The organism is Microbacterium mangrovi, from assembly GCF_000802305.1.
In the GTDB taxonomy this organism is placed as follows: domain Bacteria; phylum Actinomycetota; class Actinomycetes; order Actinomycetales; family Microbacteriaceae; genus Microbacterium; species Microbacterium mangrovi.
The window spans coordinates 1-56,656 of record NZ_JTDK01000027.1 but is presented as its reverse complement, the minus strand read 5'-3'; the positions used below and the strand labels follow the sequence as shown (position 1 = coordinate 56,656).

55 protein-coding genes (1 of these 55 cut by a window edge) are annotated in these 56,656 nt (G+C 70.5%); 28 read left to right on the top strand and 27 right to left on the bottom strand.

All coding sequences use genetic code 11. The features are described from left to right. Together LK09_RS19990 and LK09_RS19985 are read left to right on the top strand one after the other, a co-directional pair. Positions 1-461 carry the 3' end of a ParB/RepB/Spo0J family partition protein gene (locus LK09_RS19990; protein ID WP_039403599.1) on the top strand. It extends 664 nt beyond the left edge of the window, so 461 of the gene's 1,125 nt are visible here — the last part of the coding sequence; the start codon falls outside the window, past its left edge; it ends in the stop codon at positions 459-461. A gap of 102 nt (positions 462-563) precedes the next feature. Further along, positions 564-917 (top strand): hypothetical protein, encoded by a 354-nt coding sequence (locus LK09_RS19985; protein ID WP_039403597.1) that lies wholly within the window; start codon positions 564-566, stop codon positions 915-917. 109 nt (positions 918-1,026) lie between these two features. On the opposite strand, the gene trxA is transcribed toward LK09_RS19985, so the two are convergent. The 4 genes from trxA to LK09_RS19965 all read right to left on the bottom strand — a co-directional run bounded on the left by trxA (position 1,027) and on the right by LK09_RS19965 (position 6,495). Continuing rightward, a complete protein-coding gene (gene trxA / locus LK09_RS19980; RefSeq protein WP_039403595.1) occupies positions 1,027-1,350 on the bottom strand; it encodes a thioredoxin in 324 nt (107 codons plus the stop codon). A gap of 102 nt (positions 1,351-1,452) precedes the next feature. Further along, complete coding sequence (trxB, locus tag LK09_RS19975; protein ID WP_039403592.1) at positions 1,453-2,406, bottom strand: thioredoxin-disulfide reductase; 954 nt, start codon at positions 2,404-2,406, stop codon at positions 1,453-1,455. 190 nt (positions 2,407-2,596) lie between these two features. After that, on the bottom strand, positions 2,597-4,216 hold the full coding sequence (murJ, locus tag LK09_RS19970; protein ID WP_039403589.1) for a murein biosynthesis integral membrane protein MurJ: 1,620 nt from the start codon (positions 4,214-4,216) through the stop codon (positions 2,597-2,599). After that, the gene (locus LK09_RS19965; protein ID WP_052227054.1) at positions 4,213-6,495 is read right to left on the bottom strand and encodes a DUF6049 family protein; all 2,283 of its coding nucleotides are present in this window, start codon (positions 6,493-6,495) and stop codon (positions 4,213-4,215) included. The genes murJ and LK09_RS19965 overlap by 4 nt, the downstream gene beginning before the upstream one ends. 202 nt (positions 6,496-6,697) lie before the next feature. Here LK09_RS19965 and LK09_RS19960 point away from each other — a divergent pair, with 202 nt between their 5' ends. From LK09_RS19960 to LK09_RS19930, 7 genes are all read left to right on the top strand, one after another. Then, on the top strand, positions 6,698-8,224 hold the full coding sequence (locus tag LK09_RS19960) for a DUF7059 domain-containing protein (RefSeq protein WP_052227058.1): 1,527 nt from the start codon (positions 6,698-6,700) through the stop codon (positions 8,222-8,224). A gap of 43 nt (positions 8,225-8,267) precedes the next feature. Then, on the top strand, positions 8,268-9,719 hold the full coding sequence (locus LK09_RS19955; protein WP_039403587.1) for a CCA tRNA nucleotidyltransferase: 1,452 nt from the start codon (positions 8,268-8,270) through the stop codon (positions 9,717-9,719). Positions 9,720-9,826: 107 nt separating this feature from the next. Beyond that, a complete protein-coding gene (locus LK09_RS19950; RefSeq protein ID WP_039403585.1) occupies positions 9,827-10,801 on the top strand; it encodes a glycosyltransferase family 2 protein in 975 nt (324 codons plus the stop codon). Further along, positions 10,801-12,159, top strand: coding sequence for a polysialyltransferase family glycosyltransferase (locus LK09_RS19945; RefSeq protein ID WP_039403583.1), 1,359 nt, complete (start codon positions 10,801-10,803; stop codon positions 12,157-12,159). Before LK09_RS19950 ends, LK09_RS19945 begins: the two co-directional genes overlap by 1 nt. Beyond that, entirely contained in the window at positions 12,156-13,310 is a 1,155-nt protein-coding gene (locus LK09_RS19940) for an acylneuraminate cytidylyltransferase (protein ID WP_039403581.1), read from the top strand. Before LK09_RS19945 ends, LK09_RS19940 begins: the two co-directional genes overlap by 4 nt. Positions 13,311-13,466: 156 nt before the next feature. Beyond that, a complete protein-coding gene (locus tag LK09_RS19935) occupies positions 13,467-14,339 on the top strand; it encodes an N-acetylneuraminate synthase family protein (RefSeq protein WP_039403578.1) in 873 nt (290 codons plus the stop codon). 14 nt (positions 14,340-14,353) lie between these two features. Beyond that, on the top strand, positions 14,354-15,775 hold the full coding sequence (locus LK09_RS19930) for a DUF6716 putative glycosyltransferase (protein ID WP_156138931.1): 1,422 nt from the start codon (positions 14,354-14,356) through the stop codon (positions 15,773-15,775). Between the two features lie 8 nt (positions 15,776-15,783). On the opposite strand, the gene LK09_RS19925 is transcribed toward LK09_RS19930, so the two are convergent. The 3 genes from LK09_RS19925 to LK09_RS19915 all read right to left on the bottom strand — a co-directional run bounded on the left by LK09_RS19925 (position 15,784) and on the right by LK09_RS19915 (position 18,269). Then, complete coding sequence (locus LK09_RS19925; RefSeq protein WP_039403576.1) at positions 15,784-16,347, bottom strand: Dps family protein; 564 nt, start codon at positions 16,345-16,347, stop codon at positions 15,784-15,786. A gap of 29 nt (positions 16,348-16,376) precedes the next feature. Then, on the bottom strand, positions 16,377-17,423 hold the full coding sequence (locus LK09_RS19920) for an SDR family oxidoreductase (RefSeq protein WP_052227052.1): 1,047 nt from the start codon (positions 17,421-17,423) through the stop codon (positions 16,377-16,379). Positions 17,424-17,609: 186 nt separating this feature from the next. Then, positions 17,610-18,269: an FMN-dependent NADH-azoreductase gene (locus tag LK09_RS19915; RefSeq protein ID WP_039403574.1), complete on the bottom strand. Its 660-nt coding sequence runs from the start codon at positions 18,267-18,269 to the stop codon at positions 17,610-17,612. A gap of 74 nt (positions 18,270-18,343) precedes the next feature. On the opposite strand from LK09_RS19915, the gene LK09_RS19910 reads away from it, so the two are divergent. The 5 genes from LK09_RS19910 to LK09_RS21865 all read left to right on the top strand — a co-directional run bounded on the left by LK09_RS19910 (position 18,344) and on the right by LK09_RS21865 (position 22,571). After that, a complete protein-coding gene (locus LK09_RS19910; protein WP_039403571.1) occupies positions 18,344-18,688 on the top strand; it encodes a winged helix-turn-helix transcriptional regulator in 345 nt (114 codons plus the stop codon). 36 nt (positions 18,689-18,724) lie between these two features. After that, the gene (locus tag LK09_RS19905) at positions 18,725-20,056 is read left to right on the top strand and encodes a GAF domain-containing protein (protein WP_039403569.1); all 1,332 of its coding nucleotides are present in this window, start codon (positions 18,725-18,727) and stop codon (positions 20,054-20,056) included. A 98-nt stretch (positions 20,057-20,154) separates the two neighbouring features. Continuing rightward, the gene (gene exaC / locus LK09_RS19900; protein ID WP_039403566.1) at positions 20,155-21,705 is read left to right on the top strand and encodes an acetaldehyde dehydrogenase ExaC; all 1,551 of its coding nucleotides are present in this window, start codon (positions 20,155-20,157) and stop codon (positions 21,703-21,705) included. Between the two features lie 85 nt (positions 21,706-21,790). Further along, positions 21,791-22,177 carry a DUF779 domain-containing protein gene (locus tag LK09_RS19895; protein ID WP_039403562.1) on the top strand — a complete coding sequence of 129 codons (387 nt, stop codon included), beginning with the start codon at positions 21,791-21,793 and terminating at the stop codon, positions 22,175-22,177. 160 nt (positions 22,178-22,337) lie between these two features. Further along, on the top strand, positions 22,338-22,571 hold the full coding sequence (locus LK09_RS21865; protein WP_039403558.1) for an SHOCT domain-containing protein: 234 nt from the start codon (positions 22,338-22,340) through the stop codon (positions 22,569-22,571). Positions 22,572-22,725: 154 nt separating this feature from the next. Here the strand turns inward: LK09_RS21865 and LK09_RS19885 are convergent, their stop codons facing one another. Genes LK09_RS19885 through LK09_RS19870 form a run of 4 tightly spaced genes read right to left on the bottom strand, consistent with a single transcriptional unit; the run spans position 22,726 to position 26,369 of the window. Beyond that, positions 22,726-23,331 (bottom strand): response regulator transcription factor, encoded by a 606-nt coding sequence (locus tag LK09_RS19885; protein ID WP_039403554.1) that lies wholly within the window; start codon positions 23,329-23,331, stop codon positions 22,726-22,728. After that, positions 23,328-24,515 carry a histidine kinase gene (locus tag LK09_RS19880; RefSeq protein WP_231563178.1) on the bottom strand — a complete coding sequence of 396 codons (1,188 nt, stop codon included), beginning with the start codon at positions 24,513-24,515 and terminating at the stop codon, positions 23,328-23,330. Before LK09_RS19880 ends, LK09_RS19885 begins: the two co-directional genes overlap by 4 nt. Before the next feature lie 16 nt (positions 24,516-24,531). Beyond that, positions 24,532-25,329 carry an ABC transporter permease gene (locus tag LK09_RS19875; protein WP_039403551.1) on the bottom strand — a complete coding sequence of 266 codons (798 nt, stop codon included), beginning with the start codon at positions 25,327-25,329 and terminating at the stop codon, positions 24,532-24,534. Next, entirely contained in the window at positions 25,326-26,369 is a 1,044-nt protein-coding gene (locus tag LK09_RS19870; RefSeq protein WP_052227050.1) for an ABC transporter ATP-binding protein, read from the bottom strand. Before LK09_RS19870 ends, LK09_RS19875 begins: the two co-directional genes overlap by 4 nt. Positions 26,370-26,741: 372 nt before the next feature. Between LK09_RS19870 and LK09_RS19865 the strand changes: the two genes are divergently transcribed. After that, positions 26,742-27,104, top strand: a complete 363-nt coding sequence (locus LK09_RS19865; protein ID WP_039403550.1) for a TNT domain-containing protein — start codon at positions 26,742-26,744, stop codon at positions 27,102-27,104. Further along, a complete protein-coding gene (locus LK09_RS19860) occupies positions 27,101-27,622 on the top strand; it encodes an Imm61 family immunity protein (RefSeq protein WP_039403548.1) in 522 nt (173 codons plus the stop codon). The genes LK09_RS19865 and LK09_RS19860 overlap by 4 nt, the downstream gene beginning before the upstream one ends. Positions 27,623-27,765: 143 nt before the next feature. Here LK09_RS19860 and LK09_RS19855 read toward each other — a convergent pair whose 3' ends face one another. After that, positions 27,766-28,800: an NAD(P)-dependent alcohol dehydrogenase gene (locus LK09_RS19855; RefSeq protein ID WP_039403535.1), complete on the bottom strand. Its 1,035-nt coding sequence runs from the start codon at positions 28,798-28,800 to the stop codon at positions 27,766-27,768. Positions 28,801-28,961: 161 nt separating this feature from the next. Here LK09_RS19855 and kynU point away from each other — a divergent pair, with 161 nt between their 5' ends. The 6 genes from kynU (at position 28,962) to LK09_RS19825 (ending at position 36,405) form a co-directional block, all read left to right on the top strand. Then, positions 28,962-30,227, top strand: coding sequence for a kynureninase (gene kynU / locus LK09_RS19850; RefSeq protein ID WP_197061121.1), 1,266 nt, complete (start codon positions 28,962-28,964; stop codon positions 30,225-30,227). Positions 30,228-30,263: 36 nt separating this feature from the next. Then, entirely contained in the window at positions 30,264-30,818 is a 555-nt protein-coding gene (locus LK09_RS19845; RefSeq protein ID WP_039403533.1) for a hypothetical protein, read from the top strand. A 172-nt stretch (positions 30,819-30,990) separates the two neighbouring features. Then, the gene (locus LK09_RS19840; protein ID WP_231563176.1) at positions 30,991-32,589 is read left to right on the top strand and encodes an ABC transporter substrate-binding protein; all 1,599 of its coding nucleotides are present in this window, start codon (positions 30,991-30,993) and stop codon (positions 32,587-32,589) included. A gap of 71 nt (positions 32,590-32,660) precedes the next feature. Then, complete coding sequence (locus LK09_RS19835) at positions 32,661-33,740, top strand: ABC transporter permease (protein ID WP_039403529.1); 1,080 nt, start codon at positions 32,661-32,663, stop codon at positions 33,738-33,740. After that, positions 33,740-34,702: an ABC transporter permease gene (locus tag LK09_RS19830; RefSeq protein ID WP_039403526.1), complete on the top strand. Its 963-nt coding sequence runs from the start codon at positions 33,740-33,742 to the stop codon at positions 34,700-34,702. Before LK09_RS19835 ends, LK09_RS19830 begins: the two co-directional genes overlap by 1 nt. A gap of 8 nt (positions 34,703-34,710) precedes the next feature. After that, complete coding sequence (locus LK09_RS19825; protein ID WP_039403647.1) at positions 34,711-36,405, top strand: dipeptide ABC transporter ATP-binding protein; 1,695 nt, start codon at positions 34,711-34,713, stop codon at positions 36,403-36,405. A gap of 105 nt (positions 36,406-36,510) precedes the next feature. Here the strand turns inward: LK09_RS19825 and LK09_RS19820 are convergent, their stop codons facing one another. Further along, positions 36,511-37,638, bottom strand: coding sequence for a phage holin family protein (locus tag LK09_RS19820; protein ID WP_039403523.1), 1,128 nt, complete (start codon positions 37,636-37,638; stop codon positions 36,511-36,513). Next, positions 37,635-38,621 (bottom strand): hypothetical protein, encoded by a 987-nt coding sequence (locus LK09_RS19815; RefSeq protein WP_039403521.1) that lies wholly within the window; start codon positions 38,619-38,621, stop codon positions 37,635-37,637. The genes LK09_RS19820 and LK09_RS19815 overlap by 4 nt, the downstream gene beginning before the upstream one ends. 53 nt (positions 38,622-38,674) lie before the next feature. Here LK09_RS19815 and LK09_RS19810 point away from each other — a divergent pair, with 53 nt between their 5' ends. The 5 genes from LK09_RS19810 to rplI all read left to right on the top strand — a co-directional run bounded on the left by LK09_RS19810 (position 38,675) and on the right by rplI (position 41,163). Beyond that, the gene (locus tag LK09_RS19810) at positions 38,675-39,331 is read left to right on the top strand and encodes a TMEM175 family protein (RefSeq protein WP_052227049.1); all 657 of its coding nucleotides are present in this window, start codon (positions 38,675-38,677) and stop codon (positions 39,329-39,331) included. Positions 39,332-39,463: 132 nt separating this feature from the next. After that, on the top strand, positions 39,464-39,832 hold the full coding sequence (gene rpsF / locus LK09_RS19805) for a 30S ribosomal protein S6 (protein WP_039403519.1): 369 nt from the start codon (positions 39,464-39,466) through the stop codon (positions 39,830-39,832). 10 nt (positions 39,833-39,842) lie between these two features. Continuing rightward, positions 39,843-40,400 (top strand): single-stranded DNA-binding protein, encoded by a 558-nt coding sequence (locus LK09_RS19800; protein WP_039403517.1) that lies wholly within the window; start codon positions 39,843-39,845, stop codon positions 40,398-40,400. A 44-nt stretch (positions 40,401-40,444) separates the two neighbouring features. Beyond that, the gene (rpsR, locus tag LK09_RS19795) at positions 40,445-40,699 is read left to right on the top strand and encodes a 30S ribosomal protein S18 (RefSeq protein WP_039403514.1); all 255 of its coding nucleotides are present in this window, start codon (positions 40,445-40,447) and stop codon (positions 40,697-40,699) included. Positions 40,700-40,710: 11 nt separating this feature from the next. Beyond that, positions 40,711-41,163, top strand: a complete 453-nt coding sequence (gene rplI / locus LK09_RS19790) for a 50S ribosomal protein L9 (RefSeq protein ID WP_039403511.1) — start codon at positions 40,711-40,713, stop codon at positions 41,161-41,163. A 65-nt stretch (positions 41,164-41,228) separates the two neighbouring features. Here rplI and LK09_RS19785 read toward each other — a convergent pair whose 3' ends face one another. From LK09_RS19785 to LK09_RS19775, 3 genes are all read right to left on the bottom strand, one after another. Further along, the gene (locus tag LK09_RS19785) at positions 41,229-42,503 is read right to left on the bottom strand and encodes a GNAT family N-acetyltransferase (RefSeq protein WP_039403509.1); all 1,275 of its coding nucleotides are present in this window, start codon (positions 42,501-42,503) and stop codon (positions 41,229-41,231) included. Positions 42,504-42,738: 235 nt separating this feature from the next. After that, positions 42,739-44,025, bottom strand: a complete 1,287-nt coding sequence (locus LK09_RS19780; RefSeq protein ID WP_039403507.1) for a chaplin family protein — start codon at positions 44,023-44,025, stop codon at positions 42,739-42,741. A gap of 94 nt (positions 44,026-44,119) precedes the next feature. Further along, on the bottom strand, positions 44,120-45,244 hold the full coding sequence (locus LK09_RS19775) for a hypothetical protein (protein WP_156138930.1): 1,125 nt from the start codon (positions 45,242-45,244) through the stop codon (positions 44,120-44,122). A gap of 485 nt (positions 45,245-45,729) precedes the next feature. Here LK09_RS19775 and dnaB point away from each other — a divergent pair, with 485 nt between their 5' ends. Next, positions 45,730-47,121 carry a replicative DNA helicase gene (dnaB, locus tag LK09_RS19770; RefSeq protein WP_039403504.1) on the top strand — a complete coding sequence of 464 codons (1,392 nt, stop codon included), beginning with the start codon at positions 45,730-45,732 and terminating at the stop codon, positions 47,119-47,121. A gap of 25 nt (positions 47,122-47,146) precedes the next feature. Here dnaB and LK09_RS19765 read toward each other — a convergent pair whose 3' ends face one another. The 10 genes from LK09_RS19765 to LK09_RS21860 form a co-directional block, all read right to left on the bottom strand. Then, positions 47,147-47,839 (bottom strand): response regulator, encoded by a 693-nt coding sequence (locus LK09_RS19765; protein ID WP_052227048.1) that lies wholly within the window; start codon positions 47,837-47,839, stop codon positions 47,147-47,149. Further along, positions 47,836-49,095, bottom strand: coding sequence for a sensor histidine kinase (locus tag LK09_RS19760; RefSeq protein ID WP_039403502.1), 1,260 nt, complete (start codon positions 49,093-49,095; stop codon positions 47,836-47,838). The genes LK09_RS19765 and LK09_RS19760 overlap by 4 nt, the downstream gene beginning before the upstream one ends. Before the next feature lie 10 nt (positions 49,096-49,105). Next, the gene (locus LK09_RS19755) at positions 49,106-49,924 is read right to left on the bottom strand and encodes an ABC-2 transporter permease (RefSeq protein WP_039403499.1); all 819 of its coding nucleotides are present in this window, start codon (positions 49,922-49,924) and stop codon (positions 49,106-49,108) included. Then, on the bottom strand, positions 49,921-50,832 hold the full coding sequence (locus LK09_RS19750; RefSeq protein WP_039403498.1) for an ABC transporter ATP-binding protein: 912 nt from the start codon (positions 50,830-50,832) through the stop codon (positions 49,921-49,923). Before LK09_RS19750 ends, LK09_RS19755 begins: the two co-directional genes overlap by 4 nt. Positions 50,833-50,923: 91 nt before the next feature. After that, on the bottom strand, positions 50,924-51,676 hold the full coding sequence (locus LK09_RS19745; protein ID WP_231563175.1) for a hypothetical protein: 753 nt from the start codon (positions 51,674-51,676) through the stop codon (positions 50,924-50,926). Between the two features lie 193 nt (positions 51,677-51,869). After that, positions 51,870-52,343, bottom strand: a complete 474-nt coding sequence (locus tag LK09_RS19740) for an SRPBCC family protein (protein WP_039403494.1) — start codon at positions 52,341-52,343, stop codon at positions 51,870-51,872. 62 nt (positions 52,344-52,405) lie between these two features. Continuing rightward, positions 52,406-52,750, bottom strand: a complete 345-nt coding sequence (locus LK09_RS19735; protein ID WP_039403492.1) for a type II toxin-antitoxin system PemK/MazF family toxin — start codon at positions 52,748-52,750, stop codon at positions 52,406-52,408. Continuing rightward, positions 52,747-52,992, bottom strand: a complete 246-nt coding sequence (locus tag LK09_RS19730) for a CopG family transcriptional regulator (protein WP_039403491.1) — start codon at positions 52,990-52,992, stop codon at positions 52,747-52,749. The genes LK09_RS19735 and LK09_RS19730 overlap by 4 nt, the downstream gene beginning before the upstream one ends. A gap of 55 nt (positions 52,993-53,047) precedes the next feature. Further along, on the bottom strand, positions 53,048-55,975 hold the full coding sequence (locus LK09_RS19725; protein ID WP_039403490.1) for a helix-turn-helix transcriptional regulator: 2,928 nt from the start codon (positions 55,973-55,975) through the stop codon (positions 53,048-53,050). A gap of 82 nt (positions 55,976-56,057) precedes the next feature. Then, on the bottom strand, positions 56,058-56,656 hold a 599-nt coding region (locus LK09_RS21860), incomplete at its 5' end, for an HNH endonuclease signature motif containing protein (RefSeq protein WP_197061120.1).

Below are 56,656 nucleotides of genomic sequence, written 5' to 3'. Positions count from 1 at the left end.
TCGGCATCACCCAGGAGCAGCTCGCCGGACGCATCGGTCGGTCGCGTCCGCAGATCAGCAACACGATCCGCCTGCTCAAGCTCCCGATGCCCGTCCAGCAGCGCGTCGCCGCCGGCGTGCTGAGCGCGGGTCACGCGCGCGCGATCCTCTCCGTCGAAGACGAAGCCGGGATGCAGCGCCTCGCCGACAAGATCGTGAACGAAGACCTCTCGGTCCGTGCGGCCGAGGTCGCCGCGAAGAACATCGGGGCCGCCGGGCAACAGCGGGCGACCCTTCGTGCCGGCAAGCACCGCGACCACCTGGATGACGTCGCCGACCACCTCGGTGATCGCCTGAACACCCGCGTGAAGCTCAGCCTGGGTGCACGCAAGGGACAGATCGTCATCGACTTCGCGACCATCCAGGATCTCAACCGCATCCTCGCCGAGCTCGGCGAACCGGACTACGCGTCGCACCTGTGATCTGACGCGGGAGGGGCTGAGGCGTAACGCCTCAGCCCCTCCCGCGTCTCCGCACGACGCGCGGCGGAGCGATGCCTCAGGCACCCCGCGTAGGCTGGACGGGTGAGTCATCCTGATCCCGCGGAGCACGTGCCGCGTCGTTCGAGCCTCGAGGTGCTGCGCGCCGAGGCCTCAGACGAGCGTGCCGTGCTCGTCGAAGAGCGCCTGCGACTCGGAGAAGACCCGTGGGAGTTCATGGAGGAGCTGCCGAGCGTCGACGAGCTCGTCGTCATCATGCTCCGCGCCGAGAACATCGCGGCGAACTCCGGTGCCCGTCCCAACGCGACGCGGCACTACCGCGTGCTGCGGCAGATCGCGCTGCAGTACCCCGAACTGACCCCGACGGTCTGGCGCATGCTCGGAAACGACGGCACCAACCGCCTCTGGGATGAGATGGTGCGCGCCGACGTCAGCTGACGCCCCGCCCGCGGCGCCGCGGCATCCCACGCGAAAGGGCCCGGACGACACGTGATCCGCATGGATCGTGTCGACCGGGCCCTTCGCAGTGGGACGCGGAGCGGGGGACTCAGCCGAGGAAGGCGGCGAGATCCTGCTCGAGCGCGAACTTCGGCTTGGCGCCGATGATGGTCGTCTTGACCTCCCCGCCCTGGAAGACCTTCATCGCCGGGATCGACGTGATCTGGTACTTCATCGCCAGGTCGGGGTTCTCGTCGACGTTGAGCTTCAGGATGGTGATCTTGCCCGCGTTCTCGGCCTGGATCTGGTCGAGGACGGGGGAAACCATGCGGCACGGACCGCACCATTCCGCCCAGAAGTCGACGAGCACGGGTCCGGATGCCTGCAGGACGTCCTGCTCGAACGTGGCAGAGGTGGTGGCCTTCGCGGTCATTGGTTTTCTCCTTCGTGGAAGTCTGTGTGGTGAAACGCCTGATCGGCGTGGATTGTTCCCGTCCGGCGCCCCGACGAGCTCGGCGCGGACGGCGAGCCGGGGTCAGACGGCGGCGGCCTCGACGGGTGCGTGCTCCTCGAGCGCGGCCAGGAAGTGCTCCGCGTCGAGCGCGGCGACGGTTCCGGATGCCGCAGCCGTCACGGCCTGGCGGTACGTCGGGTCGACCACGTCGCCGGCGGCGAAGACGCCCTCGGACGAGGTGCGCGACGAGCGGCCGTCGACCTGGATCGTGCCCTCCATGGTGAGCTGCAGCTTGTTGTGCACGAGGTGCGTTCGCGGGTCGTTTCCGATCGCGACGAAGACGCCGTCGAGGGGAAGCTCGCTCGTGGTGCCGTCGAGCGTGTTGCGCAGCACGACGCCGTTCACGGCATCCTCACCGAGGATGTCGATGACCTCGCTGTTCCACACGAACTCGATCTTGTCGTTGTTGAACGCGCGCTCCTGCATGATCTTGGATGCACGCAGGCTGTCGCGACGGTGGATGACGTACACCTTCGACGCGAAGCGCGTGAGGAACGTCGCCTCTTCCATCGCGGAGTCGCCACCGCCGACGACGGCGATCGTCTTCTCGCGGAAGAAGAAGCCGTCGCACGTGGCGCACCACGACACACCGCGGCCGGAGAGGCGCTCTTCGCCCTCGATGCCGATCTTGCGGTACGCCGAGCCGGTCGCGAAGATGACGGCGCTCGCCTCTTCGACCTTGCCGCTGCCGAGCTTCACCGTCTTGACGGGACCGTCGACATCCAGCTCGACGACGTCGTCGTAGACGACCTCGGCACCGAACTTCTCGGCCTGCTCCTGCAGCTTGGCCATGAGCTCCGGGCCCTGGATCGCCTCGGGGAACCCGGGGAAGTTCTCGACCTCGGTGGTGTTCATGAGCTCACCACCGGCCTCGACCGAACTGGCCACGACCAGCGGCTGCAGGTTCGCCCGGGCAGCGTAGATCGCCGCCGTGTACCCGGCAGGCCCCGAACCGATGATGATGAGCTGACGCACGTGTTCTCCCTTGTCGCGGATGCGTTGGCATCCAATCACTCCAACACATGGTAACGGCGGGACATTCCAGACCCCTGTGGATGACGCGCAGGACGCCTCAGGACCTTCCTTCAACCGACAAGATTTGCACAGCGTGGGCGCCATTGTTGTCGGTTGGACCCGTCGGGGACTCCCGACGCGGGAACGTCGACTAACGGCGGCCGGGGAGGAAGCGGCGCACGATCGCGAGGGCCGGCGTGAGCTCGGGGGCGCGGAGGAGGGCCAGCATCCCGAGGTAGACCACGAGCGAGACGAGACAGATGACCGCGGTGCCGACCGCACCCAGCAGCTGGCCCGACACCATCCAGCCGTGCACGCCGCCAGTGAGCAGGAAGACGCCGAACCCGACGGCGGCCGCCGGGATCGCGGCGACCACGAACCGGCCGATGGCGAACATCCAGCTCGCGGTGCCCAGCGAGCCGATCTTGCGGTGCAGCAGCCAGGTCGCCAGGGCCGTCTGGATGATCGCCGCGAGCGCCTGGCCGAGCGCGACGCCGACCGCACGCCATTCGACAGGGACGTAAAGCAGCGCGAGCCACGCGGTGAGCATCACCACGCCGGTCTGGACGACGGTGAAGAAGAAGGGCGTGCGCGTGTCGTCGTACGCGTAGTAGGTGCGCTGGATCGAGAAGATCACCGTGTTCGGGATGAGGCTGATCAAGAACGCGATCAACAGGGGCGCGGCGATGAGCGCCGCCCCCGCCGAGTTGCTGAAGATGCGCGCGGCCGGAACGGCCGCGGCGGCGATCCCGAACGCGGCGATCACGATGAACACCGACAGCGTGCGGATGCTGCGGCCGATATCGGCTCGCACATCCTCGAGCCGGCCGGCGTGCGCATGCTCGCTCAGCCGCGTGAAGTACGGGGTTCCGATGGAGATGACGATCAGCGAGTACGGGAGCATGTACAGCAGCCACATGTTCGCGGACGCCGCGACACCCGCGATCGGGATGCCGTCGATCTTGCCGGATGCCGTGGACAGCACCCGCGACTGCGCGAGCCCGCCGAGCTGGCCGAGCACGACCATGAGGAACGTCCACCCGGCAAGGCGTCCGATCTGGCCGAGGCCCATGCCGCGCCAGCGGAAGTCCGGGCGGACCCCGATGCCGACACCCCGCCAGAAGACGAGCAGCAGCAGAGCCTGCAGGACGATGCCGAGCGTCGCCGTACCGCCGACGAGGGCGACCATCCCCGGTGTCCATCCGACGACGTCCGTCTTGAGACCGAACAGCAGCAGGAATGCTCCGAAGCCGATGATCGAGATGACGTTGTTCGCGATCGGGGTGAGCGTGTACGGGCCGTAGACGTTGCGGGCGTGCATCGTCTCACCGAGCAGGGCGTAGAGGCCGTAGAACAGGATCTGCGGCAGGCACCAGTAGGCGAACGCCGTGGCCAGCGCGAGCTGATCGGGCGAATAGCGCGGCGCATACAGCGTGACCAGGATCGGCGCGAGAACGACGGCGACGGCCGTCGCCCCGAGCAGGATCACCGTGCCGAGCGTGAACAGCTTCGAGACGAACGCCTTGCCGCCGTCCTCGTGTGTGGACGCCTTGACGATCTGCGGCACGATGACGGCCGTGAGGATGCCGGTCGAGATGATCGCGTAGATGTTGTTCGGCAGCTGGTTGGCGACGGTGAACGCGTCGGCGGCCCTGCTGCCGATCGAGCCGATCGCGGCGACCAGCACCATGGTGCGGAGGAAGCCGGTCAGCCGCGAGACCAGCGTGCCGGCGCCGATCATCATGCTCGCCCGGGCGATGCTCGGGGTCATGCGTCGTCCTTCATCTCTGCGGGCTTCTCGACATCCGTGTCGGATGCCGGGGCATCCTGGTCCGCGGCATCCTGCGCGTCGATCGCGGCCTGCGCGGCGGCGATCTCCTCGGCCTCCTGCTTCTTCGCCCGTCGGCGGCTGAACACCATGCGGCCCGCGCCGGCGACCAGCAGGACGACGACGATGATGCCGAGGATCACGATGCCGGCCATCTCCCAGTCGGCGTGCATGCTGACCTGGACCGTCTGCGCCTCGCCGATCGCGACCCCGGTGGGGCTGCGCAGCTGCAGGGTGAGCGTGGTCTGCCCGTTCGTGACCTTCGCGTGCATCGGCAGCTCGACGCGCGTGTTGCTGGACGCGGTGCCGGTGACCGCGGTCTTCGCCGGCACCTCGAACCGCGGGTCGTCGGTGGCGGCGGTGAGATTCACGTGCACAGGCCAGGGCAGATCGTTGCGCACCCAGAATCGCAGCGTCGCCCCGGTGCCGGCGATGTTGACGGTGTTCAGGGGCAGGATGCCGACCGACTTCAGCGTGGTCTGGGTCGCGGCAGCATGGTCGCGCAGCGCGTTCTGCCAGGCGTCGACGCCGATCCAGCCGCCGCCGATGAGCTGCATGATCTGTGCGCGCTCGGTGCCGGTCAGCACCGTCGGATCGGTGAGGATCGTGGCGAACCGGATGAGCTGCTGCTCGCCGAGCTCGAGCGCGGTGACCGCCGTCACACGACGGCCGTCCTTCACGGTGGCCTTGATCGCCCGGGACGCCGCAGTCGAGCTGTCGTAGTCGGACAGGACGGCCGCCCGCACCGACGGCGCCTTGGTGACCGCGAGGATCGCCGCGCGCAGCCCGCTCTCGGTGAGCGTCTGGGTGCGGTCGATCACGGTGAGCAGGGATGCCCCGGCCGCCGATGCGCCCGCGAGCTGCAGCTGGGCGGTCGCCGCCGTCAACGGCGCGCCCTGCGTGGCCTCCGTCCCGTCCTGGGCGGCGACGGTCAGCTGCTCCGAGATCGACGAATCGAACACCAGCATCCCGCGTCCGTTCGTGCGCGCCTCGGCCGGCACCGTTGCGTCGACCGAACCCGTCTGCGCCGAGGACACGATCGTCTCGGCGGGCGTCGCCGTGTCGCCGAGCGCGCCGAGGGTCTTCACCGTCGTCCCCGACGCCGTGCCGGAGAACGGCCAGAACACGTTCGCCCGCGCGGGACCGATGTCGAGCAGGGCGTGCAGATCGGGAAGCTGGACGCCTCCGGGCGTCGCGGTCGGCGACGGCGACGCGCTCGTCGTCGCGCCGGGCGGGGGAGTGGGACGCTGCTCCTGCGGCGTCTGGAAGTTGTCGGCGTTGAGGTAGGCCTGCAGCGACGTCGGCTCGAGCAGCGACCCGTTCGCGGTGATCTGGGCCGCCGTGTCGGCGTCGCCGAACTGCAGCGCGAACCGGGTGTTCGGCAGCGACATGAGGTGTCGCAGCCAGTCGCGGGCAGACGTGGGCGCGGACGAGCCGAGCACGCGGATGGATGCCACGATCGCCGGGTCGATCGCGAGGATCGCATCGGTGCCGTCGACGGCGTTCACGCGCGCGGTGAGGTCGCCGGTGGGCGCAGTGAGCGCCGTCAGCTGCTCGGGCGTGAGGAGCCCGGTCTGGATGCCGGGGGCGGTGATCGGCACGATCACGCCGACGTCGGTGCTCTGCTGCGCGGCATCCGGCACGATCATGACGCTCGTCGAGACGAGATTGCCGGCGGACGTGGCGGCGACCGCCTGCAGCGGGTAGACACCGGGCTTGCGCGACTTCAGCGCCTTGTTGTCGGCCGACACGATGAGCAGGGACTGACCGGTGGCTCCGGACGCGACCGGATTGATCGTGCCCTTGGCGACCGAGGCGAAGCCGCTCGCCGCGGTGGTGGTCTTCAGCCAGGACGACAGCGCGGAGCGCGTGGTGATCGGCGCCGACCCGAGCTGCAGGGTCACGTTCGCCTTGGCGAGGGTGTCGGCGGTGCCGTTCTGCACCGAGACCCACGCATTGAGCGGATCGCCCGAGGCGACGACGCCCTCGCCCACGGGCGCGAGCGTCGCGTCCACCGTGCCGGACAGCGGAGTCGGCGTGGGGGACGGCGTGGGGTCGGCTGCCGGCCGGTTCTCGGCCGGGCGGGATGCCGTGGCGCCGAGGACGGGCGCGGCCTGTGCCGAAGCGGCCGTGCCGAGCGCGAGGACGGCGGCGACGGCGATCGCGGAGACGACGGAGGCCGCGCGCCGCACGGCGCCGGATGCGAGAGAAGGCACGGTCATGAAAGCTCTGGTCCGGTGCGAGGGCCCGCACGCCGGTCGGTGCGGGGAAGTGACCCCGCGATCAGCCCCGATTCTACGGGGCGGGACCTCGGGACCAGCCGAGCGCGCGCCGTGCGCGGCCGGTGCATGCCGGAACGGACCCGGCCGGGCGGCCGGCGGGCGCGGCATCCTGAAGCGACTGCGCAGCCAGAATAGAGGGGTGGTGCACCAGCTTCCCGACCCCGATCCCGACCTGTGCCGCCGGCTCGCGGCAGACCTGCACGCGGCGGGCTTCCGCTCGGACCGCCTGCGCGAGCTGTGGGGCTCCGCCGCGGATGCCGCGATCGGCCGCGGTGACGCGCTGCCGGCGCGCCGCGCGTTCGCGCGCGACGACCACCCGCTGGCCACCATCGCGCGCCTCTTCGGCATCGGCGATCCGGTCCCGGCCGAAGCGGTGGCCGCAGCCTTCCCGGCCACGGGCGTCGCCGGCCTCGAGGCGCTCGGCGCGGTTGCGCGCGACGGCGGGATGCTGCATCCCCAGCTCCTCATCCGTCCGCAGGACTGGGTGGACGACACCGGCGCCGGACAGTGGTGGATCGCCAGCGACCTCGACGAGGCGGCGCTGCACGGCGCACTCCCCGAAGACCACGTGCTCGGCGTCGGCGGGGCATCCCTCACCCTCGCCGGGCTGCAGCTGCCGGTGCCCACCGGTCGCGTGCTCGACCTCGGCACCGGATGCGGGATCCAGGCGCTGCGGGCACGACTGTTCGCCGACGCGGTGGTCGCCACCGACGTGTCGGCGCGCGCCCTGGCGATCACCCGGCTGAACGCGCTGCTGAACGGCGTGGACGGCATCGACGTGCGCCTCGGCGACATGTTCGCGCCGGTCGACGGGGAGCTCTTCGACCGCGTCGTGTCGAATCCGCCGTTCGTCATCACGCCGCGCACCGACGAGATGCCCGCGTACGAGTACCGTGACGGCGGCCGCATCGGCGACGGGGTCGTGGCCTCGTTCGTCGAGACGGTCGGACGGGTCCTCGCCCCCGGCGGCGTCGCGCAGCTGCTCGGCAACTGGGAGACGAAGGACGGCGTCGACGGACTCAACCGCGTGCGGCAGTGGGTGGCGGCATCCGGCATTCCGCTGGATGCCTGGGTGATCGAGCGGGAAAGGCTCGATCCGGTCGCGTACGCCCAGCTGTGGATCCGGGATGCCGGCACGCTGCCCGGCTCGCCGGAGTACGACCGGATGCTCGGCGCGTGGCTCGACGACTTCGAGGCGCGCGGCGTGAGCGAGATCGGCTTCGGCTACGTGCTGCTGCGGCGCGCCACCGGTTCTGCCCGCCTCGCCCGGTACGAACGCGTGCTCCAGCCGGTCGCCGAGGCCGGGCTCGGCGCGGCCCTGGCCCGCTCGCTCGATGCCTGGGACCGCGTGTCCGGGATGGATGACGCCGCCGTGGCCGCCTCGGTGCTGCTCACCGCCCCGGACGTCACCGAGGCCCGTCACCATCTGCCCGGCGCCGAGGCGCCGAGCGTCATCGAACTGCACCAGGGCGGCGGGTTCGCCCGCGTGCTCGAAGCGGACCCCGCGCTTGCCGCCCTGGTCGGGGCGTGCGACGGCGACCTCGCCGTGGGCGTTCTCATCGACGCGATCGCGCAACTGCTCGACGCGGATGCCGCGGCGCTGCGCGCCGACCTCGTGCCCCGGGTACGCGAGCTGCTCTTCATCGGGATGCTGCGCTTCGCCGACTGACGGGCTCGGGGGCTGTCCAGGGGGCGCCGGATAGGCTCGTGGGATGCTCAACATGGTCGAGGGGATCGCGCGCCTCGGCGCACTCGCCGACTCGCCGGTGGTCGCCGCGCTCGCCAGGGCGTTCGACGACGCCGGCCATGAGTTGTCCATCGTCGGGGGTCCCGTGCGCGATGCGCTGCTCGGCCGCCCGACCCACGACCTCGACTTCACGACCGACGCACGGCCCGACGACATCCTCCGCATCGTCACGCCGCTGGCCTCGAAGACGTGGGATGTCGGTCGCGCGTTCGGCACGATCGCCGCCCGCATCAAGGTGCAAGGCGCCCCGGCCGAACAGGTGGAGATCACCACCTATCGCGCCGACGCGTACGACGGCAAGACCCGCAAGCCCAGCGTGGAGTTCGGCGACACCCTGGACGGCGACCTCGTGCGCCGCGACTTCACCGTGAACGCGATGGCGCTGCGCGTGCCCCAGCGGGCGCTCGTCGACCCCACCGGAGGAGTCGAAGACCTCCTGGCCGGCGTGCTGCGCACGCCCATCGAGCCGAAGGTGAGCTTCGGCGACGACCCGCTGCGCATGATGCGCGCCGCCCGCTTCGCCTCGCAGCTCGGCTTCGACGTGCATCCCGACACGCTCGAGGCGATGGAGCGCCTGCACCAGACCCTGCGGATCGTGAGCGCCGAGCGGATCCAGTCCGAGCTCGTGCGGATGCTCCAGACCGACGATCCGGCGCGCGGCATCCGGATCCTCGTCGACACCGGTCTGATGGACGAGTTCCTTCCCGAGGTCCCCGCGCTGCAGCTCGAGATGGACGAGCACCACCATCACAAGGACGTCTACGAGCACTCGCTCACCGTGCTGCAGCAGACCATCGACCTGGAGAAGGCGCGGCATCCCGGCGCCGAACCCGACGTCGCCCTGCGGCTCGCCGCGCTGCTCCACGACATCGGCAAGCCGGCGACGCGCCGCCTCGAAGCCGGCGGGGGCGTCACCTTCCACCATCACGACGTCAAGGGATCGCGGATGGCGCGCAAGCGCCTCAAGGAGCTCCGCTTCGATTCCCAGACCATCGATGCCGTCGCACGCCTCATCGAGCTGCATCTGCGGTTCTTCGGCTACGCGGAGGGCGCGTGGACCGACTCCGCGGTGCGGCGGTACGTGCGGGATGCCGACGACCTGCTCGAACGCCTGCACATCCTCACCCGCGCTGACGTGACCACGCGCAACCGGCGCAAGGCCGCGCGGCTCGCGGGCGCCTACGACGACATCGAGCGCCGCATCTCCGAGCTCGCCGAGCAGGAGGCGCTGGATGCCCTGCGCCCGGCGCTCGGCGGCACCGAGATCATGGCGATCCTCGGCATCCCGCCCGGTCGCGACGTCGGGGAGGCGTACCGGTTCTTGATGGACATCCGCCTCGACGAGGGCGAGATCAGCTCCGACGAGGCCGAGTCCCGCCTGCGCGACTGGTGGGCCACGCGCGATCACGCCGGCTGAGGGGTTCGTTCACCCGGGCGTTGCCTCGAGGTCGCCGGAGTGTCACCGCGGCTTGAGAACCTGCCGGAGACCGCACCTGCGGTGCACCGACAGACCACGGGAGCGACGTGACAGGCACGCAAGTCACTGTGATCCTGCCGGCCAAAGACGCCGGCCCCTTCATCGGAACCACGCTGGCGACACTGGCGCGGCAGTTCGACGACCCCGACGCGCTGAAGCTCGTCGCGATCGACGACGGATCGTCCGACGACACCGGCGAGCGGATGAGGGAGGCGGCATCCCGGTTCGGCTCGGCCGAACTGCTTCGCAACGACAGCCCGGTCGGGCTCGCCAGCGCCCGCAACCAGGGGCTCGCGCACGTCGAGGGCGACCTGTTCTGCTTCGTCGACGGCGACGACTGGATGGCTCCCGGCCGTCTCGCCTCGCTCGCCGAGGCCATGCACGCCTTCGACACCGACTTCGTCCGCACCGATCACGTGACAGTGACCGAGGGCCGGCGCCAGCTCATCCGGGCTCCCCACCCGTGGCGCGGCGTCGTCTGCTCGCCGCGGGACGCGATCCTGCCCGACGACGACACCACGATGGTCGACTATCCGTATGCCTGGGCGGGCATGTTCCACAGCCGACTGATCGACCAGGGACTGGCCGCCTTCCCGGAGGGGCTGTTCACCGCCGAGGACCGCCCGTGGATCTGGCGCCTGCACCTGACCGCGCGGTCCTTCGCGGTGGTGGACGCCCCCGCCCTGCTCTACCGGCGCGGCGTCGCGACCTCGCTGACGCAGATCGCCGACCGGCGGCAGCTGGACTTCCTCCCCGCCTTCAGCCAGACGCTGGACATCGTGGCCGCGGACCGGGATGTCGACCTCTATATGCCGAAGGCGGTATGGACCACCCTCGCGGTGTGCGCGCATCACCTGCGACGCTCCCGCGCGATGACCCCCGCGCTGCGCACCGATCTGCGTCGCGGCGTGCGAGACCTCATCGAGGCGGTGCCGCCCCGCTACGTCGACGACGCGCTGCGGCGCATGTCGGAACCGCGGCGGCGGATGCTCGCCCGCTTCACGCGAGGGGCGGTGCGCTGATGGCCCAGATCTTCGTGCTGAACTCGGCCTACGGCCTGATGACCGCCGCGGCGGCGATCGACGCGGGGGAGATCCCGGAGACACCGCACCGCATCCTGCTGTCGGTGAACGCCGCCCTCGTGCCCGAGCTCGGCTCCGGGCCGGGAGAGCTCGCGTTCATGTCGGGGCTGCTGCGCCGCTTCGACCAGGTGGTGTCGCTCAACGACCTGATCGCGCCGATCCCGCCGACGCTGTGGAATCCGCCGGAGAGCGAGCTGCCGCTGCTCGAACGCCTGCTGCGCACCGCATGGGGTCTCGGCAGCGACGACGTCGAACTCTATCTGCAGAGTCCGCAGGTGTCCCCGTCGCGAGCCCTGGCCTCGGTGTTCTTCGCCGCGCCGCTCACCGTGATCGGCGACGGTCTGATGACCTACTCGCCCATCCGCGACCGTCTCGGCCGCAGCATCACCGGACGCATGCGCGCGGTGGCATATGCCGACGTGGTGCCGGGCGTCGAGCCCGTGCTGTTCACCGAGACGGGCGCCGTGCGCGTGGCGGTGGCCGCCGACCGGATGCGGGCGGTGCTCGACGAGGTCGCCGCCGCCGTCGCCGACGCGCGGCTCGACTCCCTGGCGGCATCCGGCTCGCGCACCGCGCTGGTGCTCGGTCAGTACCTCGCGGAGCTCGGGCTGGTCACCGCGGACGAAGAGCAGACCATGCAGCTGAACATGATCGGCCGGGCGAGGGCCCTCGGCGCCGAGCGCGTGGTGTTCAAGCCGCACCCGTCCGCGCCGCCGGCCATCGTCGACGCCCTGGCCGCGCACGCGCGGGACACCGGGCTCGAGTGGGCCATGTACTCGGGCCCTGCGCCCGCCGAGGTGCTCGCCCTGCGGCTGAACACGGTGGGGGTCGTCGCGGGATTCTCGTCCGCGCTGACCAGCGCGCACGCGGTGCTGGGCCTGCCCATCGCATCGGCCGGGACGGAGCTCCTGCTGCACCGACTCGACCCGTTCCAGAACAGCAACCGCGTGCCGGTGACGATCATCGACGCGCTGACGCGGAAGGACTCGCCGTACCGCAGCCCCGCACGCCTGCAGGGCCTGGTGGATGCCGTCGGCTACTGCATGCAGCCGATGATCATGTCGCACCTGCGGCCGCGGGCCGAGCGGATGCTGCACAGCATGGACGAGGCGGAGCGCCAGCGGTACTTCTCCCGGCGCCGGCTCGCGGAGCTGTCGCTGCCGGGCGGACGCCACACGTTCTTCTCCCGGGCGCTCACACCCACCGGCGACGTGACGCGCACCGAGGAGCTGCGGCTCACGATCAGCGGCGCTCAGCGACGATTCGGTCGCGCGATGAAGGCGCTGCAGGGCCGATGACGACCGTCGCGATCATCCCCGCCCGCGGCGGGTCGAAGGGCGTGCCCCGCAAGAACGTCCGGCGCGTGGGCGGCGTGCCGCTCATCGCCCGCGCCGTGCACGCCGCCGTGGCGGCGGAGCGCGTCGACCTCGTGGTCGTCACCACGGACGATGCGGAGATCGCCGAGGTCGCGGCCGGCGCCGGGGCCCGCATCGTGCCGCGTCCGGCCGCGCTGGCGGGCGACACCGCCTCGTCCGAGTCGGCCCTGCTGCACGCGGTCGGAGAGCTCGAGGCATCCGGCATCGACGTGACCACCATCGTCTTCCTGCAGGCGACCTCGCCGTTCATCCCGAGCGCGGGCATCGACGAGGCGGTCGCCGCCGTGCGCGAGGGCGGATACGACAGCGCGTTCTCCGCGTTCGAGACCTACGGATTCCTCTGGGGGCGCACCGCCGACGGGACCGCGGAGGCGATCAACCACGACGCCGCCCACCGTCCGCGCCGGCAGGACCGGGAACCGCACTATCTCGAGACGGGGGCGTTCTACGCGTTCGATGCGGCCGGGTTCCGCACCGCACAGCACCGGTTCTTCGGGCGCACCGCCATCATCGAGGTGTCCGAGGCGTCCGCCGTGGAGATCGACGACGAGCACCAGCTCGCCATCGCCTCCGCGCTCGCGCCGCTGCTGGAGACCCCGCAGCCGATCGACGTGGACGCCGTGGTCACCGACTTCGACGGGGTGCACACCGACGACTCGGTCCTGGTCGACGCCGAGGGCCGGGAGACCGTGCGCGTCGGCCGCGACGACGGCATGGGCGTGGGACTGCTGCGCAAGGCCGGCATCCCGGTGCTCATCCTCTCCACCGAGACCAACCCGGTCGTGCGCGCCCGGGCCGACAAGCTCCGCGTGCCCGTGCTGCACGGCGTCGACGACAAGGCGGCCGCTCTGCGCGTCTGGGCCGAGGAGTCCGGCATCCCGCTCGAGCGCGTCGCCTACCTCGGCAACGACGTCAACGACCTCGCCGTGATGGGACTCGTGGGCTGGCCCGTGGCGGTCGCCGACGCTCGCCCCGAGGTGCGCCGCGCCGCGCGCGTGGTGCTCACCCGGAACGGCGGCGACGGTGCGGTGCGCGAGCTCGCGGACCGGGTGCTCGACGCCCGCGCGCGCTGAACGGCGCAGAGGTCGCGAATCGTTCACCGGCCATCGCCGAATGGCCCGCAGCCCGATGCCTCAGGGTCCTCTCAGGGTCATCCGGAGGTCGCCGCTCGTTCACCTGGGATCGCTTCTCTGAGGGAAGACGACGCAGACCTACGAGAGGAATCCGAAATGACCGTCACCATCGGAAACAACGTCATCGGCGGAGGAAACCCCGCCTACGTCATCGCCGAGATCGGCCTGAACCACAACGGCGACGTCGAGCTCGCCAAGAAGCTCATCGACGTGGCCGCGAAGGCCGGCGCCAATGCGGTGAAGTTCCAGAAGCGCACCCCCGAGATCTCCACCCCCGAGCACATGCGGGATGTCCCGCGCGAGACGCCATGGGGCACCATGACCTACCTCGAGTACCGCTACCGCGTCGAGTTCGAGCGCGAGCAGTACGTCGAGATCGGCGACTATGCCACCCTGGCCGGCCTCGACTGGTTCGCGTCGCCGTGGGACGTCCCCTCGGTGGCCTTCCTCGAGGACCTCAACGTCGTCGCGCACAAGGTCGCCTCCGCGAGCCTCACCGACCTCGAGCTGCTCGAGGCGCTGCGCGACACCGGCAAGCCGATCATCCTGTCGACCGGGATGTCGACCATCGAGCAGATCGACCGCGCCCTGGGCGTGCTCGGCACCGACAAGGTCGTCCTCCTGCACGCCACCTCGACCTACCCGATGGAGCCGGAAGAGGCCAACCTCAAGGTGATCGCGACCCTCCGGGACCGCTACGCCGGCGTGCCGGTCGGCTACTCGGGCCACGAGCGCGGTCTGCAGATCTCGCTCGCCGCCGTCGCCCTCGGCGCCGTCGCGGTCGAGCGCCACATCACCCTGGACCGCGCCATGTGGGGCTCGGACCACGCGGCATCCCTCGAGCCGGCAGGCCTCGAGCACCTGGTGCGCGACATTCGCGTCATCGAGGCGGCCCTCGGCGACGGCGTGAAGCGCGTGTTCCCGGGCGAGCTCGCGCCGATGGCGAAGCTCCGCCGAGTCGGCGCGTGACGCGGGGGGATGCCGTGGCGACCGGGACCCAGGATGCCGCGGGCCGGCAGCTGAAGGTCGCGGGCTTCGCCGACGCCGACTCGTTCGTGAAATGGGCGGCAGCCCTGATCGGGTCGGTGCCGGACGTGTCACGGCATCTCGCCATCGTCCAGACCCCGCTCACCGTCAGCGAGGACCAGCAGCGCAAGGCGCTCGCCGGGACCGGCGTCGCGGCCGAGGATGTCAGCCGGATCGAGTTCGGCGAGGTGCGACGCTGGGTCGAGGAGGTGCGCCCCGACGTGGTCGTGCTCTCGGCCCGCGGCCCGCTCGTGCGGCTGCTGCAGCGCGAGATCGATCACGTCCGGCCACGGCCGGTGGTCGTCGTCGGGCTGCCGGGGATCTCCATCCCCGCCCAGCGCGGCGCCGCCACCTATCGCACGAACGCCGACCTCTTCGTCGTGCACTCGCGGCGCGAGAAGCGCGCGTTCGCCGAGCTGTACGACCGGCTCGGCCTGTCGATGGAGCTCGGCCTCGCCACCCTCCCGTTCGCACACCGCGAGCACGCCCGGCCGGTCGACCTGCCGCACGCGGCGCCCGCGCATCCGGAGCAGCCGGCATCCCTCCCCAAGCACGTCGAACCGCCCGGCGGCTGGGCGAAGCCGCACGGGACCGACCTCGTGTTCGCTGCACAGGCCCTCATCCCGCGGGAGCGGGAGGAGCGCGAACAGCTCGCCCGCATCCTGGTGGATGCCGCGCGCGCCGACCCGACCCGCCGCGTCGTCGTGAAGCTGCGCGCCAGCCGCACGGCCGGCGAGGAGGAGACGCACTTCGAACGCGACAGCTACGAGGACCTCATCCAGGACCCGCCGCCCAACCTGGTCTTCTCGCACGCGCCGATGCGCGAGGCGCTCGCGTGCGCCGAGGGACTCGTCACCGTGAGCTCGACCGCGGCCATCGAGGCGATGGCGCTCGGCGTGCCGGTGATCGCCCTGGACACGTTCGGGATCAAGAAGACGAACCTGAACACGGTGTTCGCGGGGTCCGGCGTGCTCGGCACGGCGGAGGACGTCATCGCGCGGCGGTTCAAGCATCCGTCCGCCACCTGGCGGGAGCAGAACTACTTCCACCGCGAGATCGACTCGACGTGGTGGGCCCAGGCGCAGCGGCTGGTCGCCCGCCGTCGCCGGGGGGAGCTCGCCGCGCGGCACGTGCCGGCGCCGCGCGGCGGAGCGCTCCACGAGGCCTGGCAGCGCAAGAGCGTGCTCGGCGACTACGACCGCACCCTCTCGGGCTCGGTCGCGCTCGCCGTCGGGACTCCGCTGACGAAGGTGATCCTCGCCACGCGCAAGGTCCGCGCCGGGCGCGGTCAGCACACGTGGGCCGACGACCACAGCGACATCACGCTCACCCCGGCGCTGTACCAGGACCCTCTCCGGCGTCCCGCCCGCACCGCCTGACGGGCGAGTCAGGGGCGGGCTTTCCGGTTCTCCGCGCTGACCATCCACGACAGCTGCTCGAGGCGCTGCAGGATGCCGTGCAGGATGTCGGCACTCGTCGGATCCTCGTTGTCGACCGCCTCGTGCACCTCGCGGCAGGTGGCGGCGACGTCGTCGAGGCGCTCGGTCATGAGGTCGATGACCTCCGTGGTGCGGATCTCGCCCTGCGGGAACTCCGGGAGCGTCGTCGTCTGCGCGATGACGTCGCTGCGTCCGTCGGGCAGCGCGTGCAGGGAGCGCATGCGCTCGGCGACCGTGTCCGAGAACGTGCGCGCCGCAGCGATGATCTCGTCGAGCTGAAGGTGGGTGTCGCGGAAGTTCGTGCCCACGACGTTCCAGTGTGCCTGCTTGCCCTGCAGCGAGAGCTCGAGGAGATCGACGAGCACCCGTTGCAGGTCGTCGCTGAGCTCCTGGGATGCCGTGAACCCGCGTTCGCCCTCCCGGCGCGGAGTGAGCTGTGCGCCGGTTCCGCCACGCGCCGCCCGGCGGCGGCGGGGCTGGGGGGATCCGTCGTCCTTCTTGTTCTTCGCCATTGTCTCCTCCTGTTCGGTGGGGTCGGGGTTCAGCGCCGCAGGATGCGCTCGCGCAGACTCCGCGGATGCCGGCGCCGGCTCAGCGCACCCGCGACGCCGGCGACCCAGACGACGGCGGCGACGCCCGCGGCCGCGGTGCCCATCGCCAGGGTCCGGCGGTGGCCGATCGCCCAGGTCTGCGGCGTCCAGGCGAGGGATCGTCCGTCGAAGTCGCCGTGCGCGCCGTGATCGCCGGGCACCGGCTCATAGAGGTTCGGCGGCAGCATCGGGGCGGTGATGTCCGGTGCCTGCTGCCCGGCGTAGGCGGTCTTCGACACGTACCAGTCCCAGAACGAACCCCACAGGCGGTTGCCCATGATCGCGATGACGGTGGACTCGCCCACCCAGGTGCGTGGGCGCGGGCGGTCGGCGACATCCGCGACGGCGCGCGCGCCGACCTCGGGTTCGAAGATCGGCGGCAGGGGCTGGGGATGCTGCGGAAGCTCCGACTTCACCCAGTCGAACTGCCGGGTGTTCAGCGCGGGCATGTCGACCTGCGAGATGTGCACGTGGTGTCCCTCGTGCATGAGTTCGGTGCGCACCGACTCGGTGAAACCCTGGATGGCGTGCTTGGCGCCGCAGTACGCGGCCTGCAGCGGGATGCCGCGATGCGCGAGGCCCGACCCCACCTGGATGACGTGGCCGCGATCCCGCGGGATCATGCGGGCCAGCGCCGCCCGGGTGCCGTTGACGAACCCGAAGTAGTCCACCGCGGTCGCTCGTTCGAAGTCGGCGGGATCGGTGTCCATGAACTCGGCGAACACCCCGGACATGGCGTTGTTCACCCAGAGGTCGATGGGGCCGAGCTCGTCCTCCACCCGCGTGGCGGCATTCTCGAGGGCTTCCCGGTCGGTGACGTCGACGGACACCGCCAGCGACCGGCTGCCGGTGTTCTGCACGTCGGCGGCTGCGGCATCCACCCCGTCCTGACCGCGCGCGAGCACCGCGACATCCCACCCGCGGACCGCGAGTTCGCGGACGATCGCCCGCCCGAGTCCTGCCGAGCCGCCGGTCACCACCGCCACGCCACGCGCCATCGTCCGCTCCGTCCCTCGTTCCGGATCCCCACCGTCGCAGGGACCCGTGGGAACACGAAGGGGGTTGCACCGCGGCGGACCGGGAGGCACAATGCCGCGCCGGAACAGAGCGCCCTGAGCCTGTCGAAGGGCAAGACAACCCGGAGGTGGATGCCCTTCGACAGGCTCAGGGCGCAAGGCCGGGGGTCAGGCGGCGGCGAGTTCCTTGACGACCTCGGCGAGGCGGCGGCCGGCGATGTGGGCCTCGGCTTCGGCGGCGGTCTTGAGCTCGGCGGCGACGTCGGCGAACTGGTCCAGGGCCGGGTTCACGCCGACCAGCGTGAACTGCCGCTGCACGACGGTGAGGTCCAGGCCCCACACGTCTTCGAGCACGCGGCGCAGCCAGCCGGTCGAGTGGTCCCAGCCCTCCTTGGGCGTGCCGTCGGAGTAGTTGCCGCCGAGGACGGTGACGAGCACCGCGGGCTTGCCCTGCAGAGCAGTGCCCTGCGGGTTGGTGCGCGCGTCGGTGTAGACGAGGTCGAACCACGTCTTGAAGTGCTGCGAGACGCCGTAGTTGTAGAGGGGCACGGTGAACAGGAGGGCGTCGGCCTCGACCAGCTGGTCGGCGAGGGCGGAGGCCTGCGCCACGGCGGCGCGCTGGGCGTCGGTGCGCTGGTCTTCGGGAGTCATGCCGGCGGTGACGGCGGCGGGCCAGGCGCCGGCGTCGACGGGGTCGACCGACAGGTCGTGGCGCACGATCGTCTCGTCGGGGTGCGCCGCGGTCCACTCGGACTCGACGATGTCGCCGAGCGCGCGGCTGGCGGAGAATGCGGGCAGGATGCTGGCATCCAGGCGGAAGAGGGTCATAGTTGCTCCTGTCTTGAGAGTCACTAAGAAAAAGATAGCGGCTCTGGAGAGCGTAGCACGAGTAGACTGGGGCGATGGACGAGACGGACGACGCGGAGCGCACCTGCGACGGTGCGATCTCGCTGGCATTCTCGATCCTCGGCAAGCGCTGGAACGGGATGATCCTCGAGGTGCTCGGCGCCGGCCCCATCTCCTTCGCGGCGCTGCGCCGTGCCGTCGTCGGCATCAGCGACGCGATGCTGTCCGACCGGCTCACCGAACTGGCCGACGCCGGGCTCATCGTGCGCGAGGTCGAGCCCGGTCCGCCCGTCTCGGTCACCTACTCGTTGACCTCCGCCGGTTGCGAGCTCATGCCGGTGCTGCGCAAGCTCGGCGCCTGGGCGTCCGAGAACCTGACCATCACTCCCGCCCGGACCTAGACTGAGCGCAGCACCGTTCACCCGGATCGGAGCCGCATGTCCTCGCCGTGGATGCCGAGACGCGGAGCATCGCCGGATGCCTCCCGCCTGCTGATCGAGCGCGCCCACGAGGAGTTCGTCAGCGGCAACCGGGGCGACCCGCGCGTGCGCGACGTGCGCGGGATCGTGCGCGACAGCTGGCGCCGCTCGGTCGACAACCTCGTCGGCGTGGAGGCGCTGCCGCCGCTCGCCCTCGATCCGGACGAGCTCGAGCGGCTGCGCCGCGAGCATCCGCTGGCCGGCGTGATCGACATGATCCGCGGCCTCATCATTCCGGGGGAGTCCGACGAGTCCGGCGTCGTCGTCGCTGTGGGGGATGCCGCCGGGCGGCTGCTCTGGGTGGAGGGCGACCGCCATGTGCGGGCCCTCACCGGCGATATGGGATTCGTGCCGGGGGCGTCCTGGGCGGAGGATGCCGTCGGCACGGCGGCACCGGGAACCGCACTGCGCCTGGACCGATCCGTGCAGATCCGCGGCGCCGAGCACTTCAACCGACTGGTGCAGCCGTGGTCGTGCACGGCGGCGCCGGTCCACGATCCGGAGACCCGCCGCATCCTCGGCGTCATCGACGTGACCGGCGGAGACCCCGTGGTCACCCCGCAGGCGCAACTGCTGGTGGATGCCACCGCCCGCGCCGTCGAGGGGGAGCTGCTGCTCGCCCGCATCCGGGCGCGCGCCGAACAGCCCGCCCGCCGCGCCCCGCGCCGGTCCGCGTCCGCACCCGAATCGGCTCGGGCGTCGCTGCGGGTGCTGGGCCGCGACCGGGCCCTGCTGGAGGTCACCGGCGAGGGGACGGAGACCGTCGCCGAGCTCGGCGCCCGGCACACCGAACTGCTGCTCGTGCTCGCCACGCACCCCGAAGGCCTCTCCGCCGAGCGGCTGAGCGAACTCGTGTACGGGGAGCCGGCGACGGTCACCCTGCGCGCCGAGATGGTGCGCCTTCGCAAGGTGCTCGATCGGCACGCGCCGCACCTCGCGCCCGCGTCCCGCCCGTACCGGCTGGGCGCCCCGCTCGTCTCCGACGCGCACGAGGTGCTCGGCCTGCTCGACCGGGGCGCCCACCGCGTGGCACTGGCCGCCTACCGGGGCGACGTGCTGCCGGCATCCGCCGCGCCCGGCGTGGAGGAGTTCCGCGATCTGGTGCGCACCGCGCTGCGCGAGGCGCTGATGGCCGAGGCGTCCCTCGACGTGCTGCTCGCCTACGCCGACACCGAGGCGGGAGCGGACGACGAGGAGCTGCTGCGCCTGTGCCTGAGCATGCTGCCGGCGCGCTCGCCGAAGCGCGCCGCGCTCGTCGCGCGCATCGAACGCCTCGCCGCCGACGCCTGATCCCGGCATCCGGCCGCCGTTGCAACTCGATGCAACGTGGCCCGGCCTAGCGTCAGGGAAAACGCGGCGCCCAGAGCCGCACCGTCGAAGGAGACACCATGACCATCGTCGAAGAAGACGTCAGCACCACCACGTACGCCGCCCCCGGCCAGCCCGGCGCGAAGGCCCACTACCGCCCGCGCTACGGCCACTACATCGGCGGCGAGTTCGTGGCCCCCGTCAAGGGCGAGTACTTCGAGAACGTCACCCCCGTCACCGGCAAGCCGTTCACCGAGGTCGGCCGCGGCACGTCGGAGGACATCGACCGGGCCGTGGACGTCGCGTGGCGCGCCTTCCAGACCTGGGGCAAGACGACGCCCGCTGAGCGGTCTGTCATCCTGAACCGCATCGCCGACCGCATCGAGGAGAACCTCGAGGCGATCGCCGTCGCCGAGACGTGGGAGAACGGCAAGCCGGTGCGCGAGACGCTGGCCGCCGACATCCCGCTCGCGGTCGACCACTTCCGGTACTTCGCCGGCGTGCTGCGCGCCCAGGAGGGCGGCATCAGCCAGCTCGACGACAACACCGTCGCGTACCACTTCCACGAGCCGCTGGGCGTCGTCGGCCAGATCATCCCGTGGAACTTCCCGATCCTGATGGCGACCTGGAAGCTGGCCCCCGCGCTGGCCGCCGGCAACTGCGTCGTGATCAAGCCGGCCGAGCAGACGCCGGCATCCCTGCTGTTCCTGTTCGACATCATCGGCGACCTCATCCCGCCGGGGGTCGTGAACATCGTGAACGGCTTCGGCATCGAGGCCGGTGCTCCGCTGGCATCCCACAAGCGCATCCGCAAGATCGCGTTCACCGGTGAGACCACCACCGGGCGCCTGATCATGCAGTACGCGTCGCAGAATCTCATTCCGGTGACGCTGGAGCTCGGAGGCAAGAGCCCGAACGTGTTCTTCGAGGACGTCGCGAGCTCGCGGGATGCCTATTACGAGAAGGCGCAGGAGGGCTTCACGATGTTCGCGCTGAACCAGGGCGAGGTCTGCACCTGCCCGTCGCGCGCCCTCATCCAGCGCTCGATCTACGACGGGTTCCTCGCCGACGGGCTCGAACGGGTCGGCCGGATCGTGCAGGGAAACCCGCTCGATCTCACCACGATGGTCGGCGCCCAGGCATCCAACGATCAGCTCGAGAAGATCCTGTCGTACATCCAGATCGGCAAGGACGGGGGCGCGAAGGTGCTCGCCGGCGGCGAGCGCGCCGACCTCGGCGGGGAGCTCAGCGACGGGTACTACGTCACCCCGACCGTGTTCGAGGGCACCAACGACATGCGCATCTTCCAGGAGGAGATCTTCGGCCCGGTCGTCTCGGTCACCTCGTTCGACGACTTCGACGACGCGATCTCGATCGCCAACGACACCCTGTACGGACTGGGTGCAGGCGTATGGAGCCGCAACATCGACACCGCCTACCGTGCCGGACGCGCGATCGAGGCCGGTCGCGTCTGGACGAACACGTACCACCAGTACCCGGCGCACGCCGCGTTCGGCGGGTACAAGCAGTCCGGCATCGGTCGCGAGAACCACCTGCGGATGCTCGACCACTACCAGCAGACCAAGAACCTGCTGGTGTCGTACGCCGAAGGTCCGATGGGCTTCTTCTGATCGGGGCCCTCCGGAGACGGGGGAGGGCGGCGGGCATCGTCCCCAGCGATGGCCGCCGCCCGGGTCGGGCGACGAAGGAGGAGAGATGACGGACGCGTACGAGCGGGTCGCGGTGACGGATGCCGCCGCCGAACTGCTGCGCCGGCTCACGGACCAGCACGGTCCGCTGATGTTCCACCAGTCCGGAGGATGCTGCGACGGCAGCGCACCCATGTGCTATCCGGTCGGGATGTTCGTCACCGGCCCCGGCGACGTGCGGCTCGGCGCCCTCGACGTCACCGGCCTCGATCCGATCGAGGTGTACATGTCGCAGTCGCAGTTCGAGTACTGGAAGTACACGCACCTCACCATCGACGTCGTGCCCGGTCGCGGCGCGGGGTTCTCGGTGGAGGCCCCCACGGGACTGCGGTTCCTCATCCGATCCCGGATGCTGGACCCCGCCGAGCTGGCGGCCTTCGGCCTCGCCGACTGAGGGTCACGTGAGCGCGATCGGCCGGACCGGATGCAGGATGAGCTCGGTGCGCGCGGGGAGGGGACCGCGTATTCATGCGGATCGCGTCACGCCGGATGCCGATCGATCCTGCATTCGGTACGGTCCGGCGCGGTCGCCCGGGTCGTCGTAGGCTCAGGGCATGCACATGATGGGTTTCGGGTTCGGCGGCTTCATCCTGCTTCTGCTCTGGCTGATCGGGGCGGCGATCCTGTTCGGCATCGTCTACGCGGCCGTGCGGCTCGGCGTGCTGCACGCGCTGAAGGCGCACACGGTCTGGCTGCAGGGCGGACAGACCACCGGCACCCGTCCCGCACCCCCGGCACCTCCGGCGCCGCCGGCGCCTCCGGCCCCGCCCGCACCCCCGGAGGCCTGAGCCCCACGACACCTCCCGCTCAACGAACGAGTCGACTTTCCACCGGTCGTTGAGCGAAGGAGCGCAGCGACTGAGACGAAACGCAACGAGCCCGGGCACCGCGCGTTTCGTCTCGCTTCGCTCGCTCAACGAGCGAGTGGGCGGACACGGACCGCTACAGCCAGCCGTTCTCGTCGGCGATGCGGGCGGCATCGGCCCGGTTGCGGCCGCCGGTCTTGCCGATCGCGCTCGACAGGTGGTTGCGCACAGTGCCCTCCGACAGATGCAGCATCCCCGCGATGTCGGCGACCGAGCCGCCGGTCTGGGCGGCTGCGAGCACGTCGGTCTCGCGCTCGGTGAGGGGCGAGTCGCCCTGCGCGAGCGACTCGGCCGCCAGCACCGGGTCGACGACCCGCAGGCCCTGCGCCACGCGTCGCACCGCGTCGGCGAGCTGCGCGGCCGGGGTGTCTTTGACGACGAAACCGGATGCCCCGGCCCGCATCGCCCGCTTGAGGTAGCCCGGCCGGCCGAACGTCGTCACGATCAGCACCCGGCATCCCGGCACGGCCTGACGCACCTCGGCGCACGCGTCGATGCCGTCGAGGCCCGGCATCTCGATGTCGAGGAGCGCGACGTCGGCCGCCGAGGATGCCACCGCACCGGCGACCTCGTCGCCACGACCGACCTGGGCCACCACGTCGATGTCGGGCTCGAGGTCGAGCAGGGCCGCGAGCGCGCCGCGCACCAGGGCCTGGTCGTCGGCGATCAGCAGGCGGATCACAGGCGCACCTCCAGCCGGAATCCGCCGAGGTCGCCGCGGCCGATCGACATGGTTCCGCCGGCGGCATCCACCCGCTCGCGCAGGCCGGTGAGCCCCGACCCGCCCGACCCGGTGGTCGGCCCGATCCCGTCGTCATCGATGATGACGGACGCCGCATCCAGCCGCACCCGGCACCGGGTGGCGCGCGCGTGCCGGATCACGTTCGTGACGCCCTCGCGCAGCACCCAGCCGGCGAGTTCCCGGTGCTCCGGGCCGACCGCGTCGGCGTTGACCGGTGCCTCGAGGGCGATGTCCGCGGCATCCAGCGCGACCCGGACCGCCGCCAGCTCGCCGCCCACCGACATCCCGCGGAACCCGGCCACCGTGGCGCGCACGTCGGCGAGGGCGCCGCGGGCCAGGCTCGCGACGTCGGCCATCTCGCCCTTCGCACGCTCCGGATCGATGTCGACGAGGCGCTCGCCGAGCTCGGACTTGGCGGCGATCACGGTGAGGGAGTGGCCGAGGATGTCGTGCAGGTCGCGGGCCACGCGCCCGCGCTCGCGCTCCGCGGCCAGGGCCTCCACGTGCCGCTGCGTCGCCCGCAGGCGCGCCATGGTCGCCTGCGTCTGCGCGAACGCGGCCATCATCAGCGAGATCGAGAGGATGATCGCCGGCACCCACAGCGCGTTCTCGAACCCTCCCTGGGCGACCGCCTCGCACACGAGGGCCAGCACGGTGATCCCCGCGATGCCGATCCACGTGGGCCGCCACGGCAGCGCCGCCATGCCCCAGGCGACGCCGACATAGGTCCAGATGCCCGGAAGCTGCCAGCCCAGCCAGGGCATCAGCAGCAGCGACAGGACGAACAGGGCCCCGACCACGAGCATGCGGCCGGATGCCGGCAGCACCCACTCGAGCGGTCCGCTCAGCAGAAAGGCGATCCCGTAGACGACGAGCAGGGCGATGCCGATCGCGGCCGCCCACCACGAGCCCGACGCGCTCAGGACGGCTTGTCCGGGGCTGATCAGCCAGATCAGCGAGATGCCGCCGCCGACATACCAGCTGCGGGCCCCGCGGGACACCAGCGAGCGGCGCACCGTCTGCCAGGTCGTGGGGCCGGGGAGGTCGGCCGGACGCCGGATGGGCCAGCCGGGGTCGACGGAGCCGTTCGGCATCCCGTCGCCCCGGCCGGCCCCTTCGGTCATGCTCTTCACCCTAGGGTCAGACCCGCTTGGTGTCGCGCCGGAAGAAGAACACCGTGCCCGCCACGAAGATCGCGAACCAGACGAGGGCGTTCACCAGTGCCCAGATGTCGAACGGGTCGCCGGTGAGGGGCGCGCGGGCCATCTGGCTGATGCCGTACACCGGCGTGAACTTCGCGATGGTCTGCAGGAACTCCGGCATCTGGCTGAGCGGGTAGAAGAGTCCGCCGAGGAACGACAGGATGACGATCACGAAGCTGGTGATCTGGGCGGCGTTCTCGCCGGGCACCATGTAGCCGATCATGAGGCCGAGGGTGGTGAACACCGCGCCGGCGAGCAGCCAGGCGGTGAGTCCCGTCGCGATCCACTGCACCGGGGTCAGCTGCACTCCGCTGATCGCGGCGGCGACGTACGTCGCGATGACGGCGATGAGGCCCAGCAGCATCCCGGCGATCATCTTGATGATGACGTTCACGAGCGGGTTCAGCGGGGTGAGGCGCAGCTGCCGGCTCCAGCCCTGCGTGCGTTCGATCGCGACGGCCGCGCCGGTCTGCGTGGCCGACATCATCGCCCCGTACATCGCCATCGACACCATGATGTAGGCGGCGACGGAGGGTCCGCCCTGCGAGATCGGCACCGCGGTGAGCTGCGTGTGCACGAACCGGGCCCCGACGATGACGTACATCATGATCGGGAATGCGACGATGAACAGCATCCCGCGGCGATTGCGGAGCTTGCGCATCAGCTCGATGCGCAGATAGGTGAGGTTGAAGCCGCCGAACGCGGGAACGCGGCGCTCCAGGTTGATGGAGGTCACGACAGGGCTCCTTCATAAGAGGTGGACCCTGAGCTTGTCGAAGGGTCTTCCGAGCCGGGGTTCTGCCCTTCGACGGGCTCAGGGCGCGTGTGATCCGACTCGGTGTCGGCGGTGAGGGCGAGGAACACGCTCTCGAGGTTCTGAGCCGTGATCTCCACGTCGCGGGCGGGTGTCTGCGTGAGCAGGTAGCGGGCCGCGGCATCCGAGTCCTTGGTGCGGATCGCGACGCGGTCGCCCTTCACCTCGACATTGTCGACGCCGGGGAGGGATGCCAGCACGCTGAGGTCCGCCGCGGCAAGGGTCGCATGGACGGTGCGGCCCGACACCAGGTTCTTGATCTCGGACGCGGTTCCGTCGGCGACGATGCGGCCGCGGGCCATCAGCACGATGCGGTCCGCGTATTCGTCGGCCTCGTCGAGGTAGTGGGTGGCGAACAGCACGGTGCGGCCGCGGTCGGCGTCGGCGCGGATGCTGCTCCAGAACGAGCGGCGTCCTTCGACGTCCATGCCGGTGGTCGGCTCGTCGAGGATGAGCAGCCCCGGGTCGCTGAGCAGCGCCATCGCGAACCGCAGGCGCTGCTGCTGGCCGCCGGAGCACACGCCCACCTTGCGGCCGGCGATCTCGGTGATGCCCGCGCGCTTCATGACCTCGTCGACCGGTCGCGTGTCGGCGAACAGGCTCGCGGTCAGCTGGAGGGTCTCGCGGACGGTGATGTCCTTGAGCAGGCCGCCGGTCTGCAGCACCGCCGAGACGAGTCCGTGCGCGATGGCGGCGCGCGGCGACTCGCCGAACACCTTCACCGAGCCGGTGTCGGGATGCGACAAGCCCAGCAGCATGTCGATGGTCGTGGTCTTGCCGGCTCCGTTCGGGCCGAGGAACGCGACGATCTCACCCTGCTCGATCTCGAGCGAGACGCCGTCGACGGCCCGGACTTTGCCGAAGCTCTTCGTGATGCCGGATGCGGCGACCGCTGGGCCCACGCGCCCGGAGGCTCCGGGCGACGTGCCGGCGGCGGCTGGAGTGGGTGTGGGGATTGTCATGGTTCAAGAGTGCCGCGGTCCGGATGCCCCGCCCGCACACCCCCGTCACGTCGTTCCCGTGACGTTTGTCACGGGTGCGCAAGCGCCCTGAGCCCGTCGAAGGGCAATCGCGTCGGGGCGGCATCCTCGTCGGGCGTCGCCGAGACCGAGTCGCGCCGCCGAAACAAGTGCGCCGTGACCTTGTTTCGGCGGGAGCACCATGTCTCACGGAGACCACCGGGCCGTGCCGAGCGCAACGGGACCGGGGCTGCCCGGGTAGGTTGGGGGGTGGGCCCGTGATGCGACCGTTGGAGGACGGTGTTGTGTCGAGTGGTCCGTTGACGTCCGGTCCGGTGGAGACCGCCACGGTGTTCAGTGGCGCGGGTTTGCTGGATGACGGCGCGCAGCTGGTGGACGCGATCCGTTCGGGTCGCGTACTCAAACATCAGGGCCTTCGTGCGCGACTACGGGAAGCAGCTCGATCGGGTCGGGCCGGACAGCGGACAGTATCTGGCGCTCAGGTTCAACGGCGTGACGTCCAGTTTCGAAGAACGCGCACTGCCCATTTCGTCGCTCGCGCGGCAACTCTACAGATACGAACTCACAGGGCACCTTCCAGAGGGCTGGACCATCGAGATCAGCGAAGTCGCTCGCGCGTTCGGCCATGGCGGCGGCGGTGCCCAAGTGCTCGTCCGTGACATGGACCATGTCGAGAGGTCCGTTCATGAGCTTGTTCATGCGAAAGTGCTGAAATGAACACGATCGAACTGAACCCCGACTTTTCGGCCTGGGCGGCGGGCGCGGGATACGCGATCTTCCATGCTCCCGGGAGTGTCACCATCGCAAACGACGGCGGAGAAATCCGGTTCACGATCACTGCAGCGGATCGCACGATTGCGCTGGAGCGCGCGGAGCGCGCAGAGGAGCCCCGGCTGTTGATGACCTCACCGGAGATGAATGCAATCGAGCGCATGCTGATCGACTATGTCGGAGACGACCTCCGGTCGACGCGCAATCTTGGGCATGTCTTCTTCCCTTTCGATTGGCGCGAATGCGCCCCCGGGTATGCGGTCATCGACTTCGGCGACCGATGGACGGGACTGAGTCGTCTCGGCCGCCCGATGGATCTCCGGATCCGCGACCGCGACTATCTCCACCCGGCGGTCATGTACTCGTACATCGCGGATGCGGACCCGGTAGCGCTCATGCAGTCCTATTCAGATCCGGTCGGTGCGCCCCTCCTCCGCAACTTCGTCAGCCCCCCACGACGCTGACGAACGTGGGGCAGTCGCGTGGGCGACGGCTTGAGACTGGGTCGCACCAACGAAAGGAGGAGGTCACGACCCGGCCGACCGGCTAGCGACGGGCGTGGAGCGTTTCGTCTCGCTTCGCTCGCTCAACAAGCGGGAGCCCTCAGCTACGGAACCACGACGGCGCGGCCGCGCACCTGGCCGTGGTGCAGGCGGCCATAGGCCTCCACCGCGGTGTCGAAGCCGTACTGCTGCACGTGCACCGACACGGCGCCGGTGCGGGCGAGGTCGAGCACCTCGGCGAGCTCCGAGCGCGACCCCCAGTACGGGTTGCGCACCGCCGCGCCGAAGGGGGTCGAGAAGAACCCCGCGGGCAGGATGCCTCCGCCGATGCCGACGATGTGGATGAACCCGTCGATCGCGACCGACTCCCGTGCGGTGTCGATCGTGGGCTGGACGCCGACGAAGTCGAACACGGCATCCGCCCCGAGTCCGCCGGTGAGTTCGCGCACCTGGGCGGCGGCATCCGGGCCCGACAGCACCGTGTGGTGGGCTCCGACCTCGCGGGCGAGGGCGAGCTTGTCCTCGCTGACGTCGACCGCGATCACGGTCGCCTCGCTGATCGCCCGGATGATCTGCACCCCGACGTGCCCGAGGCCGCCGACGCCGAGCACCAGCGCGAACGCCCCCGGATACAGCTTGTGCTGGGCGGCCTTGATCGCGTGGTACGGCGTGAGTCCGGCATCCGTCAGCGAGACCGTCTGCACCGGATCGAGGTCGCCGAGGGGCAGCAGATGCCGCGCGCTGTCGACGATGACGTACTCCGCCATGCCGCCGGGCGCGCCGAGTCCGGGAGGCGCGATGCCGAGGGATGCCGCCCGGGCGCAGTAGTTCTCCTTGCCCTCGGCGCAGGCGTGGCAGACGCCGCATCCCCACGGGCCGTACACCGCGTACGACGCGCCGACCTCGATGCCGACGACCCCGTCGCCGAGCTTGTCCGCGACGCCGGCGATCTCGTGCCCGAGGGTGAGCGGCAGACCGTACGCGTACTGGTCGGCCGGCAGATCCATGAGAAACCAGTCCGAGTGGCACAGGCCCGCCGCGGTCACCTTCAGCCGGATCTGCCCGGGCCCCGGTTCGGGAGTGTCGACCTCGACGACCTCGGGTCCTTTGCCGATCTCGCGATACTGCACAGCCTTCATGGCATCCCCTTCCACGGTGTCCCTCCAGCGTGTCACGGAAGCCTCGGCGGCGGGGGCGGGTCATCGAGACAGGTCCGCGGCGACGAGACCGGGTCGTCGCGGGCCCGTGTCGGCGGCGAGACCCTGTCTCGCGGATCGGGTTCTCGGGATACCGTGGGCACATGCTGAGCTCCCGCGAGGCCTGCGTCGCCGCCGACCAGACCGACCCGCTGCGTCCGTTCCGCGACCTGTTCGACCTCCCGCCGGGCGTCATCTACCTCGACGGCAACTCGCTGGGCGCGCTGCCGAAGGCGGCCGTGGAGCGGGCGGCATCCGTCGTCACCGTCGAGTGGGGCCGCGACCTGATCGGCAGCTGGAACACCCACGACTGGTTCGCGCTGCCCACCCGCATCGGCGACAAGATCGCGCAGCTCATCGGCGGCACGCCGGGATCGTGCGTCGCGACCGACACCACGTCGATCAACGTGTTCAAGGCGCTCGCGGCGGCCCTCGGCATCCAGCGGGAGGACGCCCCCGCGCGCCGCGTCATCGTGTCCGAGCAGGAGAACTTCCCGAGCGACCTCTACATCATCGAGGGGATCATCGGGATGCTCGGACACCCCGACGGGCGCCCGTACGAGCTGCGGCTCATCGACGACGAGCATCCGCTCGCGGACGCCCTCGACGACGACGTCGCCGTGGTGCTGCTCACCGGGGTCAACTACCGCACGGGCGCCTGGTGGGACATGGATGCCACCACCGCCGAGATCCACGCCGCCGGCGCGCTCGCCGTGTGGGACCTGTGCCACTCGATCGGCGCGGTGCCCGTGGACGTGACCGCCGCGGATGCCGACTTCGCCGTCGGCTGCACCTACAAGTACCTCAACGGCGGGCCCGGATCCCCGGCGTTCGTGTGGGTGTCGCCGAAGCACGCGGCGCGCGCGAAGCAGCCGCTGTCGGGCTGGTGGGGACACGCCCGCCCGTTCGAGATGGCGGTCGGCTACGACCCGGCGCCGGGGGCGGCCAGCTTCCTCGTCGGTACGCAGCCCATCGTGTCGCTGGCGACCATGGAGGTCGGCATCGACATCGCCCTGAGCGCGGACGGGCAGCAGCTCCGGTCCAAGTCGCTGGCGCTCACCGACCTGTTCATCGAGCTCGTCGAGACGCGGCTGGCCGGGCATCCGCTGACGCTCATCACCCCGCGCGCTCACGCCGACCGGGGCAGTCACGTGAGCTTCCTGCATCCGGAGGGCTACGCGGTCATGCAGGCCCTGATCGCCCGCGGCGTGATCGGCGACTACCGCGAGCCGCACGTGCTGCGCTTCGGCATCACGCCCCTGTACCTCGGCTTCGCGGACGTGTGGGATGCCGTCGAGTCCCTGCGCACGGTGCTCGACGAGGAGCTGTGGCGCGCCCCCGAGTTCCAGGTGCGCGGCGCCGTGACCTGAGGGCTGTCGCACCGACCGATGACATAGGGTCCCACTGTGGACCTGTGGGTGATCGTCACCGTGGCCGTGCTCGCGGTCGTGGTCGGCGTGCTGCTGAGCGGCGACGCCTCGCGGCTGTTCTTCGCGTGGGGACGCTTCGCGAAGACGGTCCGGGCATCCCGTCCCGGCGCGGTCGTGGTGCTGGCGCAGATGCGTCCCGACCTTCCGTCGCAGCTGCGGACCGTGACCGGCGACGAGGGCATCCGCGACGCGGCGCCGGACGACACCGGGGTCGCCCTGGTCGTCGACCGCACGACCCTCGAGCTGTACCGGGACCCGGCCGAGGGCCCGGTGTTCCGCTGCCCCACCCGCGAGCTCGTCGCGGCATCCCTCGCGAAGCACACGGCCCTGTCGCCGGGCACCGGACGGGTGCTGCGCACGTACCCGGCGCTCCGTCTCGCCCTGCGCGGGCAGGATGCCGCGGGCGCTCTCGATCTGGTGCCGGTGCGAGGCCCGCAGCTCGCGTTCCTCGCCGCGAAACCGGCCCGCATCGAGGCGCTCGCCGCCGAACTGCGCGCCGTCTCGGGACTCTCCGGAACCGAGGCATCCTGACACTCGGTCTCACCGGACGCGGGTCTCGGTCTGATCACGAAAACACCGGTGGATGCCCGGAATCCGGCGGTCGTGGGTGACAATGGATGCTCGCACCGCGCCACCCTGCGCGGAACCCCCCTCAAAGCAGAGGAAATCACACATGTCATTGCACACGTCATCACGCGGACGCATGCTTCTGGCAGTCGCTGCGGTCGGTGTGGCCGCTGTCGCACTGTCCGGATGCGCCGGCAAAGGCGGGAACACCGGGTCCGGCGGTTCGAGCAAGCCGATCGTCATCGGCACGACCGACAAGATCACCTCGATCGACCCGGCAGGCTCCTACGACAACGGCTCGTACGCCGTCGAGACGCAGGTGTACCCGTTCCTGATGAACGCGAAGTACGGCACCTCCGAGGTGACGCCGAGCATCGCCGAGTCGGCCTCCTTCACGACGCCGAACGAGTACACGGTCAAGCTCAAGCCGGGCCTCAAGTTCGCCAACGGCGACCCGCTGAACGCCGAGTCGGTGAAGTTCTCGTTCGACCGTCAGGTGAAGATCAACGACCCGAACGGCCCCGCGGCCCTCCTCGGCAACCTCGCCTCGACCGAGGTCAAGGACGACACCACCGTGGTCTTCCACCTGAAGGTCGCCAACGACCAGACCTGGCCCCAGATCCTCACGACGCCGGCCGGCCCGATCGTCGACCAGAAGGTCTTCCCCGCCGACAAGGTGATGCCCGACAACGACATCGTCAAGGCGAACGCCTTCGCCGGCCAGTACACGATCACCTCCTACAAGGTGAACCAGCTGATCTCCTACAAGCCGTACGCGGGCTACGCCGGCAACCTCGGCAAGGCCGCCAACGCGGGCGTCGACGTCAAGTACTACGCGGATGCCTCGAACATGAAGCTCGACATCGGCAACGGCAACATCGACGTCGCCTACCGGAGCCTGTCGGCCACCGACATCTCGTCGCTGAAGTCCAACAGCAAGGTCAAGCTCGTCACCGGTCCCGGCGGCGAGATCCGCTACATCGTGTTCAACTTCAACACGATGCCGTTCGGCGCGAAGACCCCGCAGGCGGATGCCAAGAAGGCGCTCGCCGTGCGTCAGGCCGCGGCCGACCTCGTCGACCGCAAGGCGATCGCGACCAACGTGTTCAAGGACACCTACACGCCGCTGTACAGCTACGTGCCCCAGGGCGTGCCGAACGCCAGCGAGTCCCTGAAGGGCCTCTACGGCGACGGCTCGGGCGGACCCAGCCTCGACAAGGCGAAGTCCGTGCTCGCGGCCGCGGGCGTCACCACGCCGGTCACGCTGAACCTGCAGTACACGGGCGACCACTACGGCCCCTCGTCGGGCGACGAGTACGCGGCCGTCAAGTCGCAGCTCGAGACCGGCGGCCTGTTCAAGGTGAACCTCGGCCAGACCGAGTACGTGCAGTACTCCAAGGACCGCGTCGCCGACGTGTACCCGGCCTACCAGCTCGGCTGGTTCCCGGACTACCCGGATGCCGACAACTACCTCACGCCGTTCTTCTCGAAGAACAACTTCCTCGGCAACCACTACGACAACCCCGAGGTGCAGAAGCTGATCTCCGAGCAGGTCGGCATCACCGACCCCGCCAAGCGCGGCGACGTGATCAAGCAGATCCAGGACCTCGTGGCCAAGGACCTCTCCACCCTGCCGCTGACGCAGGGCAAGCAGGTCGCGGTCGTGGGCAAGGATGTCCAGGGCACCGTCCTGGACGCCTCGTTCACCTTCCACTACGCGCCGATCCACAAGTGACGCGTGACGCAGGGCCCGACCGCCTTTCCCGGGCGGTCGGGCCCTGCGGCATCCTTCTGTGAGGTAAACCCATGGCCACCGCCATCGACGCCGCTGACCTGGTTCCCGCCGCCTCCACAAGAGGTGGGCGGGGCGGGCTCTGGCGCTACATCGTCATCCGCCTGTTCCTGATCATCCCGACCGTCTTCATCCTGGTCACCGTCGTGTTCCTGCTGATGCGGGTCACCGGGGACCCGATCACCGCCGCGCTCGGCGGCAAGCTCCCGCCCGACCAGCTGAAGGCGCGCATCCACGACGCCGGGTACGACCGGCCGCTCATCATCCAGTACGTCGACTACCTGTGGAGCATCCTGCGCGGTGACTTCGGCACCACGCTCACCGACCATCAGCCGGTGATCCAGGTGCTGCTCACCTACGGCGCCGCGACGCTGGAACTGGCGATCTACGCGCTGATCGTCGCGTTCCTCATCGGCATCCCGTTCGGGCTCATCGCCGCCTACCGGCGCGACAAGTGGCAGGACGCCGTGCTTCGCGTCACGGCGATCCTGTTCTACGCGACCCCGATCTTCTTCCTCGGCCTCATGCTGAAGCTCGTCTTCTCGGTGTGGCTCGGGGCACTGCCCGTGCAGGGACGGGCGTCGACGAGTTACGAGCTGGAGCTGCAGAGCATGCAGAATCCCACTGGCATCTACATCGTCGACGCGCTGCGGCTCGGGGACATGGATGCCGTGGGCGATGTGCTGTGGCATGCGATCCTGCCCGGGCTCGCGCTCGGTCTGCTGACCGCGGGCATCTTCCTGCGGCTCGTGCGCACGAACGTCATCGGAACGCTGGGCGCGCAGTACGTCACCTCGGGGCGCTCCCGAGGGGTCAGCGAGTATCGCCTCCTCACCAAGCACGCCTACCGGCCCGCGCTCATCCCGATCGTGACGGTCATCGGCCTGCAGATCGCCATCCTGCTGTCGGGGGCGGTGCTCACCGAGACGACCTTCGAATGGAAGGGGATCGGGTTCATGCTGAACCAGTACCTGCAGGCGCGCGACTTCGTCGCCGTGCAGGGCATCGTCATCATGATCGCGATCATCGTCGCCGTGACGAACTTCATCGTCGACATCGTCGCCGCGCTCATCGACCCGCGAGTGAGGTACTGATGACCACGCAGACCACCCCCGTCCAGGCGCCCCGCAAGCGGAGCCTCCTCAGCCGCATCCCGGTGATCTCGCAGCTGCGCCAGAGCGTCGGCCTGCAGCGGTTCATGCTCGTGCTGGGCCTCGTGCTCACGGTCACCTTCATTCTGGTCGCCGCGTTCGCCGCGTGGATCGCGCCCTACGGCTGGGCGCAGCAGTCCGTCAACGGTCACGCGTTCGGCACCACGATGCCGCCGAACTCCCTCAACCTGTGGGGCACGACCGTCTCCGGGTTCGACGTGCTCTCGCGCACGGTCTGGGGCGCGCAGACCGCACTTCTCGCCATCATCTGCTCGATCGCGTTCTCGATCGTGATCGGTGTGATCCTCGGCCTCATCGGCGGCTACTTCGGGGGCTGGTTCGACCGCACCCTCGTGATGCTGTCGGATGCCATCTACGCGTTCCCGTCGCTGCTGCTCGCGATCGTGATGTCGATCATGATCTCGGGCGGCCAGTCCGACCTGCGCTCGGGCATCCTGGCGGCGGCGATCTCGATCACGGTGGTGTTCGTGCCGCAGTACTTCCGGGTGATCCGCTCCGAGGTGGTGCGGGTCAAGGCCGAGCCGTTCGTCGAGTCGGCCCGGGTGATCGGCGTGCCGACCGCCCGCATCCTGGTGCGGCACGTGCTGCGCAACTCGACCCGGTCGCTGCCGGTCGTCGTGACGCTGAACGCATCGGAGGCGCTGCTGACCCTCGCGGGCCTCGGCTTCCTCGGCTTCGGCATCGAGCCGACGGCCGCGGCGGAATGGGGCTACGACCTCAACCGCTCGGTGGCCGACGTCTCGGCCGGCATCTGGTGGACGGCGATCCCGCCGGGCATCGCGATCGTGCTGGTGGTGCTCGGCATCACCCTGGTCGGCGAGAGCCTGAACGATCTGAGCGACCCGCGGCTGCGCACGCGCCGCCGGGCAGGAGGTGCCTCGTGAGCGACACGATGACGACCGAACCGGTCGCCCGGGTCGACGACCTGCGCGTCACGTTCGCCACCGACGGCGACCCCGTCGTCGCGGTCAAGGGCATCTCGCTCGAGGCCCGCGCCGGCGAGGTGCTGGCGATCGTGGGCGAGTCCGGGTCGGGCAAGACCGTCACGGCGAACACGCTGCTGGGGCTCCTCCCCGAGACCGCGACGCTCGGCGGGGCCGTGGTGATCCGCGGAACCGGTGCGGGCGAGACCGACGTGGTGCACGCCTCCGCGGCCCAGCTGCGTTCGATGCGCGGCCGCGACGTGGCGATGGTGTTCCAGGAGCCCTCGACGGCCCTCAACCCGGTCTACACGGTCGGGTGGCAGATCATCGAGGGTCTGCAGGCGCACGAGAAGCTGTCCAAGAAGGATGCCCGGGCCCGGGCGATCGACATCCTGCGCCGGGTCGGCATCCCGCATCCCGACACGCGCGTGGACGACTACCCGCACCAGTTCTCCGGCGGGCAGAAGCAGCGCATCGTGATCGCGATGACGCTGGTGCTCGGCGCCGGGCTCATCATCGCCGACGAGCCGACCACGGCCCTCGACGTGACGGTGCAGGCCGAGATCCTCGAGCTGCTGCGCGCCTGCCGCGACGAGTTCGGCGCGACGATCGTGCTGATCACCCACAACATGGGCGTGGTCGCCGACCTCGCCGACCGGGTGATCGTCATGTACCAGGGCGACATCGTGGAGCAGGCGCCGGTCGCCGAGCTGTTCGCCCACCCGAGCGAGGAGTACACGAAGCAGCTGCTGGATGCCGTGCCGCACGTCGGGCGCGGGAAGAGCGCCGTGCAGGATGCCTCAGCCGCCGCGCCCGCGAGCCCGCCGGCCGATGCCGTCGTGGTCGCCGACAAACTGCAGATCGCCTACCCCGGCCGTTTCGGCAGCCGCGGCGTGGTCGCTGTGAAGGGCGTGGACTTCTGGATCGCGCAGGGTGAGGTGCTGGGCCTGGTGGGCGAATCCGGGTCGGGCAAGACGACGATCGGCCGGGCCATGGTCGGCCTCACGCAGGTCGTCGAGGGGTCGCTGAAGGTTCTCGGCACCGAGCTGCGCGGTTCGTCGTCGCGCAAGCTCGCGAAGCTGCGTCCCGACATCGGGTTCGTGTTCCAGGACCCGGCGACGAGCTTCAACCCGCTGCTCACGATCGCGGAGTGCATCGCCGAGCCGCTGGTGGCGCACGGTCGCGCGTCGAGCCCGGCGAGGGCACGCGCGCGGGTCGACGAGCTGCTGGAAGCCGTGCGCCTGCCGACCGCGTACGGCGACCGGTACCCGCACGAGCTGTCCGGCGGTCAGCGGCAGCGGGCATCCCTCGCGCGCGCGCTCGCGCTCGGGCCCAAGCTGCTCATCGCCGACGAGCCGACCAGCGCCCTGGACGTCTCGGTGCAGGCGACCGTGCTGGAGCTGTTCGCCGAACTGCAGCGCGAGCTCGGGTTCGCGTGCCTGTTCATCAGCCACGACCTCGCGGTCATCGATGCCGTCGCCGACCGCGTCGTCGTGCTGCGGCACGGCGTGGTGCGCGAGCAGGGCTCCACGGTGCAGGTGCTGACCGAACCGAAGGACGACTACACGAAGCGGCTGCTGGCATCCCTGCCGGTGCCGGATCCCGTCGAGCAGCGCGCGCGCCGCGCCGCCTGGATCGCCGCGAACGCAGCGTCCGGGGCCTGACCCGGCCGGGTCCGCTCCGGCCTGATCGAGACAGGGCCGCCGCGACCAGAAACGGTCGCGGCGGCCCTGTCTCGTCGGCGCCGCCGTGGCTCGACGCGGGATGCCTCACGGATGGAACGCGCCGGCGAGCTGGATCGCGAACCAGCCGACCACCACGACGCCCATCGCGACGAGGGCGAGCACCGGAACGCCCTGACGCAGGCGGCGACCGCCGGCGGCGACGCCGATCGGGGATGCCGGTGGCAGGGGCGCGGAGGCGGGAGCGGCGAACGGCAGGCCCGGTGCACCCGCGCCGGCGGGGGAGACGGCATCCCGGTCCGGCGCCGCCCGGAGGCGCTCGTCGCGCCAGCGGCCCCACTGGGCGAGCTTGTCGGTGAGGGCGCCGACGACCGAGAACTCCCACGCCCACTGGGCGGGATCGAGCGTCGTCATGTCGCGCTGGGCGTACAGGAACAGCCAGTCGTCGACGATCTCGACATCGAGCGCGGCGGCGTGATCGATGAACCGGGCCATGATGTCGGGCGTGAACAGGTACAGGGCGTCCTGCTCATAGCCCTCCGGCGCGTACAGCGTGAAGAACCGGTCGAAGTCGCCCTCGAGGGCGAGCCGCTGGTGCCGGCCGAACTGCTCGGGCAGGTTGGAGCCGAAGAAGGAGTTGTTGCTCGCGGCATCCAGCACGATGTTCGGCAGCGGCACGTCGAGCCGGATCGCGATGTAGCCCCAGCGGTGGGTCTGCTTCTGCTTGTCGCTGCCGGTCTCGTACCGGAAGTTGCCGAACTCGACGAACCGCGGCTGGTCGCCCCGCACGATGTCGGTGGCGACCCGGCTGCGGCCCTGCCGGAAGATCATGCCCGGCAGGTCGGGGTCCCGGGCGATCGTCTGGAACTCCATGCCGTTCGCCTGCGCGAACTTCACGAGCCGGAACAGGCGCGTCGGCCGGAACCAGCGCCGCACTGTGAGCACGCCGAGGGTCACGATCACCGCGAGCAGCACAACGCTCACGAACAGGAACGGGATGCCCGAGCCGCTCCCGTCGGCGAACGAGGCGATGATGCCGCCGACGAATCCGATGAACACGACGGCGAAGACGAGGACGCCGAGCACCGCCATCGCGATCGGCACGAGGTTCGCGGCGAGACCGCCCGCACGCAGCTGCCGGCCGAACGCGCGCAGCTCGGCCGGATCGATCGGGTCGGTGAGCGGTCGCGAATCGAACGGGTGCGTGGTGGTCACCGGTTCACCTCGTCGGAATCCCAGGTCAAGGCGGAATCGGGCGCGATGGGCAGAGCCTCCACACCGGGCGTGGAGCACACGGCCCGGATCAGCTCGCGGCTGCCCGCGATGATCGTCGAGTCGTAGTCGACCTCGCTCACCAGCACCCAGGCGTGGTCGTCCGGCCAGATGATGCTGGGTGCGTACGCGCTCGGCGGGAAGCCGAGTTCCACACCCGACACGTCGAGCCAGGGCACGCGAGACTCCCAGTCGGGGGAGGTGAACTCGCGGATGCCGCCCTCGAACACGACGAAGGAACGCCCGGGCAGCTCGAGCCGGGGCGACTTCGAGATCTCCCGGGACAGGATGCCGTCCTGCCACGTCGGCGGGCGGAAGACATCGTTGAACCAGTCGCGTGTCGTCTGCGCGATGAAGTCGACTCCCTGCTCCGGATCGTCTCCGTCGAACCGCACGTACGCACTGCGCGAACCCCCGTAGCCGAGTCCGCCGACCAGGTCGCCCCAGCCGTCCCAGAGGGCCACCCCTCCGGAATCGGGTGTCGTCGTGCGCCCGCTCAGAACGCCGGCGAGGACGGACAGGACGCCGGCATCGAGCTGTCCCTCCATGGTCTGGCCGTAGTGCCACCCGGCGGCGTCCTCCGGCTGGCCCGCCGCTCCGGCGCCGTCGGTCTGGCCGACCAGAGCGCGGAACTGGGCGTACGGATGCATCGTGGTGCCGAATGCGTCGGCGACCTGGGCCCAGCTCACCGATTCGGACTCGATCTCGTGCCGTTCCGCGGAGAACTTCTGCCATCCCCGGGCATTGTCGTCGATCGAGCCGCGCGGCCACCGCTGTCCGACGGGGCGGCTGCGCGACGCCGGGTGGAACACCCGGGCGTAGGCCTCGAACCCCCGTGGGACGACATCGTGCATCGTGTGCCGCCACGGGTCGTCGATGAGCGGCTTCAGCCAGTCGCCCGCGGCGACATCCCCGGTCCAGCGCATGTGATCACGGTAGCCCCCGTCCCCGGGCGGGTGCGGTCGCTACGATCTAATTCGTGACCGAACCGGACGACGCGGCCGAACAGCAGACGGTGCTGTTCGGCGCGGAGCGCGCCAAGGCGTTCGTCGACGCGGTCGTCGCGATCGCCATGACGCTGCTGATCCTGCCGCTCATGGAGAGCGTCAACGAGGCGGCGTCCCAGCACGAGAGCGCGTGGACGTGGGTCCTGGGCCACACCGGGCAGCTGTTCGCGTTCGTGCTGAGCTTCGGCATCATCGCGATGTTCTGGGTCGACCACCACCGGGTGTTCTCGCGGGTCGAGCGCGTGTCGGTGCCGCTGCTGTGGATCACGATGGCGTGGCTGCTGTCGATCGTGTGGATCCCCGTGGTCACCGCGATGGTCGGACAGATGTCGTCCCGCGACCGGGTGCTCATCTCCATGTACATCGGCAGCATGATCCTGACCTCGGCGCTGGCCCTGTTCACGCGCCTGTACCTGCGGTCGCATCCGGCCACGCACACGATCGAACCCGACCGGCTGCTCGCGGGCATCGCCGGCGAGATCGCGACCGTCGCGCTGTTCGCCCTCGCACTCGTGCTGGCCCTGCTCTTTCCGGAGGTCTCCTACTACGCCCTGTTCCTCATGCTGCTGACCGGCCCGCTGCAGCGGCTGTTCGCGCGGATGCTGGGCGTGCGGCGTCCGGCATCCTGAGATCGCATCTTCAGCGGCCGTACGGTAGGCTGTTCAGGTTGCCTGGGTACACGTGTGTCCGGGCGGCGTGCAAACACACCCTCCTGCAACCGGGAAATGCCCGGCTGCCGCTAGTCCGAAGGAGGTGGGTAAGTGACGCACCAGTACGAACTCATGGTTATCCTGAACCCTGAGATCGACGAGCGCCAGGTCGGCGTGAACCTCGAGAAGTTCCTCAAGGTCATCACGAACGACGGTGGCTCGATCGACAACATCGATGTGTGGGGCCGTCGTCGTCTCGCGTACGAGATCCAGAAGAAGAACGAGGGCATCTACGTCGTCGTCAACTTCACCGCGACGAGCGAGGCCACTCAGGAGCTCGACCGCCAGCTCAAGCTCAGCGAGCTTGTCATGCGCACCAAGGTCCTGCGTGCTGAAGAGGCGATCGCCCAGGTGGCCGCCGAGCAGAAGCGCACCGACGAGAAGGCAGCCCGCAAGGCTGCGGCGGTCGCAAAGGCGTAAGGCGTAAGACATGGCCGGCGAAACCGTCATCACCGTGGTCGGGAACCTGACCGCAGACCCCGAGCTGCGCTACACGCAGAACGGGCTGCCCGTTGCGAACTTCACGATCGCGTCGACGCCGCGCACTTTCGACCGTCAGGCGAACGAGTGGAAGGACGGCGAAGCGCTGTTCCTCCGCGCGTCCGTGTGGCGCGAGTTCGCGGAGCACGTGGCCGGTTCGCTGACCAAGGGCTCCCGCGTGATCGCCACCGGTCGCCTCCGTCAGCGCTCCTACCAGGACCGCGAAGGCAACAACCGCACCGCCATCGAGCTCGAGGTCGACGAGATCGGCCCCTCGCTGCGCTACGCCACCGCGCAGGTGACCCGCGCGGCCAGCTCCGGCGGCAACGGCGGCGGCTTCGGCGGCAGCGACCGCGGTGGCAATGGCGGCGGAGGCTCCTTCGGGGGCAACCAGCCGCGCCAGCAGTCGTCGCGCGACGACGAGCCGTGGGCGACCCCCGGTTCGAACTCCCGCGACAACGACGGCTGGAGCGCGCCCGGCTCTTACGGCGACGACACTCCGTTCTAAAACTCCGGATGCCTCAGGCATCCTCCCCACACTAAGGAAACAAAATGGCTGGAAAGGCTAGCAGCACGCGCCGCAAGCCGCGGAAGGGCGCGAAGAACGCGGCCCCCGCGAAGGCGATCCGCGTCGGCGTCATCGACTACAAGGATGTCGCCACCCTCCGCAAGTTCATCTCGGAGCGCGGCAAGATCCGCGCCCGTCGTATCACCGGTGTCTCCGTGCAGGAGCAGCGCCTCATCGCCCGCGCCATCAAGAACGCGCGCGAGATGGCTCTTCTGCCCTACGCCGGCGCAGGCCGCTAAGGAGCACCCCCATGGCAAAGCTGATTCTCACGAACGAGGTCGCCGGGCTGGGTAGCGCCGGTGACGTGATCGAGGTCAAGAACGGGTACGCCCGCAACTACCTCATTCCCCAGGGCTTCGCTGTGGCGTGGACCCGCGGTGGCGAGAAGCAGGTGGCATCCATCCGTGCCGCCCGCGACGCCCGCGCGATCCACGACCACGAAGAGGCCGTCGCCCTCAAGACCGCCATCGAGGCCGCCAAGGTGAAGCTCACCGTCAAGGCCGGCGCCGAGGGTCGCCTGTTCGGCTCGGTCAAGACCGGTGACATCGCAGACGCCGTCAAGGCCGCCGGTCTCGGTGACCTCGACAAGCGCAAGATCCACATCACCTCGCCGATCAAGGCTGTGGGAAACCACGAGGCGACCGTTCGCCTGCGTGACGACCTCACCGCTCTGATCTCGCTTCAGGTGGTCGCCGCGAAGTAATCCGCGACACACGCACGGATGCCGCGGACCCTCGGGTCCGCGGCATCCGTCGTTTCCTGCGCGGCTCAGAACACCCAGTTGGCGGCTGCCGCGACCGGCCACGACCACGCGACGGCGGCGGGCGCGAGGGCGGCCGGATCCCGCACCTCGATCAGCCCGGCCTGGGCGAGGGATGTCCACGTGACCGAGCCCAGGTGCACCGAGCCGAGTTCGCGCACGTCGAGCACGAGCTGGGGCTCCGCGTCGGTCGGCGTCACCTCCGCGTGCCCGAATGCGGATGCCACGACCCGCCAGCGCCCGGCATTGGCCGGCACCATCGCGTCTGTCACCTCGAGCACCACGTCGATGTCGCCGGCATAGCGCCGCTCCGCGAGCGCCCGCGGCACGTCCAGCAGCCGCACCCAGGTGTGGTCGGCGTATTTCGGCTCCACGGCGCGCGGGTCGACGAGCAGGCGCATGATCGCATCGTCGGTGGCGACGTTGTCGACCTCGACGCGATTCATCAGGTCGAGGTCGAGCAGCACGGTCCACAGCCGATGGGCGGATGCGGCATCCAGCGCGACGGCCTCGCGCACGTGGACGGTTCCGTCGGATCCCATCCCCTCCCACTTCAGCGTGCGCCGAAAGGCGGCGAACGCGGTCGGGCGGCCGCCGGCATCCCGCACGACGACAAGACGCCGGGACTCGCGGCCACCACGCAGGTGTTCGGGGTCGGCATCCCAGTAGGTGCGCATGTCGGCGGTCTCACGCGTGGCCCAGCCGGGGCGGCCGAGCCCGGCGGGCAGGCGTCCGTACTCGCGGTGGATGTCGGCCACCAGGTCGCTGTGGGCGGCGGCATCCCACTCCGCGAGCTCGACGCTGAGCGCGTCCGAGCCGGCGACGGAGCGCAGCGCGGCACCCCGCGGAATGTTCAGCGACAGCACGTTGGCGGCGAGGCCGTAGCCGAAGCGGCCGTAGATCGACGGCTCCGAGGCGGTGAGCGCCGAGAACGCCTCGCCGTGGGCCAGGCAGTCGGCGAAGTGGTGCTCGATCATCGCGCGCAGGATGCCACGACGACGATGCCCGGGATGCACGCCGACCCAGGTCAGCCAGCCGCACGAGACCTCCGCACCCGGAACGGGGTAGGCCTGCAGGGCGTACGTGGCGTGGAAGCCGGTGTAGCCGGGGATTCCGTCGCGTTCGACGGCGAAGGTGCGCTCCCCCCAGGGGAGTCCCGGCGGGGTGGTCATGAGCTTGTCGACGGTGTGCTCGGTCGGGAACGCCCAGACGTCGAGCGTCAGCACGTCGCGCTGGCGCGTCTCGGGCACGGTGACGAGGCGGTAATCGGCAGGAAGCGGCATCCCTCCAGCATTGTGCAGGGATGCCGCTTCGTCCAGACGGGTCGGGCCGAAGGCCCGGGCGGCGCCGCGACCCCGGCATCCAGGCACGGACTGCCGGCGATCGGGGCGAGCCCGAGCCTTCGACGATCAACGGGAGGGTTTGAGGGCGCCGCGGCGTTTGGGGAGAGCCGCGGCGCCCTCGCGCACTGCGCGGGTCAGGGTGCGACGATCCAGGCAGCGCCGTCGCACCCCGCGCTCACGCGGTGCGCCGACGCCGAGACACGAGCACGCCGCCCGCGCCCAGCAGCGCGATGGCTGCGAAGAGCGCGGCGAACGGGATCGTCCCTCCGGTCTCGGCGAGGTCCGTGGCGTCGGCCGATGCCGCGGACGTGGTGACGGCCGCAGGTGCTGCGACCGTGGTCGTGGTCACGGGGTGCGTGGTGCCGCCGCCGGGGTTCCCGCCGCCGGGGTTGCCGCCGCCGGGGTTCCCGCCGCCGGGGTTGCCGCCGCCGGGGTTGCCGCCGCCGGGGTTGCCGCCGCCGGGGTTGCCGCCGCCGGGGTTGCCGCCGCCGGGGTTGCCGCCGCCGGGGTTGCCGCCGCCGGGGTTGCCGCCGCCGGGGTTGCCGCCGCCGGGCGTCGTGCCGGTCGTGCTGCCGGTGCTGGTGCTGTCGCCGATCACCGAGACGGCGTTGCCGCCGATCGTGACCGGGATGCTGATCGGCAGGGCGATCTGGGTGCCGCCGAGGATCGATCCGACCCCCGACGTGATCGGCCCGGGCAGCCCGGTCGACCCCGTGCCGGTGCCGGCCGGTGCGGTGGTGGTGGCGCCCGTGGAGCGGCTGTCCCCGATGACCGAGACGGCGTTGCCGCCGACGGTGACCGGGATGCTGATCGGTGCCATCACCTGGCTGCCGCCGAGGATGGAGTGGCTGCCGGAGGTGGTGGGCGAGCCGGCGGTACCGGTGCCGGTGCCGGCCGGTGCGGTGGTGTGGGCGCCGGTGGAGCGGCTGTCGCCGATGACCGAGACGGCGTCGCCGCCGACAGTGACCGGGACGCTGATGTTCACGAGGCCCTGCGTACCCGACGCGACGCCGTGCGAACCGCTCGTGGTGGGAGCGCCGGTGTGGGTCGTGGAGGCGGCCGGTGCCGTGGTCTTGGCGCCGCTGGAGTGCGAGTCGCCGACGACCGACACGGCGTTGCCGGCGATGGTCACCGGGACGTGCACCGAGACGATGGCCTGGCTGCCCGACGCGATGCCGTGCGAGCCGCTGGTGGTGGGAGTGGTGGAGTGCGGGGTGGATGCCGTCCCAGTGGTGGTCTTCGCATTCGTGGAGTGCGAGTCGCCGAGCACCGAGAGTGCGTTGCCGGCGATGGTGACCGGGGCATCCAGCTTGACGATGGCCTGGGTGCCCGAGAGCAGCCCGTCGTGGCCGGTGGTGGATGGTCCTGAAAGCGTGTCCGCGTTCGCGGCCACCGAGCCGAGCAGCGTGATGCCGCCGGCGAGAAGCGTGCCGAACAGGGCGCGCTTGACAAAGGTGTTCATGATGTCCTCCCCAGGACGAACGTGACGAATCGGAATGAAGGGTGTTCGCGCGCACGCGAGCTTCTGCCGTGCACGGGGCACGGCCGATTCGACGTCAGTCGGGGGAGGTGTCGGTGGCGTAGACGGGTGCGTGGGGGACGCGGTCGTCCTGCTCTCGGCGGCGCATCCAGGCACGGTATGCGGCGACGAACGCCAGGATCGACAGGGCGCCCAGGGCACCGGTGGCTGCGCCGGAGGGGCCGAACGAGCAGGCACCGCCCAGCACGCACTGCGCCGACATGCCCGCGAAGGGGCTGCCGGGAGCGGCGGGGGCGGAAGAAGTGGGGAACCACGCGGCGGCGACATCCCGCGCGCTGACCAGGGCGACCGCGGCGAAAGAGCGCGTGAGGGTCGCCATGGTGGAGCCGATTGCGGATGCCGACGCGGCATCCACCGGGGCCGACAACGCGGGCGGCGAGACGGCGCCCACGGCACCGGGGCTCGCGACGCCGGGAAGGCCCGCCGACGGGCTGGAGGGCGTGGTGCCGGGCAGAGCGCCGTTCGGGTCCGAACCGGACCCGGATGCCCCGGGACCGGTGAGCACCGGCGGAATCGAGCCGGTGACGGCGCCGGCCGTGCCGCCCACGACGGTGCCGACGGTGGTGTCGACAGCGCCGGCGACGCCGGTCAGCGTGGTGTCGATCCCGGTCGTCTTGACGATGTCTCCGACCACGGGGACCGCGGTGACGAGCTGGACGACGGGTGCCACGAGCGGCTTGGCGACGCCGTTCTCGACGGCGTGGACCACAGGGGCGACGACCGGCTGGACGACCCTGGTGGTGGCCGTGGCGACCGTGCGCTGCACGGCGTGGACCACCGGCGTGGTGATCGCACTGACGACCGGCACCTTGGCGACGGTCGTCGTGCTGGACTGGACGGCCCGAGAAGCGACGTCGGCGACGGCCGACGTCTGCTGGATGACGCTCTTGGTCGTCTGGGCCACCGCGCCGGTGGCTCCGGTCGTGGTCTGGGTGACGGCGCCGGTGACTTTCGCCACCGTGCCGCTGACGCCGCCGAGAAGGCCCCCGCCCGGTGAGGCGGTGGTCTCAGCGTGTGCGGCGGTCCCGCCGAACAGAAGGCTCGCGAGCATCCACAGGAACACCCCCAGAGCACCCAGGCCGGCGAGCACGGTCACGCGGACGACGGGGCGGCTGAGCCGCTGCGTCTGTGTCGCGTCCATGTTCACCTCCACGCCGAATGCCGCCACACGACTGCGCGGTCATCACGAACATGATGAGAGCCGACGTGCGGTCTATGGGGTGCCTGGAAGACACACGGTACGCCCGCGTCTCGGCGCGTGTCAACGGTGAGTTCGCAATCGGCCACGCCCGGGCGGGAGAGGACTTGCGCAGGCGGATGTTCTGTGCATCAATCCACACCCCTTCGAACCTTCAACAACTACTTCAACCCACATCTTCATCCACAGGCTGTGAAAGAAGAAATCCCTGATCAGAGGTGTGGAGATCGGAAGATGTTCACGGAGTTCCCGCAGTTCTCCACAGGTGTTCTGCACAGGCATCACGGCGTTTCTCGCATGCTCTCCACAGAGTTATCCACAGGCCGCGGAAGTCGCGTCTTGCCGATGTCGGAGCCCGTCCTTACCGTGGGATGCGGCCGTAGCGAGGGAGTCCCGATTCTGCGCGCGCCGGGAGGGAATGAACATCCGTGTCGATCGCTGACATCTCCGAAGAGCGCCTTGGCGGTCCCCGCGAGTTCGAGCGCAAACCTCCGCACGACGTCGTCGCCGAGCAGAGCACGCTCGGCGGGATGCTCCTGTCCAAGGATGCCGTCGCGGACGTCATCGAGTCGCTGCGCGGCACCGACTTCTACCTCCCCAAGCACGAGCTGATCTTCGAGGCGATCCTCGCGCTGTACTCGCACGGCGAGCCGACCGACGTCGTGAGCGTCGGCGACGAGCTGATGAAGACCGGCGAACTCGACCGCGCCGGCGGCGTCGACTACCTGCACTCGCTCACCTCGATCGTCCCCACCGCGGCGAACGCGGGCTACTACGCCGGCATCGTGTCCGAGCGGGCCCTCCTTCGTCGCCTGGTGGATGCCGGCACCCGCATCGTGCAGATGGGCTACAACGGCCAGGGCGACGCTGTCGACCTGGTCAACAACGCCCAGGCCGAGATCTACGGGGTCACCGGGGCGGAGGCCGCCGAAGACTACGTGCCGCTCACGATCGCGGTGGATGCCGCGGTCAACGAGATCGAGGCCGCGCGCGGCCGCGACGGTCAGATGACCGGCATCCCCACCGGCTTCGTCGAGTTCGACCAGCTCACCAACGGACTGCATCCCGGCCAGATGATCATCATCGCGGCGCGGCCAGCCATGGGTAAGTCGACGCTCGCCCTCGACTTCGCGCGGTCGGCCGCCATTACGAACAACATGCCGACGATCATCTTCTCGCTCGAAATGAGCAAGTCCGAGATCGCGATGCGTCTCATGAGTGCCGAGGGCTCGGTGCCGCTGCAGTCGATGCGCAAGGGCACGCTCGACTCGCGCGACTGGACCACGATCGCCTCGACCCGCGGCCGTATCAACGACGCGCCCCTGTACATCGACGACAGCGCCAACATGACCCTCGTCGAGATCCGGGCCAAGTGCCGGCGGCTGAAGCAGAAGGTCGGCCTGCGCATGGTGATCATCGACTACCTGCAGCTGATGTCGTCCGGCAAGAAGGTCGAATCCCGTCAGCAGGAGGTCTCGGAGTTCTCGCGTGCGCTCAAGCTCCTCGCGAAGGAGCTGGGTGTGCCGGTCATCGCGCTGTCGCAGCTGAACCGTGGTCCCGAGCAGCGCACCGACAAGCGTCCGCAGGTGAGCGACCTGCGCGAGTCGGGTTCGATCGAGCAGGATGCCGACATGGTCGTGCTGCTGCACCGCGACTCCGTCTACGACAAAGAGAACCGTCCCGGCGAAGCCGACCTGATCGTCGCGAAGCACCGAAACGGTCCGACCGCCACCATCGAGGTGGCGTTCCAGGGCCACTTCTCGCGGTTCACCGACATGGCCCCGAGCGACTTCGGCGGCGGAGGCGGGGACTTCGAGTAACGGGCGGCCAGCACGTGAGCACCCCTCACTCGGCCGGCGGGAGGGGGTCCTGGTCGCCCACCAGGTGCAGGCGGTGCGCCAGGATCACGGCGTGGATGCGGTCTCGGGCGCCGAGTTTCGCGAGCACGCGGCCCACGTGGGTCTTCACCGTCGATTCGCTGAGGAACAGCTGCTGCGCGATCTCCGCGTTCGTGAGCCCGCGACCCATCGCGAGGAACACGTCCCGCTCGCGATCGGTCAGCGTGCCGGTGTGGTCCGGCACTGAGGCGGGAGCGGGCTGCGCTGCGAGGCGGTTCACCAGCAGGCGGGTGATGCGCGGGGACAGCGGAGTGTCGCCGCGGTGCACGGCGCGGATGGCGGCGGTGAGCTCGGCGCGCTGCACGTCCTTGAGGAGGAAGCCGCTGGCGCCGGCCTCGAGCGCGCCGAAGGCGTACTCGTCGAGATCGAAGGTCGTGAGCACGAGCACGCGCGTCTCGGGCAGTTCGCGGACGATGGATGCCGTCGCCGCGATCCCGTCGAGCACCGGCATCCGGACGTCCATCAGCACGACGTCCGGGCGCAGCGCGGAGGCCACGGCCACCGCTTCGCGACCGTCGCCCGCCTCGCCGACGACGACGAAATCGGGCTCCGCCTCGAGCACCAGCCGGAAGCCGACGCGGATGAGCGCCTGGTCGTCGGCGATGAGCACGCGGATCGGCGCGGGGTCGTCGGGGGTCACTGGGGCTCCTCGATCTCGGTGAGCGGGTCGGCCTCGGGCATCGGGAGCGTCGCGGTCAGCTCCCAGCCGCCGTGCCCGTCGGGGCCGGCCGCAAAGGTGCCGCCGATGTGCGCGACCCTCTCGGCGAGCCCGCGCAGGCCGAACCCGCCGGGGCCGGTCGCCGGTTCGGCGCCGTCGTTTCGGACCGTGATGGTCGTGGCATCCGCGTCCTCGTGGAGGAGGACCCGGATGGATGTCGCCGACGGCGCGTGCCGCATGGCGTTGGTGACGCCCTCCTGGACGATGCGCCCGACGGCGTACCGGGTCGACTCGGGCAGGTCGGCGCTCCCCGTGACGACGAGCGTCGCCGGATACCCGGCGCGCTGCGCGGCCGCGACGACGTCGTGCGGGGACACCGGGGCGAGCGGCGCCAGCGGCGCATCCTGGTCGCCGTCGCGCAGCACGCCCAGCATGGTGCGCATCTCGGTGAGCGCCTCGCGCGCGGCCCCTGCTGCGGCATCCATCGCGCCGCGCGCCCGCTCGATGTCGGGGGTGGCGCTCGCGCCCTCGGCGAGGGCGACGATGACGGTCAGCGAGTGCGAGACGACGTCGTGCATCTCCCGCGCGATGCGGGCCCGCTCGTCGGCCGCGGCCAGCTGCGCCTGCTGGTCCCGCTCGACGACGAGCTGGCGGGATCTGTCGATGACGGCCTCCAGGTAGCGCTTGCGGTTGCCGACGTTGATGCCCACGAGGGCGCCGATGAGGCCGGCGACGGCTGCCGAGATCAGCCCGTTGATCGCGTTCTGCAGCGTGACCGCCGTGGTCGCGAGCCCCACCAGGCCGGCGAGAGCGATGGCGCCCGTCCCGACGCCGTACGCGATCCAGCACAGTCGGCTCGACCCGTACACCGCGACTGCGTACATGGGGATCGTGAGAAACGGCGATCCCGCTGCCGACGGTGAGCCCAGCAGAGTGATCAGCATCACGATCGCCAGGATGAACGGGATGAGCGGCCAGCGCCGCCTCAGCATGAGAGAGCCGGCGGCGGCCACGGCGATCACCGTCGCGACGACCTCGACGACGCGGACGCCACCTGACCAGCCCCAGTCCGACACGGCGGTCGCCACCGCGATGAGCAGTCCGATCAGCGTGACGAGGATGTCGGTGAGGAGCGGATGCCGGGCCCAGAACTGGCGGATGACGCCCGGCGGCCGGGGGAGCAGCAGCTCCGCGTCCGCCGAGGCGGACACGGAGCTGCGGTGCGACCCCCGAGGCATGCGGTCGAGCCTACGCGTCACGCGTGCGCAGGAGCGCCCAGCCCGCGAGGAGCGGCACGAGCGCCCAGGCGGTCAGCGTGAGCAGAGCGCCGCCCGCGCTGAGAGGCGCCAGGTCGGAGGGCAGGATGAGGTTCTGCGAAGCGGACATCGGCAGGTAGTGGCCGAGCTCCGACACCCACGCCCACGATCCCTGAGCCGGGAACATCGACGTGACCACGGGGAGCACGAAGAGGATGCCGACGACGGCGGCGATGGCCCCGGCACCGCTGCGGATCACGAAGCCGAGCCCGACGCCGAGCAGCGCGAAGACGGCCATCGAGAACGACGCGGACAGCAGCGGAAGCCACGTGTCCGGACCGCTCGCCCAGTCGACGGAGGTGTCGTGGCGCGCCAGGATGGGTGCGGTCGCGAGTGCGGCGACGGTGAAGGTCACGAACGCGGTGACGAACATGAGCACGGCGCCGACGATCGCCTTCGCGGTGAGCACGCTGCCGCGGATCGGGTCGGCGGTGAGGGTCGAGCGGACCATGCCCGTCGAGTACTCGCCGGTGACCGTGATGGCGCCGAGAATTCCGGCCAGGAGCATCGTGAACTGGATCGGGGCGACGGCGACCATGATCGGCCGGTCCATCTGTCCGCCGACGGTGAGGGCGAGGAGCACCGCGATGCCGATCGTGAGGGCGACGGTGATGCCCACCGACCACCAGGTCGAGCGGACCGTCGCGATCTTGACCGCCTCGCTGCGCAGCTGGCCGCCGAACGTCAGCCGGTACGGGGACCGGGTGCGCACCGCGGGCACGGGAGCGGGGGTGTGGGTGAGGGTGGTCATGCGAACTCCTTGGTCTTGTACTCGACGGCGGTCTCGGTGAGGGCGAGGTACGCCTCTTCGAGGGATCCGCTCGTGGTGGTGAGCTCGTGCAGCGGGATGCCGCCGTGCGCAGCGGTGTCGCCGATGGATGCCGCGGTCGCGCCCTCGACGTCGAGCACGCCCGGGGCGGGCGAGGTCACGCGGATGTCCGGTCCGGCGACGAGTGACGCCAGCTCGGTCGCGCGGGGGCTCTGCACGCGGACCGTCGTGGTGGTCCACGCCCGGACCAGGTCGCCCAGGGGCGCGTCCGCGAGCACTTTGCCGCGGCCGAGGACGACGACGTGGTCGGCGGTCTGCGCCATCTCGCTCATGAGGTGGCTGGACAGGAGCACCGTGCGGCCCTCGCCGGCGGCATGGCGCACGAACTCACGGACCCACCGCACGCCCTCGGGGTCGAGCCCGTTGACCGGCTCGTCCAGGATGAGCGTGTGCGGGTCGCCGAGAAGGGCCGCGGCGATGCCGAGTCGCTGTCCCATGCCGAGCGAGAACTTGCCGGCGCGTTTGCGGGCGACCGAGCCGATCCCGGCGAGGTCGATGACCTCGTCGACTCGGGAGCGCGGGATGCCGTGCGTCGCCGCGATGGCGCGCAGGTGGTTCAGGGCGCTGCGGCCGCCGTGCACCGCCTTGGCGTCGAGGAGCACCCCGACCTCGGTGATGGGGGCGCGCAGCGCCCGGTAGTCCTGGCCGGCGACCGTCGTGCGTCCGGACGTGGGCCGGTCGAGGCCGACGATCATCCGCATGGTGGTGGACTTGCCGGCGCCGTTCGGGCCGAGGAACCCGGTCACCTTCCCGGGCTGAACGGTGAACGAGACGTCATCCACCGCGGTCTTGTCTGCGAACCTCTTCGTGAGGTGCTCTGCAACGATCATGCTTCGACGGTACGGAGCGGGCCCCTCCGTCCGCATCCGCCCGCGGTGCCGACCTCGGCGGCGCCGGTGGTACCGCCGGATGACCCGGGCGTCAGCCGGCGGACTCGGTGAAAGAGGTGTAGATGCCGGCGATCGCGACACCGGCGAGGTGCCACTCGCGCGTGCCCTCGGGCCCGAGGGCGACCACGCGGGGCGTGTCGACCGCGGCGGGGTCGATGCGACTGTGGTCGCTCATCCCGTCGATCATCGCCATGATCGCGAGCGCGAGGTCGCGCTCGGTGACCCCGTCGCGCATGCGGAGCCCGAACGCGGCGTTCAGACCGCCGTAGATCTCGGCCATCCGATCCAGGTACCGCGCCTCGATCTCCACGAGGAGGGTGCGGATGCCGGCGCCACCCGGAACGTCTCCGCTGACCAGGGCCGCGCACATCGTCCGGTAGGCGCGCCACGCGACGGTGTTCTCCACGGTCTGCATGTTGTGCGCCACGGCGACGCGGAGCGTGTCCCGCAGCATCCCCTGCCGTTCTTCGTCCGAGGAGGCGTGCGCGCCCATCTCCACGACCTGGTCGAGAAGCTGCCTCGTCTGCTCGTCGAAACCGGTGTCGAAGCCCGGGTCCCGTTCGAAGAGCGTGCGCACGAGGTCTGCGATGAACGCGATCCGGTCGGGCCAGATCCGGAACACGGTGGACCGGGGAACGCCGGCGATCCGGATGAGATCCTCGAGCTCGATGTTCGCGTAGTCGAGGCGCAGGCCCTCGTGCTGCACGCGGTTCACGGCGGCATCCAGCATCAGTGCACGGGTCTCGCCCGCGGGCCGGCGTGAACGGGGAGCGTTGGAACGCATCATTCGATTATCACCGGCGACCCCGTCGTCATCACAGCCTGAAAAGGAGTTGTCGCGGTGCCGGTCTCCCCCAAGAGCCGGCACCGCGACGGTCCTCCACACGACGGCAGGGTGTGGCGTCTGCGGATCGACGTGCCCCACCTCCCCAGGCGTGGGTACGCCCTTCCACCATAGAGACTGGGAGTCTCAAGTCTCAAATCGGATACGACGCAACGAACCGCCATGCGTCACGCGCGGCATCGGCGTCCAGAGCGATGCGCAGGTGCTTCATGGTGCGACGGTTCTCGCGGTGGGTCACCGCGACGATGACCGGATGCAACCAGCGCAGGCGCCCCGCGGTGGTGATGGTCCCGGTGCGGGTGACCGTCGCACCGTCGCCGTCCGGGGCGATGGCGTAGACGATGCCGATACTCAGGGTGCCGTCGGCCGTCGCCTGGAAGAACTCGACGCGCTCGGGTGGGACGGCCGCCACGATGCGTCCGGCCAGGTCGCCGATCGGTGTTCTGTCGACGTAGTCGTGGCGCTCCGTCGGCGGGATGCCGGGACCGCGAAAGGTGGATGACCGCGGCAGCCAGGCGCTCAGCCCCTGCACGTCGATGAGGCGCGCGAAGGCGGCCCCCGGCGTGGCCCGCGTGTCGATCGTGATCGTCCTGGTGCTGGTGCCCACGCCGTCTCCCTCTGCTGACGGAGCTCGGGCCTCGGATTCGGGTTGTGAATGCGGCTGCGTGCTCACATGCCGGCCACGAGGCGGATGCCGAGGTTGAGTTCATTGAGAACGTACGCCGGAAGATGCCCGACGGGGAAGGGCTGTATGTACTCCCGGCTGACCGGTCCCAATTGAGTGACCAGAGCAACCGAGTCCCTGTCCAGTCCTGATGCCGCTGCCGGGACGAACACGTTCCCGGGAAGGCCCTCCTGCGCGAGGTTCGACGTCAGCGGCACCACCAGCACGGTGTTTATCGATGTCGCGAGCAGCCAGTCGTCTTGCAGGACGACTGTGGGCCGGAGTTTCGCGGGTTCGGATCCGCGCGGATCCCCGAAGTCCACCCAGACCACATCGCCGCGAGCGATCACCAGTCGGAACCCGAGAGGATCACACGCTGAGCCTCAGCGAGCAGGAGCCCGTCGCCCGCGGGCTGTCCCGCGCGCTCCAGCGCAGCTTCGGCAACAGCTGTCAGTGCACTCGTTCCCTCGAGCTCATCTGCGTACCGCGCTCCCGCGCGGCGATAGAACTCCGACCGGCTCATTCCGTTGCGGGACGCGACCCGTTCAAACCGCTCGAAGTCTGCGTCAGGCACTGAGATCGCTGTCTTCATGACATGAGTATAACCGGTATGACCAATGGTGGCTCGAGTGAGACACCTTCTCCCGTCAGGCGTCGGACAGGGCCGAGAACAGGGCGGCGGCCTGTGCCCGGTTGCCGGCGCCGACCTTCGCCAGGATCGCGGAGACGTGCACCGACGCGGTCTTCGGGCTGATGAACAGGCGCTCGCCGATCTGCGCGTTCGTGAGACCTTCGGCGACGAGTGCCAGCACCTGGCGTTCGCGCGGGGTGAGCGTCTCCAGCACCGGGAGCGGGGCATCCGCCGCTGTGGTCAGGCCCGCCCGCGCGGCGAGCTCCGATGCGGATGCCCCGATCCGCCGCACGCCGTGCTCACCGGCGGCCTCGGACACGGCGGCGAGCACGCCCACCGCGCCCTCGCGGTCTCCGGCGGCCAGACTCGCCGCGGCGAGAGAGAGCTCGGCCAGATGCCGGTGACGCACCGGCAGGGTCGCGGCATCCGGCCCGTCGAGCACGGCCCGCCACGACTGAACCCGGTCGCGCGGTGCGGCGCGGTCCGCGTCGGCGAAGGTCGCCTCGATGAAGCGACGCAGCAGCGGCGCGGTGCCGCGGTCGGGCCAGCGGCGGACGGCATCCTCGATCGTCGCCCGCAGCTGCGCGGCCTCGGCCTGGGCGACGACCGGATGCGTCGACGCGACCGCACGCAGCATCAGCGCACCGGCGATGGCGGCGTAGCGGCCGGTCTGGGGTGCCATGCCGACGCGCTGCAGAACCGCGTCGACCGCGGCGAACCGCGGCACCCAGTCGTCGTCGGCTCTGACCGGGAGTCCTGCGGCCGCTGCGACGACCGCGTCGACGGACGCCGGCACCCACCAGTCGATGCGTGTCGGATTGCGCCGGCGAGCCTCGTCCAGAGTGGCCCGCTCGACCGTGCGCAGCGCATCGCGCTGCTCGGGTTCGTCGTTCCATGCGTAGTGCGTCGACAGCAGCCGCACGGCCTGGATGCGCGAGCCCCGTTCGAGCAGACGCCGCGCCCGCTGGGCGAACTCGAGCGCCTCGGGCACGCGACCGAGGCTGAACAGCGCGTGCGCGGTCTCGAGGGCGAGATCGCCGGTGAGCCCGCGGTCGAGTCCTGCGCCGACGGCGTCTTCGAAGTGTGCGCAGCCGACCGCAGCGGCATCCTCATACCTGCCGAGGCGCCCCAGCATGTCGGTCAGGGCCGACCCGACGTACGCCCAGGCCGACGGATTCAGGTCCAGGGCTCGGGCGCGTTCGAGCGGCTCGAGTGCGGCCACCTCGTCGTCTTCGACCTCTGACAGCCGCCATGCCTCGTTCGCGAGGGCGATCGCGAGCGCCGAGGTGCTGCCGGACTCCTCGGCCAACGCCACGGCGCGGCGCAGGTGCTGCTGCGCGCTGGCGTCGTGATGACCGGCCGCGATGTTCGACAGCGTGCGTGAGAGCAGGGTCTTCGCGCGCGGGTCGTCGAGACCCTCCAGCAGCTCGCGCGCCTCGTGCAAGCCGGTGCGGTCGGGGCGGCGTCCGGTGTTGAACTCCTCGACGTAGCGCTGCCGCAGCAGCCCGGCGCGCAGCACCGGGTCGTCGATGGGGCAGCTCAGGCCCTCGTTCGCGGCGCGCAGCGAGCGCTCGGCATCCCCGAGGTCGTGCCACGCGGTCGCCGCCTGCAGGTGCAGATCGGCCGGTGTCGTGCCGGCCCGGGCCTCGGCATCCGGAACCTGCGGCCACAGCTCGGTCAGCCGTTCCACGAGCTTGACGGATGCCGCCGGAGCGAAGGTCGCCCGGGATGCCTCGAGCGCGCGCACCGTGGCGTCGAACGCGCGGGGGAGGTCATGGGCGGCCAGCCAGTGCTCGGCGGCCGCCGACACGGCATCCGGCCCGTCCGACGCGTCGGCGGTGAGCACCTCCGCATAGCGGCGATGCACGCGGACCTGCTCGCTCGGCAGCATCTCGCCCTCGACGGCCTCGCGCGTCAAGGCGTGCCGGAACGAGTAGCCGTCGCCGTCGGCCGAGATCACCCGATCGTCGATCGCCTCGCGCAGGGCCCGGTCGAGGTCGTCGTCGGGGAGGCCGGCCACGGCGGCGATCAGGGCGTGATCGACGTGCACGCCGCCGGCGGCCATCGTGCGGATCAGCGCCCGGGCGTCGTCGCCGAGGCGTTCGTACCGCGCGAGCACCAGGTCGCGCAAGGTCTGGGGAAGATGCATGTCGCCGATGTCGACGAGCTCCTCGACCAGGAACGGCACGCCGCCGCTGCGATCCGCCAGCGCGCGGGCGTCCCCGCGCCCGGCCGCGTCGCCGGTCAGCATCCGCACCTGCTCGGTGACCTCGTCGGCGCTCAGCGGCAGCACGTCGACGCGCACGATCGCCCGGACGCGGTCGAGCTCGGCCAGCAGCGGCCGCAGCGGATGGAATCGGTCGATGTCGTCGGAACGATAGGTCGCGACGACCGTCAGATGGCGCCCACGCAGCGTCGTGGCGAGCGTCTTCAGCAGGGCCAGCGTGGCCGCATCGGCCCATTGCAGGTCTTCGACGACGACCACGACGTGGTGCTGCACGGAGAGTCTCTCCAGTACGGTCTCGATCGCCTCGGCGAACTCGAACGTGGCGTCGTCGGGGGCGGATGCCGCGTCGTCGTCGAGGCCGGGAACGAACGCGGCCAACGTCGCCCGCACCGCCGGTGAGCCGGCCGCCTCGCGCAGCGCGGCGGACCCGACGGCGTCGTGCAGGTCGCGCAGCACGCGACGGATCGGGCCGAACGGCGCGCCGATCGGCCCGAGATCGACGCATTGCCCGACCGCGACGACCACGGGCATCCCTACCGGGCGCCTCTCGATCTCGTTCAGGAACTCGCCGACCAGGCGCGTCTTGCCGATGCCGGCCTCGCCCCGCACGAGCACGGTGCGAGGCCTGCCGGACTGCCCCTCGACGAACGCATCGACCAGGGCCGCGAACTCGCGCTCGCGCCCCACCATCCGCGGACTCGACGCGAGCACAGCCATGCCCCTATGCTCCCACCGACCTCCGACATTGGGGCTGCGGTCGGGTGCGGCGGCTCGAGCAGACCGGCCACCGGTGGGTGCGTCAGAAGGGGGCGTGCTGCCTGTGTTCTCGGTGGGGCGAGTGCGGTTCGGGCGCCGGGGCGCCGGGTGGTCGGTCTGGTATGAACCGGACGGCGGCCGGGGGTCGGGTGCGGTACCCGCGGCGGGTCGGGGATGTGAACTGCAGGATGCCGCCCGGGAGCTGCTCGACATGCCAGTCGGTGTGGTGCTTCACCGTGTGGTGGCGTTCGCACAGGCAGGCGAGGTTGCACAGGGCGGTGGGGCCGCCCTCAGCGTGTGCGGTGGTGTGGTCGATGTCGCATTTTTGGGCGGGGCGGCGGCAGCCGGGGAACCGGCAGGTCTCATCTCTGGCTTGCAGGAGGCGTTTCATCGCGGTGCAGGGGCGGCGTTTGTCGACGGTGACCGGGACCCCGGTGGTCGGGTCGGTGAACACTCGGTACCAGTCGTCCGATCCGCCGGCCAGGGTGCGGGCGGTGTCGTCATCCACGAGTCCGGCCCCTTCCACGGTGGCGCCGCCGATGGTGGTGCCGGCGAGGGTGGAGGCGGGGATGGTGAGGTGCACGGTGGCTTGGATGGCGCCGAGGGTGTCGCGGTGTTCGGGGGTGGTGCCGTGCCCGTCGG

What these genes read in the sequence shown, in the direction of transcription:
- LK09_RS19780 (WP_039403507.1), bottom strand. Translation starts at nt 44,025, where the DNA reads ATGAACACCTTTGTCAAGCGCGCCCTGTTCGGCACGCTTCTCGCCGGC.
- LK09_RS19835 (WP_039403529.1), top strand. Translation starts at nt 32,661, where the DNA reads ATGGCCACCGCCATCGACGCCGCTGACCTGGTTCCCGCCGCCTCCACA.
- LK09_RS19895 (WP_039403562.1), top strand. Translation starts at nt 21,791, where the DNA reads ATGACGGACGCGTACGAGCGGGTCGCGGTGACGGATGCCGCCGCCGAA.
- LK09_RS19870 (WP_052227050.1), bottom strand. Translation starts at nt 26,369, where the DNA reads ATGACAATCCCCACACCCACTCCAGCCGCCGCCGGCACGTCGCCCGGA.
- LK09_RS19775 (WP_156138930.1), bottom strand. Translation starts at nt 45,244, where the DNA reads ATGGACGCGACACAGACGCAGCGGCTCAGCCGCCCCGTCGTCCGCGTG.
- LK09_RS19800 (WP_039403517.1), top strand. Translation starts at nt 39,843, where the DNA reads ATGGCCGGCGAAACCGTCATCACCGTGGTCGGGAACCTGACCGCAGAC.
- LK09_RS19965 (WP_052227054.1), bottom strand. Translation starts at nt 6,495, where the DNA reads ATGACCGTGCCTTCTCTCGCATCCGGCGCCGTGCGGCGCGCGGCCTCC.
- LK09_RS19725 (WP_039403490.1), bottom strand. Translation starts at nt 55,975, where the DNA reads ATGGCTGTGCTCGCGTCGAGTCCGCGGATGGTGGGGCGCGAGCGCGAG.
- LK09_RS19855 (WP_039403535.1), bottom strand. Translation starts at nt 28,800, where the DNA reads ATGAAGGCTGTGCAGTATCGCGAGATCGGCAAAGGACCCGAGGTCGTC.
- LK09_RS19945 (WP_039403583.1), top strand. Translation starts at nt 10,801, where the DNA reads ATGGCCCAGATCTTCGTGCTGAACTCGGCCTACGGCCTGATGACCGCC.
- LK09_RS19920 (WP_052227052.1), bottom strand. Translation starts at nt 17,423, where the DNA reads ATGGCGCGTGGCGTGGCGGTGGTGACCGGCGGCTCGGCAGGACTCGGG.
- LK09_RS19880 (WP_231563178.1), bottom strand. Translation starts at nt 24,515, where the DNA reads ATGACCGAAGGGGCCGGCCGGGGCGACGGGATGCCGAACGGCTCCGTC.
- LK09_RS19730 (WP_039403491.1), bottom strand. Translation starts at nt 52,992, where the DNA reads ATGAAGACAGCGATCTCAGTGCCTGACGCAGACTTCGAGCGGTTTGAA.
- LK09_RS19915 (WP_039403574.1), bottom strand. Translation starts at nt 18,269, where the DNA reads ATGACCCTCTTCCGCCTGGATGCCAGCATCCTGCCCGCATTCTCCGCC.
- LK09_RS19785 (WP_039403509.1), bottom strand. Translation starts at nt 42,503, where the DNA reads ATGCCGCTTCCTGCCGATTACCGCCTCGTCACCGTGCCCGAGACGCGC.
- LK09_RS19825 (WP_039403647.1), top strand. Translation starts at nt 34,711, where the DNA reads ATGACGACCGAACCGGTCGCCCGGGTCGACGACCTGCGCGTCACGTTC.
- LK09_RS19755 (WP_039403499.1), bottom strand. Translation starts at nt 49,924, where the DNA reads ATGACCACCCTCACCCACACCCCCGCTCCCGTGCCCGCGGTGCGCACC.
- rpsR (WP_039403514.1), top strand. Translation starts at nt 40,445, where the DNA reads ATGGCTGGAAAGGCTAGCAGCACGCGCCGCAAGCCGCGGAAGGGCGCG.
- LK09_RS19955 (WP_039403587.1), top strand. Translation starts at nt 8,268, where the DNA reads ATGCTCAACATGGTCGAGGGGATCGCGCGCCTCGGCGCACTCGCCGAC.
- LK09_RS19905 (WP_039403569.1), top strand. Translation starts at nt 18,725, where the DNA reads ATGTCCTCGCCGTGGATGCCGAGACGCGGAGCATCGCCGGATGCCTCC.
- trxA (WP_039403595.1), bottom strand. Translation starts at nt 1,350, where the DNA reads ATGACCGCGAAGGCCACCACCTCTGCCACGTTCGAGCAGGACGTCCTG.
- LK09_RS19860 (WP_039403548.1), top strand. Translation starts at nt 27,101, where the DNA reads ATGAACACGATCGAACTGAACCCCGACTTTTCGGCCTGGGCGGCGGGC.
- LK09_RS19760 (WP_039403502.1), bottom strand. Translation starts at nt 49,095, where the DNA reads ATGCCTCGGGGGTCGCACCGCAGCTCCGTGTCCGCCTCGGCGGACGCG.
- LK09_RS19750 (WP_039403498.1), bottom strand. Translation starts at nt 50,832, where the DNA reads ATGATCGTTGCAGAGCACCTCACGAAGAGGTTCGCAGACAAGACCGCG.
- murJ (WP_039403589.1), bottom strand. Translation starts at nt 4,216, where the DNA reads ATGACCCCGAGCATCGCCCGGGCGAGCATGATGATCGGCGCCGGCACG.
- LK09_RS19935 (WP_039403578.1), top strand. Translation starts at nt 13,467, where the DNA reads ATGACCGTCACCATCGGAAACAACGTCATCGGCGGAGGAAACCCCGCC.
- exaC (WP_039403566.1), top strand. Translation starts at nt 20,155, where the DNA reads ATGACCATCGTCGAAGAAGACGTCAGCACCACCACGTACGCCGCCCCC.
- LK09_RS19910 (WP_039403571.1), top strand. Translation starts at nt 18,344, where the DNA reads ATGGACGAGACGGACGACGCGGAGCGCACCTGCGACGGTGCGATCTCG.
- LK09_RS19840 (WP_231563176.1), top strand. Translation starts at nt 30,991, where the DNA reads ATGCTTCTGGCAGTCGCTGCGGTCGGTGTGGCCGCTGTCGCACTGTCC.
- LK09_RS19925 (WP_039403576.1), bottom strand. Translation starts at nt 16,347, where the DNA reads ATGGCGAAGAACAAGAAGGACGACGGATCCCCCCAGCCCCGCCGCCGC.
- kynU (WP_197061121.1), top strand. Translation starts at nt 28,962, where the DNA reads ATGCTGAGCTCCCGCGAGGCCTGCGTCGCCGCCGACCAGACCGACCCG.
- LK09_RS19745 (WP_231563175.1), bottom strand. Translation starts at nt 51,676, where the DNA reads ATGCGTTCCAACGCTCCCCGTTCACGCCGGCCCGCGGGCGAGACCCGT.
- LK09_RS19865 (WP_039403550.1), top strand. Translation starts at nt 26,742, where the DNA reads ATGACGGCGCGCAGCTGGTGGACGCGATCCGTTCGGGTCGCGTACTCA.
- LK09_RS19815 (WP_039403521.1), bottom strand. Translation starts at nt 38,621, where the DNA reads ATGCGCTGGACCGGGGATGTCGCCGCGGGCGACTGGCTGAAGCCGCTC.
- LK09_RS19830 (WP_039403526.1), top strand. Translation starts at nt 33,740, where the DNA reads ATGACCACGCAGACCACCCCCGTCCAGGCGCCCCGCAAGCGGAGCCTC.
- LK09_RS19940 (WP_039403581.1), top strand. Translation starts at nt 12,156, where the DNA reads ATGACGACCGTCGCGATCATCCCCGCCCGCGGCGGGTCGAAGGGCGTG.
- LK09_RS21865 (WP_039403558.1), top strand. Translation starts at nt 22,338, where the DNA reads ATGCACATGATGGGTTTCGGGTTCGGCGGCTTCATCCTGCTTCTGCTC.
- rplI (WP_039403511.1), top strand. Translation starts at nt 40,711, where the DNA reads ATGGCAAAGCTGATTCTCACGAACGAGGTCGCCGGGCTGGGTAGCGCC.